Raw genomic sequence first — 55,040 nt, 5'->3', positions numbered from 1 at the left:
CAGCTTCCAGCGGCCCCCGGTTCGTCCGATTCGCGCGTTCGCTGTGCACTGCGTTCCAGAGCCAGTTGGCCATCAAGCTGTCGGCGTGGAAAGTCACCAGGCTCATCCGTCGGGATCTGGGCCTGTCGGGAGTGCAGGACATGCAGGATCTGGTCGCGACGGTCGCTCAGAAGCGGGGCCGGCCGATCGTGATTTCGGAGGAGCCTCTGCCCGCGAAGGTGTCGGGGTTCTGTGCCCGTGGCAGGAGGGTGGACTTCATCGTGGTGGACTCCAACGCCAGTGAGCTGACCCGCCTTCATGCCACTCTCCACGAGCTGTACCACCTGTGGGACGAGGAGCCGGACTCGCACGAGGCTTCGCAGGCCGTGACTATGGCAGAGGCTGTTCGCCAGCTGCTCCCTGATCTTGATCCTGAGGCTGTGCGGAAGGTCCTTGCCCGCTCCCACTACGACAGCCCGCACGAGCGGAGGGCCGAAGCCTTCGCCACGGTGATGGTCCAGCGGCACCTCAAGCTCGGCGGAACCCGCGAAGACGGCTTCATGACCTCAGCCTTGACACATAGACGCTCCGGCGTCTGAGCTAGCAGTACCGAACAGGGCCGCCGCCGACCGCACCACAGGAGTGGTGCTTCGGTCCGCAGTACACACCTTCACCGATCGGACGGGTATTGAGACGGGGTGTGCGGCCTTTCGGTGCCCGGCCAGGCTTCCTCGCTGAGGAGGGGCATGGCGTCGCGGTGAGCTGGAGACAACCTCACGCCAGCCATGTAGCCGTGGCGGCTGCTGCGACGAAGCCCGGGCCGAAGCCGAGTAGCAGCCCGCGCGCGCCGTCGGCCGGTGGGTCGTCGTGGGTTCGGGAGAGCACGGCCATGACCGCTACACCGCCGAGATTGCCCTGCTCGCGCAGCGTGGCCCAGGCATGGCGGGTCAACTTGTCCGCGTGCGGATCGGGATTGTGGTCCCAGGCCGAGCGCCCGCTCGGCATCCTCGATGATCCTCGGACATCCAGGGTGCAGCATGGTGAATTCAGGCTGAGTCAGGCTCTGTTGAGCCAGGTGACTACGCAGGGCTGGCATGAGGTCGGCAACTGCCTTGGTGGCTGCCTTCTTTGAGTCGAAGTGCAGTCCTGCGGCATCGAGGCGGCCGACGTAGCGGTGCCGACTGTCGGGTAGGACGTACTCCCAGGCAGTCCCCGCCCAGCGCCACCGCGAGCGCCACATCCAGCAGGACCTTGACAGGATCGTGCACCGCCCGAGCCTTCCACCACGGCTCAAGCGCTGCCGATATCACCGCATCCAGACCGGTCTTGCGGACCGTCTCGATCAGCAGCACCCCGCCGGCCTGCGAAACCACCCCGCGACCGCCACCCTCGACGCGGACACACGGGTAGGACCCGATACGTTGTTTCACCTGGATAGTGCCTCCGGCGGCGCTCGGAGGCATCGCGGCTTCATGCCCACCGCCCGCAGACCCTGCTCAAGCTGAGCGCCTACCTGCACGACCGCACCGGGGGCACGGATGAGCCGCGGGTCAGTCGCAGGGCGTGAGACTGGTCAGTCGGTAGCCGAACGGTTTTCCGTGAAGGGGAATTCCGGCAGTTATTTGGACGGAAATTTCCATGCGGGCGCCGGTGGTGTCACCACGGGCGGGGATGCGTATTCTGCGTACATCTCCGTCGCCCTGAGTGGCGAAGATAGTACCTGAGCCCTCTAGCCCCTGGCGGGCGCGCTGCGTGTAGACGTCCCACAGAAGGGGGCTCTCCTTGAACTCTTCGAGGAGCGCGCCATGCTCAGGATGGGGTGCCTTGGCATGGCGCATCAGCGTGGCTCCAAAGTCCGCCATGCCCGGGATCAGCCAGTTCTCGTACCAGTCGACGAGGGTTTCGCGGGCGTCCGGGCAGAACGCCAAATAGCGCAGCCAGTTGACGGTGGGGTGGCTGAGCGGGTCCTCGGGTACGTGGTGGAAGAGCCGGCGATAGGCGGAATTGCAGTGGATCACATTCCAGGCGCCATCCGTCAGGATGGTCGGGCTCGCCTGGTCCGCCACGTGCTGCCGTGCCCACCGCGCACAGCGCGCTTCCACTCCCGGGCCTCCCCGCACGCCGAGGGTGGGTGGGTCGAATTTGGTGACCAGGATCTCGAGGTATTGCTGCACCCACACGCTCATGTTCAGGGCGGCAGCCAGACGAGGGATGTACTCCGGTTTGGGAGCCGCTTTGTCGGCCTCCCAAGCTCTGAGCGTTCGAGCTGTTCTTACGGGCAGGTTCGCGAACCGCAGGACGGCATCCTGGCTCAGCCCGGCCCGGTGGCGGTACGTACGCAGGAGCTGGCCGGCAGTCAGGGCACGGTCGGGCGAGGGACGATCGAGCGGCTCGTGGGTGACGGCAGCGGCGTGTCTCACGCTGGAAGAGCCGGCGGTCGGTGAACACTGCCTTGATGGCACGCTCGTTGGCGTGTCGCTGCCGGCCGACCCGCGGCCGATCAGGCTCAGCTTCATCAACTGATAGCCATAGTGCCGGGCATGCCAGGGAATCATGGTGGTGAGCAGGATCGTCCATGCCTCCCCGTGGATCATCACCGTCCGTTCATCGACGTCAGCCTGGAGGATAACGTCGGTGCCTCGGTCGGTGAGTTCCTGACATACGCGATTGGTGTAGATGTCCTCCAAGAGATCGCTTTCGCGGATGCGTCGGCGCATGTCCTGGAGGTAGGGGTTATCCGGGTGCAGGTCGTAGTGCTGGGCAAACTGGGTGACACCGGTGACGAGCCACTTCTCCCCGGGGTGCATACGTGCGGCATCTGGGTGGAATAGCAGGAAACGCATCGGGTTGATCAGGGGGTGGTCGTCGGGGTGAGGCGGAACGTCGTCGACGATCTCTGCCCAGGCCCGGTTGAAGTGCCGCAGATTCCATCCGCCATCCATCAGAATGACGGGGTCCAGCTGGGTGTGCACGTGGACGTCTGCCCACCGCGCAGTGATGCGGTCGAGTACGGGGTCGACCTCGAGCGCCTTGAGCGCTGGAGGCGCTCCGGTCACCAGTTGGAACAGCTGGTCTTTGGCCTCAGGACTCATCTGCAGGTGCTCACGCAACGCGTACATGGCCCCCATGCTGATCCGCCCGCCGTTCTCCATGTCGCTGTAGCTGCGGTGGCTGTAGCCGTGCTCGTGGGCGAACGCCTCCTGGCTGCTGTACCCGAGTCGAATGCGGTGCGTGCGCAGGAGCTCTGCGGCGGTGATCGGCGGCGCTGACGGAGAGCGCCTTGCCTCATCGGGCTCGCCGGTCATCTCTGGCTCCGTCGGGGGAGCGCTTGCGCCGAGCCGCGCAGGCCTCGGCGCAGAGGTACGCGGGGGCATTTCTCACGGCTGTCTGAGTGGGTCATGGAGTTCCCCGGGCGGCGTAGCGCTTTCGAGCATTTTTGCGGGCCACGAGAGCGTAGTACACGGATCGGAGGAACGGGCCACAAGTTTCCTTCGCTTCGCCGCGATACATCCCACCCTGGTCCTGCGGAGCAAAGATGCACATTTCCCAAAATTCAATCCAGCAGGGGAAATAGATGGACAAGGAGAGCTCTGTGTACGGTTGTTCGCCCCGCTCGAGGTCTGGCCGGGGCGTCACCGTTACGGTGGCAACCGGTTTGTGGCTGCTTAGGAGGCTGTTGTGGGGAGAGGGAAGTCTCGGATGCGAGTCCTGCGAGAATCGGCGGACCCCGAGGTGATGGCCTCCGTCCTCTGTGAGTCCGGCTGGAGCGCGCAGCAACTGGCGCTTCTGCCCACCACCCGGGTCACACAACCAGACATGGCTTACAGCCTGGGCGTCGCGCCCATCACCTATGAGAACTACGAACGGCGGCGCCGGGAGCCATCGGTCCCTCTCCTGCTCACCTTCGGCAAGCTGTGCAACGTCCGGGACATGCTCGTGCTCGACGACCTGTGGAGGGAGGTGAAGGGGCGAAGGTACCCCCGCACATCCGACCTCGTCGGCCTGAATGTCCCGAGCGAACTGCGGGATCTGATCATTGACGACGCATGCGAAGCTGACGCTGAGGTGGAGGCCGGCCTGATATCGGCTCTGCGAGCTGCGGCACTCCGTGCGATCCATCACCGCCTCGACAGTGACGCTGCGGTCGATCCCAACCCGGAAACAGCACGCGTCCCGGTGGTCAGCCTGGCTGCGGCTTTCGACCAGGAAGCGCCGTCGGGAGGAGAATTCCTTACTCGGGTGCTGGAGGCCGTGGATGTCGAGATGCAGTCGGCCGTGCGGGCTTGGGTGGCCTGGGAGCTGCGACGGTTGGGGCATCCGGAAGCGGCGCGTGATCTGCCGGGGGCCGACCGGACGGCACGCCGCCCCTAACGGTCTAAAAACAACGCATCGTTGACGACAGGCCGGGGGCCAACAGACTCAGTGCGCCAGCGATGTGTGGCCCGCTGTGCTCGGGCTGGTCGAGCGACTCGGCGCTGGTGAACACCGGCACGGACAGTAGGCTCCAACTCTGGCAATGGCGCCCGGCCCGCACTGTGCGGCCAGCGAGCGCTCCCTGCGACATGAGGACACCATGACCGCCCCTGCTCTGCCCTTTCCGACGGTCCCCGGTGCTGTGCCCTTGCTCGGGCACCTCCCGCACATGGCCCGCTCGCCGCTCGCCTTTTTCCGGCGGTTACCCAGCCATGGCCCGGTGGTACGTCTGCGCGTCGCACGCCGCGACGTCCTCGCAGTCACCAGCCCTCGGCTGGCCCACCGGATCCATGTCGACGACCAACACCTCTTCGACAAGGGGGGGCCACTGTCGGAGTCGATGAAGGACACGCTCGGCGACAACCTGGTCACCTGCCCAGCCGGTGAACACGCTCGCCAACGCCCTCTGATGAATCCTGCTTTCCACTCCTCTCGCATGCCGGCCTACTCGGACGTCATACGAGAGGCGGCCGTCGAGGTCGCCACCTCCTGGAAGCCCGGCCAGACTGTCCGGCTTGACCGCGAAGCGCACCGCCTTGCCGCACTTGCTGTGACGCGGTCGCTGGTCTCCGCGCCGGCCGCCGCCGACGCGGCCAGCGTGCTCGCCTCGGGACTCGATGACATCAGCCAAGGCATCTACGTGCGGAGCCTCTTCCCAGGCCAGCTCTTCGCCAAGCTCCCGCTCCCGGTCAACCGGCGGTATGAACGGCAGATGGCCAGGACCCGGCAGGCCATCAACCGCGTCACTGTCCAGTACCGCGCGGCCGGAGAGGACTTTGGGGATGTCCTGTCCAAGGTCGTCCCGGCATGCGAAGAGGAGGCCAATCCTCAACAGGCAGTCCATGACCAGGTCCTCGGCATGGTGTTCGGGGGCGTGGAGACGACGGCGGCGGCCCTGGTGTGGACACTCCGGCTTATCGACCAGTACCAGGTCGCTGGCGACCTGCACCAGGAGCTACGCGACGTCCTGGGAGGCAGCCTCCCAGCCCACGAGAACATCGACCGGCTCGACTACATGCGACGGGTCGTCACTGAGGCTCTCCGCCTCCACCCGCCGGCCTGGCTGGGCACCCGGATATCTACCGCGCCCGTGCCCTGGACCGAGGGGACCATCCCGCCGGAGACGGCCGTGGTCTTCAGCCCGTACGCCCTGAACCGCGACCCCGACCTCTTCGAGAACCCCGACCGGTTCGACCCCGACCGGTGGAATCGGGAAAACGTCACACCCGAACAGAGGCGCTACTTTTTCCCGTTCGGCGCAGGCACCCGCAAGTGCATCGGTCACACCTTCGCCATGAACGAACTGATCCTCGCCCTCGCCGTCATCCTCACTAGCTGGGACCTGCGCCACCACAGCAGTCCCACTGCCCGCCACACCCCACGTTTCATCATGGGCCCCCCGCCCACGCCCGTCACGGTGCAGCCACGCTGAACACTCGCTGCCCACGTGTAAACAGATCGTTCCCATACGCTTCGTATAGGAAATTTCTTTGCATGGTCCTGCGCAAACATATGGGCGAGAATCGGCCTGCGGATGCGCAGCAAGCCAAAGACCTACCGTGCTCACAACAGCGCTTGACGCGGCATTAGGCAGCACATGCCAACACCGTGCGTACGTGAGCTGCTCCGCTGCGAGCAACCGCCGTCAACAAGCATGTTCGGCGCTAGGCGACTACACGCCCAGCGCCCCGGTAGGAAGGCAACGCCATGGAGATCGAGTCGTCCCTACACGCCTCCGACTTCCGATTTCACGAGTCGGGGTCCATCACCACGGACGGGTTCGTCTTCATAAACACAGATCCCTGTGTGCTGTTCACCGAGCGGGAATTCGGCGGAGACTCTCAGATATTGGAACCCGGCGAGTACACGAGTTCCTCGATCCCCGGCTCCGTGGGCTCGGTGTTCGTAGGAGTGGGGTTCCAGGTCACGCTCTTCTCCGGAGACCACTTCTCCGGGTACAGCACAGTCGTGCGTGGCGATGGCATCCGCGTGGGCCAGCATCTGGACGGTGGTGTGTCCTCGCTCAAGGTAGAGGCCATCCAGGACGCGTGACTCAACCGACGTGGTCGGCACCGGCTGCGGTGGGGCAGCTGGCCTGATGTATCTGGACGGCGAAGGCCGCTCATGGCAGGGGCCGATTGCAAGCGGCTGGCTCGGGACGGGGTGCCGCCGAACAACTGGCGGCACCCGCATGCAGCTGAACCCGCATCAAAGCGAGCGAGCCTTGAGCCGCGGAACAGGTGCTGAGCTTGTTACTTGACCTCCGACGTCGAACAGCGTCCCGAACGGTGTCACTCACCAGGCAGTTTGCCGGACAGGCGGACGGCCCCCGCATGAGCATGCGTTCCGTCACGCCCGGCATACACAGGCAAAGGTGACGCGCCAGGCCATAGTGCTGATGGTTCAGGTGAACCATCGAGAGGCGCATAGCAGTCCGCCACCAACCCAGTTACGAGATAGGGCCACGACGGAGAATGCGCGAGACATCGGAGAGCACTCACCAGAACGGGCGCAACCCCCTGGAGCGGGGAACACGACGCAGCTTCCTGCCTGTCCGTCTCGCCTGCTCTGTGCATGCCGCGGTCAAGCACCAGTTGGCCATCAAGCTGTCGGCATGGTCCACCACGCGGCTCATCCGTCGGGACCTGGGCCTGTCCGGGGTCCGCGATATGCAGAGCCTGGTGGATGCGATTGCTCAGAAGCGGGGTCGGCCGATCGCCATCGCCGAGGAGCCTCTGCCGGCGAAGGTGTCGGGGTTCTGTGTTCGCGGCAGGAGGGTGGACTTCATCGTGGTGGACTCCAACGCCAGTGAACTGACCCGCCTCCACAGCACGATGCACGAGCTCTACCACCTGTGGGACGAGGAACCCGAGGCCCAAGACACCTCGGCGTCGGCCGAGACCGCGGCCGAGGCCGTGCGCCAACTGCTTCCGGACCTAGACCCGGAAGCCGTCAGGAAGGTGCTGGCGCGGTCTCACTACGACAACCCACACGAGAGGCGCGCCGAGGCGTTCGCCACGGTGATGGTGCAGAGGCACCTCAAGCTCGGCGGGGCTGCAACCAAGGACAGCTTCATTGGCTCGGCCCTCGCGCACAGACGCTCCGGAGTCTGAAACCAGTCGAGGCCAGAAGGTGTCTCACAGAGAAGACCGGGCATGTCCACCCGACTCCCAGGAGGCGGAGCAAGCCACTCGGCCATTGCGCACATCGACAGGGTGTCGCCGCGGACACTCGGTGTCTCATAAATCCCGGCCACGGAGGGTGCCCGGCTTCAGGGCCGGAAAAGCACCTGGGCTGTCCGTAGCAGGACCCGGGGCCTGCTCAGTGCCTGCGGGCGGGCCCGCATGTGCAGAACATCCATGAAGACCGTGTTGACGGCCGAGTCCCTGACCGACGCCTCGATGACCCGGTCGCCGACCCAGCGAGTCATCGCGTACCCGGGAGGGTAGGGCCCACGCACGTGAGGCTGAGCCAGATCGGCCGTTGTGGAGAGCTGCCACGCGGCATTGACGACAGCCGCAGCACGTTGGAAGTAGCCCCGGGCCGGAACGTGCGGAGACACCCCGGTACGGAGGTACGCATGCAGCGATGAGGCTTGCAGCATGGCGAGGGTCAAGCCTTGCCCGTAGATGGGGTTGACGGACGCGAGGGCATCTCCCACGACGACCAGGCCGCCCGGAAACTGAAGCAGCCGCAGGTAGTTGCGGCGCTGGCTCTGGCGGAACCGGAACGGCTCCACGGGACCGTCGAAAGCCCCGATCTCGGCGATCTGCCGGAGCGGACTCACGCATCGCCGCATGCGTGCGAGGAACTCCTCAGGATCACGGTTGGGCGCGTGGTCCGCGTAGCCGGAGAGCACGACGCTCCACCGGTCGCCCTCTACGGCAGCGAGTGCACCCGCTTCACTCAGCGTCGGCTGGTATCCGCTGGAGGGCCCGGGCGAGGAGTGCGCGATCACGAGGTCCGGCAGTTCAGTACCGCGCCGGAAGGCGGCGGTGGCATACCCCAGGTCGACTGTCATCCGGTCCACCGGCACCACACCCCAGCCGTCGTCGCTCAGCCACGACGCCAGGCGGCTTGCTTTGCCCATCGCGTCGACGACCAGGTCGGCGGCGAGAGACTCCTCAAGCACGCCGTCGTCATCAGCGGAGGCTGTGTAGCGAACGCCGGCGACCCGCCCGCCGAGGAGAGTGAGCCCGCGTGCCCGGCCGCGCACCTGGTGCACGTTGGGCAGTCCCAGCACTCGGCTTCGGACGTGGCGCTCAAGAAGGGGACGGGTCGCACCGAGCATGGTGGAGTCCGGGACGACCGGAGCCTTCAGGACGCCATCCACGTAGAACTGCACCGCGGATCCCGACCCGGTGCGCGCACCAGCTGCGGTCAACTCGTCGGTTATCCCGGGAAACCACCGCTCGAGCTGGGTATGGCCCATGGCCAGCAAAGCGTGCAACTGCCCACGATGCGGGGCGCCACGGCCAAGACTGTCCGGCTCGAGCGGATCGGGCTCCACGATGATGACTTCCACCGCGAGGTCGCTGAGTACGCGCGCGGCCATCAGGCCGGCAAACGATCCACCGAGGACGATAGCCCGTCGCATTGGGTCCCCCATGCCTGGCCGGACATGCCGCAGCCAGGTCTTGCTCAGTACGCGGAACAGCGCCGCCCTGCGCGGCACTTGGAGACTACCGGCCTTGTCGTGCGGCGCGTACGAAAGTGCCTGTATGAATCACAGTGGCGACGGCTGCACCCGGCGCAACATGGGCGGGGCATAGAGCCGACGTCTGTCGGTTTGCCGGAGCCGGGGCCCTGCCGCCGTGCTGATGACCCCGCGGGCTATATAAAAGGGAGGTGTCTGAAGATGCATCCAACATTGTTTACTTGGCCATATCGGTCATCACGCTCGCGATAGCCGCGTGGAAAGCCCTGGCGCTGCGCCGCGACCCGACAACCACGCTCGCACTGACCACCAGCATGTTGTTTTGCGCCACTCTGGTCTACGTGATGGCCTCGCCCGTGGGGTACCGAACCCTGGGTGACTGGACGGGGCAGCCGAGCTTCGCCACCCTGCCTGTCTATGTCGGCATCCTCGCGTGTTTCGCGCTGGTGCATCTGATCACGCTGCTCTGGGACTCGGCGCTGCTGGAGGTCCCGAAGCGCAGGCGGACCCAGGTCACCGCCTGGAGCGTCGGCTATGTAGCCTCGGGGTGCCTTATGGTGGCGGCGTTCGCCGCGGCCGACCTGTCCGGGCCTGCGGACCCCCTCAAGTTCAACACCGCGTTCACGGACGATCCTTTCGTGCTGATCTTCCTCGCGGTGTTCCTTGCCACGCTGACCAGCGGGACTCTGAACGCGTACCGTCAGTGTCGGCGTGCTGAAGTCTCGGACCATGGCCTGCAGCACTCGCTCGCAGTGTTCGGCTATGCGATGCTCGCCATCTTCGGCTACGTCGTCTGCTCGGCTCCGGCCATCGTCGCGGCAGTATGCGGAAGCCACGCCCTCGACACCGTAGGCGTCTTCGGTTCCTCCTTCGGAGCGTTCGGCACCATCATCATGTGCTACGGCCTGTCCGGATCGGCCGTCGGCGCCTGGCTGCGTGAGCGGCGCGATTACACGACGCTGCAGCCGCTCTGGGAACTGGTCGTTGGCCAGGTGGACGACGACCTCGCCTTCAACCCTGACAGCACTCCGGGCCAGGGGGGCCAGCTCCCGGCCAATGTCTCGTTCAACCTGCACCGCCGGGTCATTGAGATCCTGGACGGCATCCGGACACTGCGTCCGTGGGTCTCACAGGACGTTATCGACGACGTCCGACGTTCGGCCTCCGACCTGACCGAAGCCGACAGGGAGGCACTGGCCGCCGCTGCCGCACTCCAGGAAGCCGTGCAGCAGCTGCACATCGCACGCGAGCAGTTCGCCCAGCGGAGCCGCCCGGACATCGCGCCACCAGAAGGCCCGCCCGTCGTTCTGCCGGGGGAGGACACACCAGCGAGTGAGGAGCGCGAACGCCTCCTGCGCATCGCGCGCTTCCTGGTTCACCCGCTGGCTGAGCGTTCCCGAGAAGGTACAGAGGCCCGGCCGGCTGCCTGACAGAGTGGAGGTGGGGTGGAGTTGCCGAACGCAGCGCCACCCCACCCTTGTTCTCTGAGCCAACCGACAGCCAGGAAGATCATTAGACGACCGCAGAGCGGTACTTCAGATAGCGCTCGAATGCGTCCCGGCTGTCGCTGACAAATGGCCACTGGTCCACCAGCACGGTCAGCTCGCGCTCGGCGAGCCAGTCGCACCAGCCAATTTCCTCCCTGCTCGGCTGGAGCTGGACCGGGTCGATCGTCGCTTCGTGAACAGCGAACCAGTAGGGACCGAGTTCGCCGTCGCACAGGAACTTGAACAGGGGCGTCACGGCGGCCGTCACGCCCATCTCCTCGGCAAGTTCCCGGCCGGCCGCGGCCTCGTAGGACTCACCCACGCCGACTGCACCTGCGACCAGCCAGCTGTACTGTCCCGGAAAGCGGGAGCTGTTCTTTGGACGCTGATGGACCAGATACCGCCCGTCGTGGTCTCGGCAGAGCACCATGGACATGCGGTAGTACCACCCGTTGCGTACCGCGTCGCCTCGCTCCACCACGCCGATAACGTGGTCCTGTACATCTACTCGCTCAATCAGCTCGCCCATGCCCCTACCCTGTCAGAGCGGCCCAGGTTGCCCGCATGGCGGGGGACCCGCGGATCACTGTGCGACTGGCAGGCCCGTCAAGTGGTCGAGTCGTCGCGGGGCTCCGGGCGGCCAAGTTCTTTGAGCCATCCAAGGGCGACAAGCTCACAGCCATACCCGAAACCCCTGGGCCCGCCGATCTTACGAATGATCGACTCAGACCCGCGCTTCGCTTGGAAGGAAGGTTAGGACAAACTCACAGTCCCGTACGGCAACGACCCCGCCGAGGGCGTCACCACCAAGACCAAACGGATCGCGCGCCAGATACACGGACGAGCGGGCTTCACCCTTCTCCGCCACATCTGAGTGGTGAGAAGGGTGGGACCGCGCCGGCTTGCGCGGCTCGCCTCCTTGCCGGACTCCGCCCGGACGAGCTCGGCCTCGCCAAGGCGAGGTGACCCGACGCATTCGCCGACGGCGCCTCAGCAGGGGAATCCGGCTGACCACGCTACGACGCCGCAGGCGCGGGCTGAGTAGGGGTACTCAGGTGCGTGAGCCCGAGGCTGTTTAAGGTGGCGTTCATGACAAAGAGTGAGGTGCGGCACGCCGACGAGGATCACTTGCCGCCCGTACCTCTCCAACTGTCCATCCCATTCAGCCCGTTGACGGTGCAGGGCCCTGTCTGCCCCGAGCGAGGAACCCAACTCCCGTGACCAGCCCCCAGTGGCAGGGCTTCCCGCCCTCCCCCGTCCCCCACCAGATGGCACCGCACCCCGGTACGCCGCAGCCCGGCTCTTTCGGACCGCCCGCGCCCGGGGCTGCTCCGCTCATGCCCGCGTTGGTGGCACCGCCTCTGACGTGCAGAATCTGTGGTGCGCTCCCGGCCGCGTTCGCGACGTTCCGGTCGCATCACGGCGTGTTGATGTGGATGCGGTTCTCGCGCGTGGACGGGCCGTTCTGCCGGCCGTGCGGCCTCGCGATCTACCGCGAGGTGACCAGCGAGACGGTGTGGCAGGGCTGGTGGTCTCCCCTGTCCCTGGTCCTGTTCACCCCCGGCACCCTGATCATCAACCGCGTCGCCCTCGCGCAGATCAACAAACTGCCCGCACCGATTCCCGGGCAGCCCGGCCCGCAACTGTCCCCCGGAACACCGGTGCTGCGGCGCGCCAGTTCCCTGGCCGCCCTGCTCCCCCTGGCCTGGGCGATATGGGCCCTCTCCCACATCATCAACGATCTGACGTCCTGACACCCAGCCACCGACACGGCACCGGCCCCCACGGCCAGGCAGCTCCCCTCGTGGGGGCCGCTGTTGTGCCGCCAACTTTCCTTCTGCTGAGGTACGTACCGTCATGAGCTACCCCCCACCACCCGCGCCCGGTGCTCCGCAGGGATTCGGGCCGCCCCCTGCGAGATTCGGTCCGGCCGTTCCGCCGATGCCCACCGCGCCGCCGAACGTTCCCCCTCCGGCCGCACGGCGCGCCCGGCTCTGGCCGGGGATCGTCGCCATCATCGCGGGATCCGCTCTCGTACTCGGCTGCGGCACCTGGTACCTGACGTCGGGGGGCGACAGCGACAGCAGCAAGCCCGCTGCCAACGCCGGCAAGGGTGCCGACGGCAACGACGGCAACCACGCCTCTCAGGCCGCCCCGCCCTCCGCCAAGATGCTCTTCAACCAGTACACGCCCAAGGCCACCAACAGCCTCGGGGACCGCGTCTTCGGGGAGTGGCTCACCGACACGGTGTATGCCAAGACAGGGCTCAAGGAGATCGGCGGCTACGACCCGGCCAAGGGGACTCAGCGGTGGAAGCTCCCCCTGCCAACCCCGGTGTGCGTCACCACCCCGCAGATCACGGCAGACGGCGTCACCGTGATCGCGTACGAGGGTGAGAAGTTGCCCGATTTCGACGGCGGGCTCTGCACGGAGGTCGCGGCGGTCAATGTCAACACCGGCAAACTGCTCTGGCACGCGACCATGCCCACCTCCGGCGTCGCCGTGTCCGGCTCAGGTGACCGCAAGGTCGGGGCCGCGGAGATCGCCATCAGCGGCGGCACCGCCGCGGTGGGTGGCGAGAACGACGGAGGTACCGCCTGGGACATAGCCACGGGCAAGCAGCTGTGGAAGCCACAGGTCACCGCCGACAACTGCCTGGACAACGGTTACGCCGGTGGCCCAGTGCTGGTCACCGTCCGCCAATGCGGCGACGTCTACCACCCCACCCTCTCGGTACAGACGTTGAACCCGGCGACCGGCCAGCCGCTCTCCACCTACAAGGTGTCCTCGGCATTCAGGTACATGTACGTTCTGTCCACCAAGCCCCTGGTCATCGGCGGCTATCCAGGCGACGGAGACGTCGCCAAGATCTCCGACATCTACTCGGTCGACGACACGACCGGCAAGGAACTCGCCCACATCACGATCCCCAACGAGAAGTACGCCATCGAGTGCAAGGTGGCCCAGGTGGGAACGTGCCGCGGCCCCCTCGCCGGCGGCGGCAAGCTGTTCCTGCCGACCACTGACCACGACAACGCCTCACCGGATGTACCGGGCCACACCAACGAGTTCGTCGCCTTCGACCTCGCCACCGGTAAGCCGGTGCCGGGCCGCGCCGACGCCGGCGACGAGCGGAAACTCTTCCCCATCCGCATGGACGGCAACAACGTCATCGCCCTGCGCACCCCGCCCTACCAAGGACACAGCGCCGTGGTCAGCATCGACGGCGCCACCCTGAAACAGACCGTCCTCATGGAGCTCCCGAACGACGACAAGATCCTCACCCCTGCCTTGGGAGCCTTCAACATGGGCACCAACGACCTGCTGTACGACAAGGGCCGGCTGTACATAGGCGATCGCCTGACGGACAAGGACACGAACGGCCCGCAGTACCTGTTCGCCGTCCTCGGCACCAACTGACCAGGGCAGGCCATTGAGTGCTTGGGGTGGTGCGAAGCACCACCCCAAGTGGCCGTGGAACTGCACCCTGCCGCATTCGGATGCCCGCATCCACGCCAGGACCGACCGTACGAGATGAGTACGCAGGCTCACGCGACGGTCCTGGCGGTCTGCTTGAGTGAACACCGACAGCCACGGTCGCTCGGGAGGCACGGCAGGCACGGAAGGGGAATTCAGGGATGGTACGGCGGGACGGTCTGCTGATGGTGGTCCTCGCGGCGCTAGTGACCGGATGCGGCGTCCGACGCAGGCTCAGGCGGCGACCCGCTCTACCATGACTGGCCCGTTAGACGACCATTCCCTTCGCAAAGTGCCCGGGGAACAGGAAAGGGTCCCTCCTCCGGATAGAGAGAAGGGGCCGATCTGGACCGTCCCCGTGCTGGCGGGGGCGGGCCGTGCCCCTTCGTCTCGCAGCCGAAGAGGCGGTGCCTGAAACGCGTACACAGTGGCGCTACCGCTGTTCGTTCCAGCGTCGCAGGGAAACGAAGAAGCCTGCAGCCGGAAGGAACTCACAGCGCAGCGATGCAAGGTCTCGGCCCGGTTTGGATGTCCTGCCGGCAGGCGTGAGTCAGGGGCGATCTTTGCTGTCGGAAGCCGGGTCCTCGTCAGCCCTGGTCAGGCCGAGCATGCCGCGCATCAAGGGGATGATCCGCCTTCTGCTGCGACTGGGGAGCGCACGTACCGAGTCGGTCAGCTCTTGCAGTTCCTGTTCCTGCTCCGACCGGTCCATGGCAGCGCCGAGCGCGGCCATCAGCTCCTTGCCCCACGCGGCGTCGTCCTCCGTGGCCAGGGCACTGCGGAGCGCCAGCTGGTTGTATCCCACGCCCCTGTTCTTGAGCATGGCCACGTAGGTGAGCTGTTCGCGGATCGGCTTGAGGGCGCGAGCGAGTGCCTGTCGGTCCGTGAGGGTGAGGAAGCCGGCCTCGACCCGGAAAAACTTCTCCAGTTCGACGGTGACCTGCAGGCCAGGGTTCCTCTTCGCGGTGAAGACGTTGTAGACCTGCGCCCGGGAGATCCCCAGCCTGACGGCGATCTCGTCGTAGCTGTACTCCGCACCATCGGGCCGACGGCGGGTATCGCGAAGGAAGACGAGACGTCGGTGGACAGAGCTGTGGAGGTTCTCCGGTTCGTCCGCCGGCGCTCCGTTGAGGAGCTGTTCCACCTGATCGGCGGGTATGCCCGTCCTATACACAAGTCGATCGATATTGAACCCGTCGGGGGCGTAACCCAGTTCCTTGATCAGGTCATTTACGGAACTGAGAACGACTTCGAGTTCGTCTGCCACTCCGATCCCCTCCGGCGTGACAGCCTCGTCAGAAGGGTTCATGTTGGGCGGATCTCCTGGGTTGGCGGGCAAAGGGTGGGCACGGTGTGAAGATGCGCTCGCCCAGAGGTTAGTGGGCGTTGGCAGTCTGCGTCACGCCGCATCGTAACAATTGTGACCTCGAGGGTCGGCCGCGCCGAGTCGCAACAATTGTGTCAGTGTGCGGGTCCCTCGAGGGTGTCTTTGGCCCGACTGGGCCCGTGTCGGCTTCCTGCCTGCCACGACGGTGATGCGGCCCCTGGACGGCCGGGCCAGGGCGCAACGCCAAGGGCCGCCTTCTGCGGGTTAGTTGAAGGAGCACCTACCTGCGAGGGGTGGCGTCCCTGTGCAACGGCGACGGCAACTCTCCCCGCCTGAAGAACAATTGTTGACACCCTTCTCCATGATCAGGCAGGATCGGACATCGTTGGTCACGGGGCGTACACGCCCCATGGCGCATCGCCTTGCGCTCTGCTCGGCGCCGCGTTCATCCAGCGCCTGTCAGCACATCAGATCAAGGAGCCACAGGGCACCTTGAACGCCGGATCCGGCCTCACCCGGCCTCGGCAACCCTGCCGTTCGGCGTCACCAACTCGGGGAGACGTGGATGAATGTGTCACCACCCGCAGCAGCCGCCCACCGGGGCCGCCGCCTTCGCCAATCGGCCCTGATCGGCACGGCAATCGCGGTGGGAGCAGGAGTGCTTCTCGCGCCGGCCGCCGGCGCGGCAGACCGCTGGGGGCCCGGATACCTGATATCAGACAGCTCCGGGAAGCCCGCAGCCTCACATATCGGCGCCTACGGCCCGCCCGGGGCGCAGCTCCCCGGTTTCACCGGCCTTGCATACTGCGGTGATCCGGAGCTCGATGGACCCGAATCCGCTGGTAACTACGGCCCTGTGCAGGAAAACACCGCCTGGACCTCGAAGGCCACCGGCAAGTCGGCGACGGCGCAGGACATCGCCCGCGCCGCGTACGTGCTGTCCAAGTACGGCGACACGAAGAGCGACGCCCAGGCAGCCGCAGTCGACGCCGCCGTCTACAGCTACCTCGAGGCCGGCACCACCTACGCCCTGCCCAACGGCAAGCGTGCCCTGCAGCGCCTGACCTACCCGAACGTGCCAGTCGAAGCGAAGCGGTTCGCCACCGGCTACATGGCCGAGGCCGCCATGTTCGCCGGCCCCTACAAGGTCAACATCAAGCCGGCTGGCACCGCCCTCAAGCCCGGTGCAAAGAGCGCGGTCACCCTCGACGTCACCTCCGCCAGCGGCCACAAGATTCCCGGCGTCACGCTCGACCTGAACCTGTCCGGCGCCGCCGCGGGCACCGTAACGACCAACGCGGACGGCGTCGCCACCACCAGCATCACCCCGGCCAAGGCGGGCGACACCATCCTCAAGGCGACCGCCAAGTCGCTTCCGGGCAACGCCTTGCGCACGATCACGCCGGCCAACGCCAAGGCACAGCGCATGCTGCTCGCCGGCGGAGTCTCCAGCGCCCAGGCGCAGCTGCAGCTCAAGGTCGATGCCCTCAAGGGCGGCATCAAGGTCACTAAGACCGCGGCCGAGTCGGGCAAGCCGCTTGCCGGTGTCGAGTTCACGATCAGGGACGCTGCCGGCAGGACCGCAGCCACCGGCAAGACCGATTCGGCCGGCCACTGGCAGGCCGACAATCTGGCCCCGGGCACGTACACCGTGCATGAGGTGAAGGCTGTCGAGGGCTACCAGCTCGCCGCCGACCAGCAGACGACCGTCCTCGACGGCGCGACGGCCGCCGTCGCGGTCAAGGACGTCAAGATCCCCGACCAGCCGAAGCCGCAGCCGCGGCCGGTCACCATCTCCGTCCTGCCGCAGACCGGCGCCTGACCGCCACTGCGCCACGCATCCACCACGGACCCGACAACCGCTGGGTGGTGACCAGCACCAGCTGCTCACCACCCAGCGGCCCGGCCCGAGCCGCTCTCACTCGCAGGAACCCCTCATGCCCCCCACGAGCAGCACCTCCCAGTCCGACGACACCGTCAACTCCCGCGAGTCCGCCCCCTCCCGCCCCGGCAGGCGCCGCCTCGCGATCGCCGCGGTAGCCGCCACAGGCATCACCTTCGCCGCCCTGCTGTGGGCACAGACCGGTCACAACTCCGGAAGCCGCTCCGCGGCCGCCGCGCAGCCCACCTCGTCCGCGACCGCGCAGGCACCGGACCCGCTGACCTCCTCCGCCACGCCGCCCACCAGTGACACGAAGGTGGCGGACACCACCGGCACGTCCCACGATGCCGCCACCCGGACGCTGTCCGACTGGAGCGCCGCCAACCCGCCGGCTCAGGGAGAGCACACGGTGGGCGCCACGAACGGGACCGGTCCCGGCGGCCGCATCGGGGCGGTCCTGCGCATCCCCGCGCTCGGCGCCGACTGGGCCCAGCCCGTCTACGACGGCGTCGCAGAGCAGCAACTGCGAGCTGGCGTCGGTCACTTCCCCGGCACCGAACAGCCTGGCCAGATCGGGAATTTCGCGATCGCAGGTCACCGCTCCGGCGTCGCCGACCCGGCTTTCCGCAGCATCGACCGCATCACGGCCGGCGCCGAGATCCAGGTGGTCACCGCGCACCGCATCACCTACACCTACACCGTCACCCGCGTACGGACCGTCGCGCCGACCGATGTGGACGTGATCGCGCAGGTGCCCGGCAACCCCGGTGCCACCCCCACCGCGGCGAGGCTCACGCTCGTCACCTGCTGGCCGGCCACCGGCCATTCCAAGAGGGTCGTCGTGGAGGCGGACCTCGTCTCAGCCAAGGGCGGTGCATAGTGGCCGAAGACATCGACCCACCGGAGCAGACGGCCGAGACTGTCACCGTCCTGCCGGCGCGTCCCTGGCCGGTCTTCAACGTCGACCGGGCCCGCGCCGAGCTCATCGCGATCGAGATGCTCACCCGTGGCGCCTCCTATCTCAGGGTCCGCCACGCAACTGGCCTGGCCCCCAAGGAAGTACGCCGCCTCCAGACCCTGGTCGCCGAAGAAGCACAAAACCCAGCCACTCCACGGATCGTGTGCCGTACACCCGCCCGCGTTCACCCCGGCCGGCCCCGCGGATCTGCCCCGCCCAGCCAGCCAGATGAGACGGCCGAACCCGTCCAGATGACCTTCACGCTCGACTAACCCACCGGCGCCACCCACCAAGCGCGCCTTCGCCCCCTTCAGGCCCGTGCCGCCACGGGTCCATTTCGCGCACCCAAAAACCCAGGAACCCCCGTGCCCACGACCCTTGCACCACCCCGGCCGGCTCCGCTGCCGCCTGCCACGGAGCTCGATGCAGCCAGCTCCCGCGTGCCCGCCAGCGGGCAGTGGATGTCCACGACCGGCGGACGCATCGCACCGAACGGTCACGCCTGGCTCGAAGCCGTCTACTGGGTCTACAAGTACGGCCCCTACTCCTCCGAGCTCTCGCACGGCCCCAAGAAGTTCGGCGACACCACCCTGCGCCTGGCCCGAGCGATCGCACATCTCACTGAATGCCGCCCCAGCGTCGCCGTCCTGGTCGGGTGGCTGAAACTGTCGACGCGCACCGTGCAGTACCACCTCGCGATGCTGCGGGAGGCAGGTCTGCTCACCTACCGCTCCAAAGGGACCCGCGTGCGCGGCGTCGGCGGGCGGGCCAGCGAGTTCGAGCGCACCATCCCGCCCGCCTTCGACGACGCGGCAGGGCTGCGCACCGGCCCCTCCGACACCCTCATCCGCTCCGTACGCGGCTTTTCCCCGGACCGGATCCCCCTGCTGAAGGAGCTCCACGCAGCGGCCCGCCCCCGGCGCCAGAAGCGGACAAAGACGGCCAACCGCCGCCCGGCCCAGGACACTTCGCGCCGGCCGTCTTGCACCCCAATGGTGGGTAGTACCTCTAGCTCTTCTACTGCGGGTGATACCTCCTCTCCCTCTGAGAGCAAGCTCGCCAGCGGGCAGCACAACTCCACCGCCCCGAAGAAGACCAACCGCCGGACGCTGAACCAGACCGGCCGCCGTTACCAGCTCGCCGCCGAGCTCACCCAGCAGATCGGCTGGCTCGGCCGCGCCGCGGTCCCGCGCATCGCCTGGATCGTGCGCCACGTCGCCGATGCCGGCTGGACCGCAGCCGAAGTCATCGCCGTCGTGGGGCTCCAGGCCCCGGCCCGCCGCGTCCACCGCCCATCCGGTTTCCTCGCCCGCCGTCTCACCGGCGCCCACCTGCTGTACGACACCGCCGCCAAGCGCGCCCAGATCGTGGACCACTGGCGGGACGCGCGCCACGCAGAACGCGACCGGCACACCGACTGGCAGCAGGACGACTGCCGCCGGCCCGTCAGCCCTGCCGTAGCCCGCGACGTCGCAGCGGCCTTCGCACAGCTGCAGCAGCCGGCCGCCGCGCCACAGGAAGGGCGCGAACTCGCCGTCGGCGACGACGGCCTGGTCGACCTTGAACAGCTCACCCGCGAAGAGGTCATCGACCTGCGCGCCGCCGCCCTCAAAGACCCTGCCCTCGTCCGGGCCACCGTCCACGCCTGCGGCGAGGCGTACGCCCGCCGCCTCTACACGTCCGCGCTGGTCAACCACGTTCAGAACCTCACCCGCCTGGGCCGCACCATCGTCCACCGTTGGAGTCCGGCATGAGCACCGAAGACAAGCCCGCTGGCGTCGACCTCGCCCGCGTCGCCCTGGCAGCCGCCAGGAAGGCCGCCAAGGAACGCGGCGCCCACACCTCGGCCACGCAGAACGCGAAGCGCCGCCCCGCTTCCCGTCGCAACGGCCGCGATCCCATGGGACTCGGCGGGGCCCTGGCTCACCTCGTCGCGGAGCAGGGCTGGGAGAGTCCCGCGGCGGGCGGATCGGTGATGGACCGATGGCCGACCATCACCACCCCGGAGATCGCCGAGCACCTGCGAGCCGTCGCCTACGACCACCGCGCCGGCCGCCTCGATCTCGTCCCGAGCAGCAACGCCTGGGCCACCCAGGCCCGCCTGATCACCGCCCAGCTCATCCAGAAGGCCAACGCCGCGGCAGGTACCGAAGCGGTCCGCCACATCCGGGTTCTGCCCGTCGGCGCACGCACCCCCCAAGCCCCTACCACCCCCGTTGAGCCCGCAGCACCGGCTCCGTGTGGTGAGGTCCGCACGCGGGAGAGCGCTTCGGCCGGCTACCACCGGGCGCGCGCCGCGATCGTGCTCCCGCCCGACGAACCCTCCCCGCCGCCGCCCCGCACGCGCCCGGACGGATGCGACGGCTACCAGCACGTCATGGCGCTCGTGAAGAGCCCGCCGGCAGCCCGGCGCACTACCGACCGGGCCCCCGTCCGTACGCGCGAGGACGGATGCGCCGGATACCGCCAGACACTCGCCGAGGTCGGAGCTCCGCCCCAGGCCCGCACCCCGGACCAGGCGGCCCTCCACACCCGGGAGGCGGCCTCGGCGGGATACCACCTCACCCCCCGCGCACTCCTGGACGGCAAAGTCCGCAACCAGACCCGCCCCACATGACCACCTCGTCGTGCCCACGGCCGGCGCGACCGAACGAAAGAAGCCACCCGTGACATCGACCACCTCCGAACGCCAACATTCCACCCCCACCCCCGACATGGACCCGGCTGCCCGACGGACCGCCTCGTCCATCACCGACCCTGATCTCGACGCGCTCTACGACCAACGCGACGCTCTGCTGCGTCTGCTCGCCGTCTCACTCATCGCCAGGTCAGGGCCGGCAGCGACCAGGTCACCCCGGCGGGCATCGCCCTGGAGCTCTTGGGAGCATCTGTGACGAGCCACCTCTGCGTGCGGCTTCCCTGGGACGCTGGTTGGGAGGACTCGTATTCACCCCTTGTCGGTGCCGAGCGGGGGGACGTCGGAAGCAGCCAGGTCGGTGCGGACCCGCAGGAGCCGCACCGGGTGCCGCCACCGGCCGGCGGAGTCGAGGGAAACGTCGACAGCGACTTCCGCAACGATGACAGGGTCAGCCAGTCGCACGTCCAGCTGATCTTGAGAGCCCCACCCTGCGGAGAACGACCATCCCGTCCACGGGTGGTCAGCGTGGCCGTCTCGGAGCCTCGCGCCCAGGGCCTGACGAGCCGCCGTGTGTAGCACCGTTGTGCGGCCCACGTACTGCAGCTGCCCGCCGGCATCGAGGCGGCCGAGAAGGGCGGTAACGGGGGCGGACAGAGTTCCGGTGACCGCGCCGATCAATGCCTCCGTACTGTGCCTAGACCGGTACTTTCGCCACCCCCGCCAGCCCGGACGATATGTCTGATCCAGGCGCTTGAAGACGAGCCCTTCCATGCCCACCGCCGTCCACGACAGCCACTCGGCGGTCTGCCGCGGATCGGTGGTGGCAGGGCACAGGGCCCAGGGAGCCTGCAGACCGTGATTGGCGAAGAGGGCTTCCAAGGCCGCCCGGCGGTCACGGTAGGCAGTGGCCGTGAGATCGACAGCGTCGAGACGCAGCAGGTCAAAGGCGACGTAATGGGCCGGCCACTGAGCAGCAGCGCGAGCGGCCGTTGACCCACGCCGGTGCAGGCGTTGTTGAAGCCGCTCGAAGGCGAGGCGATCGTGCTCCCAGATGACGAACTCGCCGTCGAGAGCAGTTCCGGCCGGCAAGCCAGCCGCGGCGATGGCGATCTCAGGGAATGCGGCCGTCAGGTCACCGCCGCTGCGCGAGCGAATCTGGACATGGCCATCTGCCCAACAGCCCACCAGAGCCCGAAAACCATCCCATTTGGGCTCGGCAGCGTGACCAGCCGGCAGCACTGGATCCTCTGTGGGCGTCGCGAGCATCGGTTCCGGTAGTTCCCACGTCAAAGACATGGTCGACGTCTTCCACCCTGCAGAGGTGGTTGCGAGGGTCATCGCCCGGTTAGCCGATTCGAGGCAGCGCCTTGCCCAACTCCATCGGCCCGTGCCGACCAGCTCTGCGCCGCGTGTCGGCAGCCATCGAGTAACAGGCTGCGACGCGGTGCTGATGGGTAGCCCCGCGGAGAAAATGAGTACGACGACTCACGCTTGGTGGGGGCCTGCCGCCGACGATGGACAACAACATCGTCGAGACCAGGGAGTTCCCATGCTCAGCCGCATCGCCGACATCCTGGTGCCCGCCGTCGGCCGCCTGTCGGTGACCACCGACCCCGGCACCGCGCTCGCGCCGGGCAGCATCATCGCCGCGAACCACACTTCCCTCGCCGACCCCGCCATCGTGATCGCAGCCCTGCGCCGGCTGGGCGCCGAACCGGTCATCATGGCGACCGCAGGACTGTGGCGCGTTCCGTTGCTGGGGCGCTCACTCCTCCGTGAGGGGCACATCCCCGTCTACCGCAAGGACCACCGCGCCGCAGCTGCACTGGACGGAGCCGTCGAGGCTCTGAAGGAAGGGCGGATGCTCCTCATCTACGCGGAGGGCGGTCTGCCCCGCCGCAGGGATGCCGCGGAAGCGGCCCCCGAGGCCTTCCGCAGCGGCTTGTCCCGCCTCGTCGAACGCACCGGTGCACCGGTCGTGCCTGTGGGTCAGGCTGGAGCCCGGCGGGTGACCTCCGGCAGCACTGCCAAGCAGCTCCTCGGCCTGGCCACTGCGCCGATGCGTCGGCCGGACCTGCACGTTCACGTGGGTGCACCGCTGGAGCTGACTGGCGACCACACCGCACGGACGGCCTTGGCCCGGAGTGCTGTGACCGCCGCCTGGCGTACCGCGGCCGCCCATCTGGGCGAACCCGCCGCACTCGCCGCATAGCCGGGCGAAGACGAACTCGGCTCGTCCTGTCCGGCCACGTGACAATGAGCTGCCCTACGCGTCGGCCGAGTCGATGCTGTGCTGGGAGGGACTGGCGCGGGTGGGAATGCGATCGTGGGCAGGCTGGCTGGTGCTGGCGTGTGCGACACGGAGACCGTCCTGCGGCCAGCGGTAGAAGCGGGTGAAAACCCCCGCCTCCTGTTCAGCGCTCTGGCGGGGCAGCCGGACGTCGACCTGGACGACGACGCGGCCATCGGCGTACTCATGACGGGCCATGACGACTGCGTACCGCCAGCGACCTGCTGCCCGGATCCACAGCGCGGGACGGTCGCCGCGGGGCCACAGCCAGACCTGCGGAGGCGGGCCGGCCCCTTCACGCCAGGGCGGCGCCTGTTCGGGCTCCTCGAAGGCGGCCACGGCTACGACACCTCCCGGGCGGCGTCCGGAACGACGACTGTGCCGTCCCATGCATACAGCCGCGGGTAATGGACGGCCCAAAGCCCGTCGACGATGTGGATGTGCACGAGGGCGGCACGACTGCCATCGGCGAGAACCGAGGTGCGCAGGATGACAGCCTCGTGCAATCGGCCGGCCACCTGGACGCGGGCGGACAACATGCCGCCGGACAGATCCTCGAACGACAATGGCCCTGGACCAGATTCGAGTTGGGCCGGATGCAGGCGTACAGCATCATCGGGGCGAGCGGGCAGGGCCTCGACCGGGGAGGGGCCGGCACCAGACAGGTGCATGGAGCGCGGATGCCACCAGAACCAGCCGAGACCCGGCGGTGCACCGTCGGTCGGACGCAGCAGCAGATGAGCCATACGCCGTCCACCATGGTCGCGGTACTCCGTCACAGCGGCCCGCCGGACCCGGCCCGCGAGACGAACCCGGGCGTCGAGCCACTGCTCCTGGGCGTAGACGTGCCCGTCGACGGCCGCAGTCCGCGCCCGGAACGCCACGGGCTGCGCATCTTGGGTGAGCGAGGGCCCGATCAGGCAGACCATGACACGGCACCATGATGAGCGACTGCTGCTGCGGGACCCACGGTCCCGGACCCGAACCGCGCATTCACGCGGTCCAGGACGGTCTCGATGCGCAGCCCGCGTTCGCGTCGCTCATCGAGGCTGAGCTGCTCATGCGCCTGAGCGGCGGACACAAGGCGCTCGGCGGTCAGCGTCAGCGCCCGCAGCCGCGCCCGCTGGAATCCCAAAGCCTCATACGCCTCAAGCGCAAGGAGGCGCAAGTCGCCCGTGTGCGCGCTGGGCCCGTCCGGCCGGGTACGAGACCGAACGACCTTGCTGCGGTTGGCGAGCACCACGGTCAGAGTCAGCGCACGGCACGCCTGCCGACGGACCCGGAGCTGCTCACCGAGATCGACCACGAGGCCGAGCAGAGCGGCGCGTACCACGTCGGAGTCCAGAGTGTCGGTGGTGAACCGCGTCGAGACCGAGGCACTGAGGGGCAGCGCCGCAGGGACAACCGTCCGACGGTCCACCCCGCGGGCCCTCTCCCACAGCAGGCGCCCCGCTGCCCCTCCTACGACACGCTGAACGGTCCCCAGGGGAAGCTGGGCCAGCAGGCCGATGCTGTGCACCCCAAACGTCCGCAGAGTGCGTTCCTGGACGGGACCGACACCCGGCAAGTCACCAACCGGACGTGGCTGCAGAAACGCGGTGACCTCCCTGGAGCTGGCGCCCACCGCACAGACACCGCCTGGCCCAGGGGCTTGTGAGGCCATCGAGGCAACCGACCAGGTCGGACCCACCCCGACGTCCACCGACACCCCATATAGCCCCAGCGCCCGAGCTCTGAGTACGCGTGCAAGATGAGCCGGGTCTTGACCGTGGTAGCGCAGGCTGCCCGCCACATCGGCTACGGCCGCGGCAGGCGGAAGCGCCTGGACGACCGGCGTGATGTCGGCGATCAGGCCGAGCACCAGCCGGTACACCTGCTCGTCGATATCACGAGCGCACCGCAGATGCAGGATCGATGACGTGGGTCCCACGCGGTCGTCTGTGTCCATGAGGGCACCTCCACCCTCACGGTACCGAACAGGTATTCGAAAATGCACTTCGTGGAATCAGCTGCCGTTGTGACCGGCAGTCCTGTGCCACCCGATCTTGATCGATTGCCACCTTGACCAACTGTTCGGTCCGTGCCCGCTGGCAGTCGACCCGGCAGTCCTCCGGGCGCACCGAGGAGACAGCCTGTGTGGGGCGTGCGAGGCGGAAGCGAAGAAGAATCACAGCCTGTATGGTTGCGTCCGTTCCCGGATCCTTCCGGCACCCCGCCCCTTGCGGGAGTCCCCGTCATGCAGAGCAGCCCCGCCCCTGCGGGAGTCCGGCCCTGGCTCGTCCCAGAGGCCGCTGCACACTCAAATCAACCCGGGGAATGATCATCTATGCCTACCACCACGTCTCTTGGTGCTCTGTCCAGTTTCCTGGCTGCCCAGAACGGATCTGGCTGTACCCCTGACGAACTGATCAGGGTCTTCGTCGACGGCGGTGACGTCGACTGGCGGACTTGGGTGCACGAAAGCGGCGCGTTCGAGGACATGGTGCGCGCCCTGACGGAGATCGCTGATGCCCGGCTCCCTGACGGGGCGTGGCTGGCTGGCGATCAGATCCACATACTCGCCGGACAGTCCCGAGGAGAAGTTGACGCACTCTTTGAGGCGGTACACAGCGCGCTGGGGGACATCGAAGACGCCGTGCTGGAGACAATCGTCGAAGAACACGCGCCAGCGGATGCTCACCTGGAGAAGTAACGACCAGATCATTCAGCAAGGGTCTGACGCTGCTCAGCGAGGCCCTGACTAGGCTGGCCAAGGCTAGATGGCACGAACCGCACAGTGGCCAAAGCGGCAATCGATCAAGATCCGGTGGCACAGGACACCGTCACTGTGATGACTGAGCGTCCCGGTCGATGTCGCCGAGTACGCTGCTGAGTTCGGTGAGGAGACGCACGACGTACACGTCGCCGGAGCGGCAGGGAACATGGGGCTCGGGTCCATCAGCAGGTGGTTCAGCCGCTCGTGTTCCAGTAGCCGTAGTGGCGGATGCAGCCGCCGTCGGCGACGACCAGTCCCTCACCGGTACGCCAGCCGGGGCTCAGCGACAGGGTGACGCCGCAGTCGTCGGTGGCACGGATCATTTAGAACCCGGTCGCTTCGCCAGTGACCGGGTCGGTCTGCTGTTCCGTCGTCACCTTCCATTCCCGCGCCGACCACCGCCGGCGAAGGTCGGCGACCGCTGCGCGATATCCGGCGTCGCCGTCCCTGAAATCCGGGGCCCATGAGACGGACGGCTGGTCCCGGCTGGTGCCGGCCGGGTCGGTACCGAGGTCGTCCACGCACTCGACACCGTCGGCGAGGTCCTGCCGCGCCTGGTCAATGAATGGTCCGGGCTTCGCTGCCGTCGTGGCGGTAATAGCCGGGCCGTGTCGGCCACGCTGCTCCTCGGCCGCGATCCACCGTCGGGTCTGGTCCAGGTGCTGGAGCTGGAGCTGGACGCGCTCGAGACGAGAGGATTTACATCCTGAGCAGTGGCTTGAGGGGCGGCGGGAGCATGCCTGGGGTGTCGAGGATTTCCCACTGGCATCCGGGAATCTGTTCATCCAGCGCGCGGAGCCCTTGCCTCATCAGTAGCAGGTACAGCGCGGATGTCGCATGGTCGGCGGGGGACCAGCGGCGGTTCCGCAACGCCGTGAGGAGCGAGATGCTGGCCAGGAGGGTACGACTGGGCGCCCACTCGGCGAGGGCTTCCCCGAATTTGCCGGCGTCGAGCTCGGCTTCGACGCGCTTACACAGGTCCCAGGCCCAGTCACGAATGCCCTCCGCGGCCATCCAAGCCGCATGGAGGTCGTCGAGGGGCGTCGCGACGACCAACTGCTGCAGCACGTCCCGCACATCGCCTTCGGGGATCGTGGTCATGCCACCCTCGGGGCGGAAGGCAGTGGGGCCGTCGGGTACGTCCTGGTCGGTGTACTCGGCGAGCGAGGCCAGGGGATTCCCCGGCATGCCAGGGTTCATGGCGCGGACGAGATCTCCAATCCCCTGCGGGGTGACGGAGGCGCCGCCCAGGAGGACCGCGTACACGCTCGCAGCCGTGGCTTCTTGGGGAGTACAAGGTGTCGGGTGGGGGTTGCGGTCCAGGGCAGCCAGCTCCGGCGGAGGCCAGGGCAGTCCCATGCCGTGCATATGGCGGGTGAGCCGCTCGTCGATGCGCCGGACACGGGCTGGAACCAGAACCACGGACAGCCCCGCTCCGACGGCCCGGTCAGCAACCTGCGCAGCATGCTCCTCCGGGCCGCCGTTCCGAGTCTCGGCATTCTCGGCCGCGATGTGGATCCGGCCCACAGCGGCGCCAAAGGCTGCCCGGACGCGCGCCTCAGACACCGGCAGGCCGTCGCCGAACAACAAGAGGGCGAGGTCATCCGGACGCCGGCCCCGTCCGGCATGGCGGGCCAGCCCCACCACTAGGTCGAAACCCGCGGGCACAGGCTCGGAAGCGCTGCCCCCGCGGCCTGGGAAGGACACGGTGTTTCCAGGCAGCAGGCCTGCCCGGCGCCACGTCGCCAGTTGCTTCGCCGACACGTCGTGCCCGTGCTGCGATGCGTGGTCGATGAGCTGTTGGTCGGCCGGACTCGGACCAAGCGCGCGGTGAGACATGCGGCGACGCTAGCGGTCCTCCCACACTCAAGTGGCCACTATGGAAAGGCCTTTAGAGACACCCCACCTTCGTCAGGTCCCTCCGACAGCGGACTGGTTGTCTACGGCCATCGCCGGCGCTTGATCCGGCCCGATGGGAGGAGATCGCCATGGCGACTGCATTGCTCAACCTGTGTGTGGCCGCGTCAGCCCTTCCGGGCGCGCTGTCCGTCCTGGCCGTCCTGGTGGTCAGCTACCTCGCCTGCACCGGAGTCGCCCTGTTCCACCCGTCCAGCGCCCGCCGACGAGATGCCCGGCAGCTCCTGGAACAGCATCCCCTGTCCCGCCGACGTCGCTGACCTGCCCCCCGATGACAGACTTCTTCATGTTTGCCCCCAGGCTCCATCTGCTGCGCGATGTCAGATGTGCCTAGTCTTGACGCACGCGCGTACGACAGAGAGGCGGTAGCCGTGGGCCCCGAGCAAGTCCGGGACATGTGCATCGAAATCCTGGCCAAGGCCCCGGACATCACCTCGACAACCAGCTGGTCCGACAGCGGCCGCCCCTGCGGACTCATGATCGCTTTCAGCAGTGGCGCACGGTTGTGGACCGCGATCACCACCGCCGGCGCCACCGGCACCGACCCCTCCGCGGAGGCACCGGCCGCCGCGCCGCCGCTGCCCGCGCTCTTCGACGACGCCGGGAAGATCACGGCGACGCGCGCCGAGCAGTACCTGACTGCGGTCCTCCTGGCCGGGCTCGCCCCACAGATCGCCAGCGCGTACGGCTACTCCACCACCTCACCGGCACAGCACCCCGGCGTCGGGCTGTACCTTGCCGACGGGGCCCGCGCGTTCCTGCCGTTCATCTACACCGCCGCGCATGGCAAGAAGCCGCACACGCGCCCGTTCCACCTCGACGCCGCCTTCTGACCGCCGCATGCCTTCACCGAGAGCGCCCCGCTCGTGCGCGAGACGGTGACCTCGGCGGTCACCCGGCGCACGACAGGCACCGACCGGCTCTCCACGGACCTGTCCGGCGGCATCGACAGCTCGGTGATCACCAGCCTCGCCGCCCCACGCACCCCGCTGCTCGCCGTCACGTACACCGACGACCGCATGGGCGAGCAGGACGACGTGCGGTACGCGGAGCGGATCGCGGCCGGCAACCCGGCGATCGAGCATGCCTGGGTGCACGGCACCCGCGACGGCGTGCAGCACTTCGACGCCCTGGACGATCCCGCCGCGCTGCCGCTCACCGACGCCCCCGCGCTCAGCCTCGGCCTGCTCGCCATCAAGACGGCCCAGCTCGCCCCGGCCACCGCGTACGGTTCGCACCTGCATCTGACCGGGCGCGGCGGCGACAACGTCCTGGACGCCCTGCCCATGGCGGTGATCGACCAGTACCGCGTCAGCCACCGCCTCGCTGCCGTCGGCCAGACGGCCCGGTTTGCCCGTGCCCGGCACACGGCGCTGTGGCCGATGCTGCAGCAGGCCGCACGCACTCAACACAGCAGCCAGCCCCGGGCGTTGGCCGCCCTGGCCGCATTGCTCGGCGGTAGCGCAGTACATGCCTGCGCCCGTCCCCACCGTCGATCTCTACTGGAGGTGGGGCGAGTGGGAGTCTGGGCATCCCCGTCGCCGCCGCGATCCGCTCGTCGAGGCAAACGTCGCACAGCGGGCCGTCGCCGTCGAGCCACTGATCCGCTGGGCGCCGGCCGCAGCCCCGGCAGCCGGTCTCAGCAGTCAGTTCGTCCATAGATGCGCCACGCTATGCCCGCCGCGATCTCTACTGCTCGAGCTTGCGCAGGATGTGCACGATGTCGCGGCGTAGGAACGGCGCGCCCTCGGGCCCCTTGACGAAGTCCAGGATGGTGATGTCCTCGTGCGTACAGCCCCCGTCGGTGTGTGCACGCGGGTTCATGCAGTGGGACCGGCTGTGTTCCTGCACGGTCCACCGGTGTTTGTATTGGATGGATGAGCGTTGGGCGGGCACGGCGGCCGAGGCGCCACCTGAGTCGTTGGACGGCTGGGGGGCTCGGCCGCGGACGGTGACGAGGCGGACCGTGCCGTCGTCCTCGATGCCGCGCCTGCGGTCGGCGCGGGTCTTGGTGGGCTTGCGCTGCAGGAGCGTGGTGTCGGTGATCGGCTTGCCGATCTGCTCCTGGGTGATCAGATCCCAGCAGGCGATCAGGGCACGCGCCGCGTGCTGGGTGGACAGGACGTCGGATAGGGGTGCGAAGACCTGGCCGGCGGACACGATGTGTGTGTCGGTGAGGTCCAGGGGCGGTGTCTCGCGCTCGTCCTCGATCACGGCGTCCTGGACGTGGTACAGGGTGACCCACCAGTGAGGGCCGTCCCCGTAGGCGAGGTGTTCATAGGCGTCGGCGTTGTTCAGCCGCAGCCAGCCGTCGGGGTGGGAGCGCGGGTCCCACAGTCCCCAGGAGGCGGCAACGACATCGGAACTGCCGGAAGTTGTGAAGGAGACCGGCTCGGAGAAGAACAGCATGCCGTTCGGCGAGGGCACCCGGTGGGGTGCGATCGGGGTGGTCCGTGGACGGGCCGCTTTGCGCACGGCGACGGAGCACATGTCGGCGTCGACGAAGTAGAGCCGGGCTTTGGCGAGGCGCTCCAGTTCCTGGTCGGCCAGGATGTCGCCGGTGGCCGGGTTTCCGTGCGGGGCTGGGACCATGGTCAGGCCGACGATGTCAAGGAATCCGGTCGCCTCCGCCCGGCTCTCGGGGTGGTCGACGAACTTCATCGTCTTGCGGCGGATCTCTGGCAGAGTGCGGGGATCGGGCGGCCAGGACAGCGGATCCCAGCCGGGCGGTTCGCAGCCCGTCAGCCACGCGAGCGTGTTCGTCTCGACCATGTCGGACGGGTCGAAGCGTCGCAGCCACGCTGATGTTCCATCACCGTGCAGGCAGGTGATGGCCGCGAGGAGCCGTGACCAGGCGGTGATGCGCTCGACACGGTGCCGGTCCCGGATGACGGTGTCCACTGGGCCCTGGGGGTGGCCAAGAGCCCAGGCGTGCGCCTCGCACTCCCGGGCTGCGGCGGGGCCGACCGTGCGGCGAACCCAGGCAACGGCCTCCTGGGCGATGCTGCCGGGGATGGTCTCGTTGACCCCGGCGAGCCAGTTCAGCAGCAGCCATTGCTGCTGCCGCATGCAGACGATTTCGGTGCTCCGGTCCGCCTCCGCGTCTACCTCGGGCAGCTGCGCCAGGACCGTGCCGAACACTTGCTCAAGGGGAAACTGCGGATGGTCGATCACGGTGTCGATGAGCAGCGTCGCCACCGAGGCGATCGTGTCCACGGCGGCGATCTCGCGCGTCTCCTGCGTCCTCAACCGAGATCTCCCCAGACCGTGAACCGTGCGCTCCCAGGATTCCGCGTTCGAGCGGAACCACCTGATTTCCGCATGCTGCCACCACGCTGCGCTCACGGAAGACGGCAGTGCGGAAATCCACTCGAACGAGGCTTCGTGTGGTAAGGCCCTGTCCGGAATCGCTCGGGCGCAGGGCCCTACCCGGGCCGGGGCCGGTTCACGAACTGCGGTTGGATCGAGGCCTTCCGACAGGTACACCACGGGATGCAGGGCACTGCCGGGTCTGTCAAGACGTGGCGTCTTGGGTGCGAGGAGGCCTCTATGCTCGGGCGCTATGGGCAAGGCGAGCCGCGGGAAGCGGGACCGTAATAAGCAGGTGGGCGCGGGCCGTTCGGGCGGGGGCAAGGAGTCGTCGGTACTTTTCACCCGCGGGTACCCCGCATGGTCTCCGAGCGGTGAGCTGGCGGCGCTCCGTGAAGTAAAGGTGATGCAGCTCAAGGGCGATCCACACCCCATGGCCGTGATGGTGGTGGATCCGCCGGAAGATGGCGGTGAGTGGCTGCCGGCCGAGGCCGGACCGACCGATGCCCAGGTGCGCTGGGACTTTCGCGGGTCGGACGAGGGCGGGCATCTCGTCGCGGTCTTGTCCCTGCCGAACGGCCGGGAGCTCGTGTCGGTCGTCCTCGACCCGTGGCGAGATGAGGATCTGCTCGACTGCATGGCCGAGGGTGCACTGCTGCTGGTCACCGATGCGGAGAACGTGGATGCGATCCGCGGTCGCGAGGCCGCCCGCGGCGTTCTGGCCCCCTCGTCGGCGTCCGGACTCGCCGCCGCCCGCGGTGCGCTGCTCGCCGACTGGCCTGCCCCCGAACCCGAATCCGGTGCAGCGCCGCACTGGGACCGTGATGAGCCGGCTGATCACGGGCCAGCGGAGCCCATGGGCGAACCGCGTCTGGTTGAGGGCCTGTTCAATGAGGATCACCACATCTGGGCCAAGCCCTTCGTGCTCCAGGGCTGGGGCGCGGTCCTGCCGCGTGCCGCATCCTGGTTGCTCGCCTGTATTGCCGAGCTCGAGCGCGAGGGGGTGCGGGGAGACCCGCGGGTGCTGGGGAACTCGGTCGGTGCCATCGCCCAGTTCGTCTCGCGCTACGGCGGCTGGGACGCCTCGGTGTGGGTAATGGAGGAGACGGCGGCGCTGACACCGCCGCCGGACACCGAGCTGCGCCGCGTCTGGTGTGCCACGGTCCTCGAATCCGGTGAGCCGACAACGCTGCGCCGCCTGCTGGGCACCCTGGTGACGGCCGGTCTCATCGAGGTGGGCCCCGACGGGCAGTGGACGTTGAATCCGCTGCCGCCGGCTGCTCCTGCTCCGCCGGCCGAACTGCTGGGCGCGGTTCAGGGGGCGACGGTTCAAGGATGTCTGCTGGAGCGCTCCTACGACCTGGGGTCCGCGGTGATCACCGTGACCTGGGAGAGCCTCGCCGCCGAGCTCACGCTGCCGTGGGAGCAGGTGCGCGAGCAGACCATCGGACTCCTGCAGGCGCCGCACTGCCCGGTGACCCTGCTCGACGGTACGCCGCTGGCTGCAACGGGGGAGACGGAGCCGGTGCGGTGGCGCATCGACTGGGTGGCGGCCCGACTCGACGGCCTGGTCAACATGCACGACCATCTCCAGCTTGTCCACGACGGCCAGCCGATCAGCTGGCACGGAGACGCGCTGCCGGTCCTTGGCCCGCGCGACACTCCGTCGCTCAGCCACATCATGGGTGTCTGGATGGAGTTCAACCGCGCCGAGGACCGACTGGACGAACACGGCGCCGGTGAACGGCTGCTGGAGTTCTGCGGGCCGCCGGCTGGCATGGCCAAGGCCCTCAAGACCTACGATGCTGCCACCCTGCGCCGTCTGGCGGTCGGTACCCCCACCCCCGAGTACACCGCACGGGCCGAGCAGATCTACGGCCCGGTGATCTGGCGCCAGCTGTCCGACCTGGTGGACGCGGACCTGTCCAGCGCCACCGACGAGGGCGCACTCACCGTGGGGAAGCCGGCCCCGCCCGCGCGCACCCCCTTCGGACTCCCGGAAACCTTCGGCAGCCAGATCGCCCTGACCACCGGCGTCGCCATCCGCATCAACAAGGACTTCGCGGATCCCGGTGTGGCCGACGACCGCCTGGACGCCGCGATGCGCCCCGTCTTCGAGCACGACATGCGGGTCCTCACGGTCGGCGGGCGGTGGGGCGACCCCCAGCAGCGCACCGAACCGGCAGCGCCGGGCGACGCCATCGCCCTGCGGGCCCTCACCCTGGGCGCCGTGATCGGCCAGAACGCGCTGGCCGACTCCGCCAACGGACTACGCGGCGAGGGCATCGCCCTGGACAGCCGCGCGTACGCGAGCACGGGCCTGGGCGCCGCCTGCGCCAGCATCGGCCATGCCCTCGCCGACGCCGTGCCCTTCTACATCCCCACCGCCACCTGTGCCGGCGTCGCCGACAGCACCCCGCCCCAGGGCGAGGCCCTCGACGACATCCGCCTGCCCTTCCGCTCCTGCCTGCTCGCACTCGGCGCCCCCTTGCATCTGCAGCCGCGCAGCGGGCTGTGGCACCCCCGCCTCGCCCACCTCCTCGAGACGGCTCCCAGCGGACGGCCCGTGGACGAGGCGGTGGCGGCCGCGGAGACGCGCGGCCAGGGCCTCGCCATCAATCTGGCCTCACCGCCGCCCCCGGTCCCGGTCGTGAACGCCGTCTACGCCCGCGGCGCATTCATCGACGGCCTGGTCCTGCTCGCCGACGAAGACGGGCAGCTCGCCGACGAGGTGATCTGGCTGCTGCGCATCCCCGGCACCAGCCGCACCACCCTCACGCGCGCCGCCCTGCCCGGTTGGCGCTCCCTGTCCACCCTGGCGGACACCGTCACCAATCTGGCGGCCGCTCTGGCCTGGGCCTCGTGGAACACACCCGAGCCCACCGAGCTCCCCACCCGGCGCCCGACCGCAACCACCGCCCGGCAAGAACGCCAAGGGCTCCTCGGCGGCGTGCGCGTCCTGTCCCTCACCCGCGCCTCGCGCGGCGATGATGCTCCACGGGAGGACGGCGTCGCTACCGAGACGGGCCGGCGTCTATCCCCTCACCTACGGCGCGGACACTGGCGCCGCTCCCGTATCGGGTCCCGCACCGACTGGGACGGCACCTACCGCAACGCCTGGATCCCGCCCACCGTCGTCAACGCCGCGCTCGGATCCGTCCAGGGACAGCGCGTGTACCGCATCCCGGAGCCCCGCACAAAGTAGCGAGACGAGCACAACTCCCCATGGCCTGCGCTAAGTTCGAGCGCCGTGGCGACAACTCACCTGCGGGCCTGTGATGTTCCCGAACTCCGCCAGGACCTGGTCCGGTGGACGGACGAGAACGTGGCACACGGCTCCCTGGCATTCGACATCCACGGATTCACCGACGCGGCGACGATGCAGCGAGCGGCGAAGAGCGCCGAACTGTACTACGTCAACGATCAGATGACGTGGCTGGCACGACAAATCGGCGAGGGCCTGCCCCTCTGCGCCTTCGACGTAGACGACCTCCCGGCCCCCGCGGGACTCCTGGTGTGGTCGGACGACCCTCGGCCCCGGGGCGAAGCGACGTCAACCAGTCCGCGAGCAGTCTTCTGGTGCCGGGCCGGATTGTCGCTGCGTGTCCTGCTCCTGGACGACGCGGGCTTCAATCGCCGCCTCCTGGAGGAACACCGCGACAAGGCCGGCACCATGGAATACCTCTTCCTCGAATCCATGATCATCGGCGCTGTCAGCGCGAACTGTGCCGTCCCAGTCCCGCTGAACACCGAGACGCCATGGGAACAGCTGCCGGGTTCATGGAAACCCTCTGGCGCAGGGCAACCCCAGGACGTCGACGAGGACGACCGGCGCGAAACAGAGAATGACGCGCTCCAGGTGATCCGCACACTGCTCGGCACTCTGCTCCTCATCCGGCAGCCCGCTGACGCCCGCCGCGGCCTACGGCAGGCCGAGGATGTGCGACCCGACTCGGCGGCCCGCAAGCGGCTCCGCCGGATGAACGCGGAGCGCCCCGACGCGACGGTCCGCTACGTCACCCTGCGCCAGTCCATCCGCCCCGCCCCCGAGGACGATCGAGGGGCCCAGGACACCGCCAGCCGCGTCTACCGCCACCAATGGTTCGTCCGTCCGCACCGGCGCACCTATCCCGACCGGAACGACCCAACCGGCCGCTCCCGCAGGTGGGTCGGCCCGTACCTGGTCACCCCCGCAGGGTGCGAGAACGCCCCCATCCTGGGCAGAGAGCGGGTCGTCAACGTGCTGCGCCGCTGACAATCCGCCCTGCAGCGCGACCATCCCAGAAATTGCGATGAGCGCAACCCGTTGCGTTCATCGCAATTTCTGGGATGCTGTTCGTCATGAACGTACTTACCGACATCGCTGCGATCTGCCACCCGATGCCTGCTCCCGGGGACGTGCCCGACGATGTGTTCAACGACGTCTGCCACGCCGTCCAGACCGAACGGGAGGCGATGATCCACAACCTCGAAGCCGCCGCTCTCGCGGACTGGGAGGAGCACGAGCCGCTGCTCTCGGCGATCGGCATGGCCCACTACCGCAAGTCGCAGGCCGAGGACGAGATCCGCCGACTGATCGCCTACGGACGGGAGTTCGCCCGCCCCCGCCCCTACAAGCTCGCCGACCTCGCTGCCGCCTCCGGCATGTCCATCTCCGGGATCCGCACCGCCTACGGCCACGGCGAAGTCGCGGCCGTGGAGCAGGCCCTCGGCCGCACCACCCGGGAGGACTGGCGGGCAACCCCACCAGACGACCCGGCCGACGGGCAGAGCACATCGTGACCCAACGCCACGCGGTCACCAGGACGAAGCGACTGAAGAACGGCCGTGCGCGAGCAACCCGCGCGAACTCACCCGGCGGCGCAGCGGAGTTCCGCGCTCGGCTCCACTCTCACGCTGCCCGGAGCGTGACGCCGGCCGACGCGATCCGCCTCAAAGCATCACTGACCGGCTGGTTCGACTCCGATCAGTGGATTCGCTACCTGGCCGCCGACGGCCTCCCCGAGTACGGGCCGGGCGTGTGGCCCGAGAAGTGGCCAACCGCCTCGCTCGAGGAAAGGATGGAGCTCTTCACCTCGGACGACCTGATCCCGCTGGAGACATGGCAGAACGCCGACACCATCTACGCGGATGCAGCCATGTGCGACATGGTGACGGCCGCCGCCCAAACCTTCCCGAAGCAGTGCGTGCGGCGCGACGAGTTCCTCGCCCCCATCGGCTTCCTGTTCTTCGCCAAGCCCGTCCCATCCACCGCCTTCGCACCTCTGTTCCCGGACCAGCCGCCGGCCACCGCCATCACCTGGGCGTGCGTGGACGACGGAGTCAACGCCTTCACCTGGATCCGCACACCATCCGGGGCGTACGACGTCAACGGCGTCACGGTGCAGGTCACCGCGCTCTTCCCGCAGCTCGCCTACTTCGTGCCGTGGGACAAGCCCGCGCACGCGGGCACCCACTGCATCTCCATACTCAGAGCCCTGTCCGCGCTCGCCAAACAGCCCCTGACCCGCGAGGACTCCCCGAAGATCCACCAATCGGTGCGCGCCATCGCACGCAACGCGAAGATCCGCCCCGAGAGCTTCCGCCGCATCGCCCTGCGCCGCCCCGAGGCCGCCGCCCACGAACTCTCCGCAGCACGCGCAGCCGCCGAAGGCCGCACGCCCGCCGGCCACTGGGTCCGCGGGCACTGGCGCAACCAGTACTACGCCAGCATCGACGAGCACCGGCCTCTCTGGATCGAAGGCTTTCCCCGCGGCGACTTCACCCAGCGGCCGCCCGCTGGCGAACGGCTGCTGGTCGCCCACGGAGACCGTGTAGAGACGGGACAATAGTCACCGGTCCTCGGACAGCTCCCCTCGGAGCCGGACAGCGCCAGTAGCGGCGCCGACGGTCACCGAACTCGCCCCTCCAGAGCCCAAATTCAGAGACTCCTGCGCGGGTTCCGCCCCATGGAGGATTCTGCGAACTCGCGCACTTCCCCGCGCTCCACCTCTTTGGTCCCCACTCTCTCCCTGGGAAGCCTCCGTCGCTGAGCAGGGCAAGCCGTAACCGACCCTCGCGGACTACCTGCCCCCGGACGAGGATGCCGAGGAGTAGCCCTCAGCATCCTCACCGGCGTCACTGCGGACCTGCAGGCGGGCCTGATCCCGCCTGCTGCCCGCGCTGGTTGATTGCGCGGGTCAGCTCACGGTTGGCTTCCCTGGCCGCCGATAGATCGGCCTGGCTCTCCTGCAGGGCCTCGGTCAGCTCGACGTTGCGCTGTTCAAGACGGGTGATCGTCCGCTGCAGCTCCTCGATGTCGGTGGGCGCGCCGAGTCGCGACTCGCGCCAGGCCTGCTCACCGAGCTCTTGGGACAGGCGCCGCTCCAACTGCTGGATTAGGGCGGCGAGGCGCACGTTGCGGGACTGCGCGTTCGCGAGATCGGACCGGAGCGAGGCCCTGCTCACCGCAGACGCACCGGAGGCCGGGTCTTGCGCAGCCGGCTCGAGTTCGGCCGTGTGGACCAGGGCGAGCAGATCCCGGTGCCGGTACAGGAAGGTCCGGTCCACCCCCGCCTGGCGGGCGATGCCCGAGACCGTGATGCGGCTCCCCTTCTGCGCGGCAGCGCTGATCGCCTTCACGACACGCTGACGGCGTCGGTCTGCGTCGGCCTTGCGTCCCGCGCTCATCGCGGTGCTCATGCGCGCCGCCTCGGTCGAACGTCGGGCAGGGGCTGGCCGATGCCGGGCATCCCCAACATCAGGGACCGCCCGCGGCGGATGACCGAGACAGCTTGCTGGATCTGGGCCCGCTCCTCGTCGGTGAGATCGTCCAGGTCCGCCTTGACCCGGGCGATCAGCCGACGCACCCGGCGGATCTCCTCCTCCGACGGCATGGCCTCGGCGCGCACCCAGTCGTCCGCCTCGAAGGCGGACGTCGAGGTCGCCGAGAACCTCGCCAACATCCTCGGCGACGTCGTCACGCAGTACGGCGGCGGCTTCGAGAAGGTCGCCGACGCCCCGCTGCAGCGCTCGCCGAACGCGGCCCGCTACGCGACCTACGCCACCGCCCGCGCCCGGTGACGACCCCGACTTCCGCCGAAGGGACCGCCGCCCCAGCACCCGCCAGCCTGACCACCATCGGACCGTGCCCACGATCACCGCGCCCCGGACCCGCATCGGCCGTCCGCCGTGCCGTGGACGACAGGTCCAGCTGAGCCGACCGGGCGCACTCCAGTGCACAGACGGCCCACCCGGCGCTCGGATCCCGCGCGATGTCAGTGCCGAGTGCGACCGTAACGGCATGACCACCACCGTGGAGTCCGCATCGGACAGCCTGACCGCCGCGCTGCGCCTGCCGGTGGGGGAGGCACTCGCGGACCGGGCCGAAGCCCTGCGCCGTGCGCTGCCCGCCCGGCCGGACGACGCCGCGCAGCGCTGGCACTGGTGGCAGGACATGACCGCGGAACAACAACGTCACGCCGCCCTCATGGAGCGCCTGGACGCACTGTGCGAGCACCTCACCGGGCAGCCGGCCCTCGGCTACGCCCCCGACGATCCGCTGCCGCTCGCGGCGCTGGAGGAGGCCGATGGCTTCACCAGTAAACCCGTGGCCGAGCTGATGGCGGCGTACCGGACGGGACGTCGGGAGATGGCAGAAGCTCAGCCGCTCGAGGCGCGCCAGCCCAGCCAGATGCCCGCGAGCGCGTAGAAGACGCCCGCGGCCAGCATGAAGTGGAACGTCATCCGGGCGCGGCGGGTGGCAAAGGGGGCGCTGATCTCCGGAGCCGTGTAGTGGGCGGCGTGCCGTCGCGCGCCCGTCCACCGGTTCGCTGCGGTGAGGAGATGTCCGATTCCCGCCACGGCGAAGATCGCCGAGAAGGTGGCGTAGCCCTGGGGTGCCATGAGCTCAGGGTAGCGAGCCCACCTCCCCGTCCCGGGTGGTTCAGGCACTGCAACGCTCGCCTCAACTCCTAGGCCACCGCGTACGCTTGGCGTTCCCCGAGCTCCAGCTCGGGTTAACTCCCCATCAGGTGCGCGGGCTTCGCCGGTCGCGTCCGCGCACCGCACGCACAGGGACGAGGTGGCGGGCTATCCGTCCGTGAGAGGAATCCCCTCTGTTTCGGGGAGGGTGCCGCTGCGTCTTTCGTGTGCAGCAGAACTTGGGGTCCCTTTGGGACCGCGCGGGTACAGGGCGGCGCAGAAATTCACCGGTCCAGGACTGGAAGCGGTTCGCAGAGCTAGCCGGGCCATCAGATCCGTTGCCTGAAATCTCCTAGTTGTCATGAATCATCCAGCGGGAACTTCGTGTATCCGCGCGCTGTGATGGCGCGCACGAGTGCCTGGGAAACGCCGGAACTTATCCACAGGGAAATTCTCCTAGCTTTTCGGGCGTGTGCTTTCCGCTTCGAAGGCGGGACGTCGTAACTCGTCCTGCCCGCGAATTCGGACGGCTCCTTGGGAAACGCAGTCCACGGCTCAGGAGACGAAGAATGCAGGCCAAGTTCATAGGCCGCGCCGGCATCGCGGTCGCCACCATCACGATGGGGGCCGCGGCCACCCTGGCGGCCGCCCCATCCGCCCTCGCGAGCACCCCCGCGCAGGCGCCGGCCACGCTTGCCGCAGCGAATACCTGCCCGACCTGGTCGGTGACCGGCAAGGCGGTCAACCTCCGCAGCGGACCGAGCACGAACTACCGGTCGCTCGGGTTGCTTTACCGCTGGAGCGACTCCGGCACGGAGGTCGGCAGCAGCGGCGACTGGATCAAGACCAAGCTCGATCACAAGTCGGAGACCGGCATCAAGAAGGGCACCACCGGCTGGGTCCACAAGAAGTACCTCGAGCAGTGCGTCTACATGCAGCTCGACTGACCGGCCACAGCTTCCTGGCCCGCGGCTGACGCCGCCGTCCTGAACTCCCGGCCGGGCACTACCCCCTGCCCGGCCGGGCCCCGGCCGAGGACCGCCCTTCAGCCCCGAAGCGGTGCCCGGTCCTGCTCCTCGTCCTCCTAGAGCGGGCCTGTCCTGGCCAACCAGAGGGTGCCGCCTCCCACGTCGGCGGCACCCCCGCCCCTTTCGCATCTGCATGGCGCCGCCCATCAGCGCCGCAACCTAGCTGGAGTCTGTGTGCCCACCACTGCCGCGCCGGTCAGGCGACCGGACCGGGCCGGGAACGGAGCCACACGCCGATGGCCGGCGGCGATCTGGACGCTGATGGTCGGTACCTTCCTCGCCAGAGGCTTCGGATTCACCTACCCGTTCCTGCCGTACCGCCTGCACGACCTGCACCTTTCCACCGGGACCGTCAGCGCCATCCTCGCTGTCTTCGGCGCCGGCTGGCTGGCGGGTTCCGTGCTGTGCGGGTGGCTCGCCGACCGGATCGGCCACCGCGCCACCCTCATCACGGCCATGCTGCTCGCCGCGGCCGCCTTGCCTCTGCTCGCCCAGGCCCACGCCGTTCCCGCCCTGTTCGCGGCGACCTTCACCGCCGGCATCGTCTACGACGCCTCCCGCTCGGTGTTCACCGCCGCGATCGCTGACGCCTTCCCCGAGGACGGCGTCCGTGCCTCCGTGAACGCGTGGAGGCACTTCGCCGTCAACGTCGGCGCCGCCGTCGCCGGAACCGCCGGCGGCATGCTCGCCGGCCCGCTCGGCATCCCGGCCCTGATCTGGATCAACGCCGGCGCCTGCACCCTGTTCGCGCTTCTGGTGTGGCGCTTCCTGCCCGCCGACCCGCACTCCGACCCCAACACCCCCCGGCCCGCCAACTACCGTGCCGCGCTCACCGACCGCGGGCTGTGGCTGCTGCTCCTGGCCAGCCTGTGCGCGCTGACCTGCGCCGCGAGCCTGTTCTCCTCCATGCCGATGCTCATGGCCGACGACGGACTCGACGCCGCCGCCTACGGCTGGACCCAGACCGCCAACGCGGGAGCGGTCCTGCTGCTCTCCCCGCTCCTCAACCGCTGGCTCAGCCGCCAGGCTGACGGCCCGAAGCCGATGACCGGCCTGTTCGCCGCGAGCTCCCTCGCCCTGGGCGCGAGCATGGGCGCCGCCGGATTCGCCTCCACCTCCCTCGGCTACGCCGCGACCGCCGCCCTCGCCGTCCCCGGCGAGATAGTCGTCTTCGTCGCCGCGTCCGACCTCCTCAACCGCCTCTCCCCGCCCACCGCCCGCGGCCTGTACGCGGGGATCTGGGGAACGACCCTGGCCGGCGCCGTCATCATCGCCCCCGCCCTCGCCGGATGGGCGCTGACCCACGGCGGCGCCGAACTCGCCGCCCTCACCACCATCACCGTCGGCGCCCTCGGCGCCGCTCTGGCCTGGCCCCTGGCCGCGCTCATCCACCGTGCCCACCCCGTACCCGACCACCGCTGACCAGGAGCCACGATGAACCACCACACCCGGCCCGTCCTGCTCGTCCTGGGCGCCGGCGACCGCGCCTACCGCTCCTTTCTCCTGCAGGAGTTCGCCGCCCGCCACCACCTCGTCCTCCTCGACGACCAGGTGCCCGCCTGGACCCGCCCCTACGTCACCGACACGGTCACCGTCGACCTGCACGACCACCAAGCCGTCCACCGCGCGGTCACCGAGATCGCCCTGCGCCAGCCCATCACCGGCGTCACCACCTACCTTGAGCACCACGTCGAGCTCGTCGCCCGCCTGGCCAAGGAACTGGGTCTGCCCGGCGCCGACCCGGACGCCGTCGCCGCCTGCCGCGACAAGGCCCGCACCCGCCAACTCCTCGCCGAACACGGCGTCCCCTCCGCCCGATCCGTCCTCGTCAACAGCGCCGACGAAGCAGTCGCGGCCGCCGCCGCCATCGGCTACCCCGTCGTCATCAAGCCCCGCGGCCTGGGCGGCAGCGCCGGCGTCCATCGCGCTGACTACCGCGAGCACGTCAGCGCCCACTACGACAACGCCGCCGCCGCGACCCTGATCGGCTTGGAGGCGAGTGCGGTCGCCGGCGTCCTGGTCGAGGAGTACCTCCACGGCCCCGAGATCAGCGTCGAGTGCGCCGTCCGCGGCCGGGGCGACGTACACATCGCCGCGATCACCCGCAAACGGCTCGGCTCCGAGCCGGCGTTCCTGGAGACCGGCCACCTCGTCGACGCCACCGACCCGCTCCTCGACGACCCGGCCCTCCACCACGTCGTCACCTCCGCCATCAAAGCGGTCGGCATCACCACCGGGATCCTGCACGTCGAGGTACGCCTCACCCGCCAGGGCCCGCGCATCATCGAGATCAACGCCCGCCTCGGCGGCGACCTCATTCCGCTCCTCGTCCACCTCGCGACCGGCATCTCCCTCCCGCAGGCCCAGGCCGCCCTGGCCACCGGCGACACCCCCGACCTTGCCGGGTCCGTCGCGCAGAGCGCAGCGATCGAGTTCCGCTACCCGACCGTCACCGGCCCCGTCCAGGCCGCCCACGCCCGCGCGTTCACAGCCGACTGGCTCGAACGCCTCTTCTGGACACGGCAGTCGGGCGACGTCGTAGTCGCCGGCCCGCACAGCACCATCAACGACCGCCTCGCCCACGCCATCGTCAGCGGCCCCACCCCCGACGCCTGCCAGGCACGCCTCGACCAGGTGATGCAGAGCCTCACCGTGCACATCACCTCACCCGTCCGCACCACCGCCTGCGTGCGCTGACCCGACCAGCCTCAGGAGCCACCACCATGCCCCGCGCCCTGGCCGCCACCGCACCACGGCACCTCCACCCGCAGTACGACGACCGGAGGCCGACAACGTGGTGACCCTGCCGTTCACCCGAACCAAGACCGCCCCGCACCGCGGCGACAACGCCGCACCGGCCGACCCGACCACGCTCACGGCGCGGCTGCGCCGCATGGGCCAGGGCCTCGCCCTGCCGATCGCAGCGATGCCCGCCGCCGGCCTGCTCCTACGCCTCGGACAGGACGACCTCCTGGGCCGCTACCAGCACCTGCACACCGCGGCCGCGGTCATCTCCGGAGCGGGCTCGGCGGTCCTCGACAACCTCCCGGCCCTGTTCGCCGTCGGAATCGCCCTGGGCCTCAACCGCGCCAAGGACGCTGCCGGCCCCGTGCTGGCCTGCCTCATCTCCTACCTGGTCCTCGCCAAGGTCGTCCTCGTCCTCAACCCGCTGCCAGCCGACCAACTCGACGCCCCGCCCGCCCGATGGCCCTACGGGGCGCTCGCCGGGATCGTCGGCGCCCTGCTGGCCATGGCCATCTGGAAGCGCGTCACCACCGGACGGAGCCGCATTCCCCCGTTCGCCGCCTACGGGATCGTCGCCCTCGCCGCCCTCACCGTCGGCACCCTGCTCGGGCTCGCCTACCCCACCGTGGAACGGGCACTCACCGCCTCCGCGGCCGCCGTCGCGGACCACGCGGTCCTCGGCGGGGGAATCTTCGGGTTCCTCAACCGCCTCCTGGGCCCCATCGGCATGCACCAGCCTCTCAACGCCGTGGCCTGGTACCTGACCGGCGACTGCGGGGGCGGCGTGAAAGGTGACGTCCCCTGCTTCATCGAGAGACACAGTCCGGAAGCCGGCGTGTTCATGGGCGGCTTCTTCCCTGTCTACATGGCCGGCCTGCCCGCCGCCGCCCTGGCGATGTGGCGCAGCGCACTGCCCGAGCACCGCCGCCGTGTCGGCGCCCTGCTACTGCCCGCGGGCTCAATTTGCTGCCTCGCAGGGGTCTCGGAGCCCATCGAGTTGACGTTCGTTTTCGTGGCTTTCCCGCTCTACCTGGTACACGCGGTGCTCACCGGACTCAGCCTCGCGATCGTCAACCTCCTCGACATCCATGCGGGCTTCGTCTTCAGCGCCGGAGCGATCGACTACGTCCTCAACTACTCAATCTCCCAACGCCCGTTGCTCCTGCTGCCCCTCGCCGTCGCCTACGGCGCCCTCTACTACATGATCTTCCGATTCGCGATCACGCGCTTCAACCTGCGCACCCCCGGCCGCACCCCCGCCCCACCCGATGACACCCGCACCGAGAGCCCTTCGCGTCCCCGATCCTGACTCGTCCCCACCCCTACCCAGCCATCCCGCACCTGGAGACAACCACGATGAACAACTCCACTGCCCGTCGCCTGCCGCTCGCCGCTCTCGCCTGCACGGCCGTCCTACTGACCCTAACGGCGTGCAACAACGACTCCGCCGGCACGTCCAAGTCGACCGAGCAGGCTCCAATGGCACCCCCGGCCAAGGCGAACGGCATCGAAGAGCTGCCCGCCGCCGACATCTACAACAAGGCGATGCGAACGAACGCCGAGGCAGGGTCGTTCCGCGAACGCATGGACCGCTCGGACGCCGGCACCGACCTGCGGCTGTCCGCCACCGAGTGCACCGGCACGGTCGACAAGAAGCAGCGAGGCTCCTTCGAGATCGTCGTCAAGGGCAGCGACATCTTCGCCAAGCTCGACCAGACCCTGGCCAAGGAACTCGATAACCAAGTCCCCGACGCGCAGTGGATCCACGGCACCCGCGATAACGCCCTGATGAAGGCCCTGGCCAGCTACTGCCACCAGGAGCAGTTCACCCACCCCTACACCGCCTCGACCACCATGACCAAGAAGGCGATCCGGGAGACGGGAGGCCACCGAGCCGTCCCCGTAGAGCTCGTGTCCGGCGGCAAGCCGATGACTTACCTCGTCTCGGCCGATGGCACCTCCAACCTCCTGTCCGTGGACAGCTCCGACAACACCGAGGCGGGTGACATCACCTACTCGGACTTCGGCAAGCCCGTCGGCGCCACGACGCCCACCAACGTCGTCGAAGCCCCCTCCCACTGACCTGACCACCCGGCCCAGCGCCCCGCCGACACGGCGCCGACGTGCCCCATCCACACCAGCAGCGGAACCAACACCCATGAAGGACAGACGAGTTGACCCAGCACGAAGTTCAGGCCGCCCACTACGGCATCGGAGCGATCTACCCGATCGTCGTCCTCGACCAAGTCCACCGGTGGTACCAGCCCGTCCACCCCGGCCCACCCGAGCAGCAGACTGACGACCACCACGGAATGCTCGTCCTGCGCTGGACCGGCCCACCGAGCGAGGAAGCCGAAGCGCCTGCGATCCTCGAAGCCGCAGCCGCCCGAGCACCCACCGCGCCCCCCAGCCGCACCGAACTCCAGGACTTCCAGGCATCACTGCCCCCCGGCCTCCACCTGATTCACCTGCCCGCCCGCCACGTCATCGGACCGTGGTCTCAAAGGCCCGGAGCCACCTCATCCCACGTGCCGCGCCGCGCCGCGTAGTGCCCACTCGCCCACGGAGAAGATCCATGCCCAGCCCTGCCCAGCCTGCCGTCGCCGTCATCACCCCGACGGGCTTGAACCCCACACGCCTGCCATTCCTCGAGGAGCTCTACGAGAGCCTCCGCGCCCAGGAGGAGGTCACCTGGCAGTGGATCGTCGCGCCCAACGGCCCCCAGGCCAACCTCGATCTCATACCGCGGGCGATCACGAGGGACCCCCGGGTCAAAGTGATCGCCAGGCCCGGGCCCGGGCCGGCGCCCGCCCGAAACACCGCCTTGAACTATGTCGACGCTCCCCGTTGTGCCTTCGCAGACGATGACGACCGGCTCGCCACCCCGCTGAGCTTGGCAATCAGGAACGAGCATGCCGTCGCCGCCGGACTGCGCTGGGTCGCTGGCCGGTCGGCCGACTGGGACCCCCACTCCGGGAACCTGTCGACGTGGATGTGCCCGACCCCCGTCGGGCCGCTCGCGGCCGGTGAGGTGTTGTCGTACTGGCCGGACCCGCTCGCCAGTAAGCCGCCCCTGGGGCACTGCATGCTGCTCACCGACACGGCCCTTGCGCGTGCAGTTGGACACGGCGGTCTCCACAAAGGGGAGGACTACAGCTTCGTGCTTGGCGTGTGCGCACGCGCTGCCGGGGAACTGCTGCCCGATGTTGTGTATCACCGACGCGTCCACGACGGGCAGTGGAGTGCCGAAGAAACGTACCGTGATCAAGCAGAGTTCGATTCTCGAACTCATGCATGGTTGAAGGGTGTTGCTGAGCTAGAGCTGCGGGATGAACCCTCTGTGGAACGGGCTGCATGAGGCGGCCGCAGGAGCCGGAGGGCCCTGGTGGCCTTCCGCCCCGGAGCCGGTTCAGGTGTTACTGGTCGTAGGCCCAGGCGCGGCCGGTTTGCCGGTACTCCTCGACAGGGATCGGGTCGACTCCCGGACGCATGCGGGCAATGTACAGATGCCCCTCAAGATGGTCGACCTCGTGCTGGACGAGGCGGGCGAGCCCGCGCTCGTACACGGTGGTGACCTTGCTGCCATCCAGCGCGGTGGTTTCGACGGTGATCCGCAGAGGGCGGGGCACCATGCCGCGGACGTCGAAGAAGCTGAGGCAGCCTTCGTACTGCTCGTCAATCTCATCGGAGGACGCGGTGATGCGGGGGTTGAGGAGAACGATCGTCTCGGCGCCAGGAGCGGCGGGCCGTACCGCGGCGGCGGCGTGGGCGATGTTGATCTGCGGTGCGGCCAGCCCCATGCCTTTGCCGGAGAAGTCGTGGGCGCGGGCGATGCGATCCATCGCCTCGGTGAGCTGGTCGATGACGAGTTCGGCGGTGGCCCTTTCGGCGGGCAGGTCGAGGGCCGTTGAGGGGGTGTCCAGGGCTGGGGCGCCGTGCTGGACGACTCCGAGTTCTCGCATGCGCTGACTGGGCCGCACCTCGGTCATCCCAACTCCTCGTGGTTCGTGCTGGGTTCGGGCCGTGCCCGGAACTTCCAGGCCAATCGGTATCGGGCATGCAGGGCAGGCGTGGACGTCGACCAGGCGAAGGTCCGCCGGCCTTCGTCTTCATCGTCGTGGCGGTGCGGCGCTGTCCGCAGCGGCGCGGCCTCGGAGGTCATCGACGTCTCGGTGCCCCACACCACCGGGTCGAGTGCCAGGGGGAAGTCGAGTTGGACTTCGAGGTGTTCCGTGGGCAGCCGGACAGCGCGCTGGAACCAGCGGCCCCACTTGTAGTCGGAGACGGAGTAGGCGTACTCGATCCATACGGACTCGCCCGGGTAGAGAGGGAAGCGGCCCTCGGAGTTTTCGAACAGCAGCCAGACCTCCTTGAACGCGTCGCGATCGTGCTTGGCCTCCCACAGCATTTCCTCGCCGCAGCTGCACGCGGTCAGGTTCAGCTCGGCCCAGGTGAGGGGGTGTGCCCGGTAGTGCTCGTTGGACCGCTCCGGCTCACCGGGATAGCGGTCGACGCTGATGCGGATCAGATACCGCGTGATGGGGTCGTTGCCGGTGTTGCGCAGCAGTCGGCGCATGGTAAGCCGGTACATGGACCCGTCGTAGTCCAGGCGGGCCGCGTCGTGCTCGACGACAAGCGCGGTGCCGGTGGCGTACGGCTGCTCGGCCCGCCGGGGCGGCGGCGGGACCGCGGGGGAGTGGGCGCGGGCCTTGGCCGCTTCGTACTCGCACCAGCGATTGCAGATCGCCTTGCCCGCGTTCAGCTGCTCGTCGGCGATCCGGGCGAAGTCTTCGCTCGGCTTGGTTCGCCCCGCTTCCATGTGGCTGACGTAGGAAGGCGTGTAGCCCATGGCCGCGGCCAGTGTCTTCTTCGACATCCCGCGCACCTCGCGCCAGTAGGCGACTTCGGCGGAAAAGTTCGCGATGGCCTGCTCGACGGTGACCGTTTCAGCCTGTGTGTCCATCAAAGCCTCGCCCCGGCTGCCGGTTGAGCGCGTGAGTGAACCGTGAGTGTGCTCAGTTCATCATTCCGTCACCGTTCTTGGCAGGGGTTTGCTTCCCTTGGCCGGATCGGTTCCCACACTTTCAGTGTGGTGCCGCTTCTAGCGGCAGGACAGCACTTGGCCGTCGGGCCGGGGGCTGCCGCCGAGGGGACGGAGGCGCCATGTCCGTGCTCCACGATGACCGACCGAGTGCGACGGTCGCCCGTCTCCTCCTGGGGCGGCAGTTCGAACTGGCCAGGATGGTCAGGGGGCTGACTCTGGAGCAGGTCGCAGGTGCCCTGTTCGTGAGCACGTCCAAGCTGTCGCGGATCGAACGGGGACGTCATCGGGCGGCGGGGGATGACGTTGTCCGTCTCGTGGACTTCTACGGAATCCACGGCCGGGACCGGGACCGGCTCTTGGAGTGGTCCCGGCAGGCTCTGGGGCGAAGCGTCTACCACTCCTTCGCCGATGTGGCCGATGCGAGTTCCCGCGACTATCTGGAGGTGGAGGCCGCCGGGCTGCGCGCGGTGTACATGCCGCAGGTGCTCCCGGCGGTGGTGCGGACCCGCCACTACGCCCGTGAGCTGCTGGGGCCCGTGAGCAGCGTCGAGGCCGACCGGCGCCTGTGGCTGCTGGGACTGCGCCAGCAGCGCTTCTTCCAGACCGGTCGTGCAACGGTGCGGATCTTGCTGGGTGAGACGGTACTTGCCCCCGGTGTGGTCGGGCCGGGGGTGATGCGGGAGCAGTACCGGCGGCTTCTTCAGGCGCCGGTGGAGGTACGGGTGCTGCCGGCGCTTCGAACTGCCCTGGCACCGTCGGGGTTTGCTGTGGCTGTCCTGGGGGGCGGCTGGCTCATGCTCGTGGCCCGGGAGCGGGACGATGGCAGGCCCTGTCTGGCTCCGGATCACAACGGGCGTGCGGCCTCCCGATTCGAGGACCTGTGGCAGGCCGCCGCCGACCTGCGGGAACTGGTGGCGTGACCGGGGCCGTCGGGCTATGCGGAGTCGGCGGTCAGCACCGTCCGCTCGTCGTCGGCGCGGACGGGCGCGACCTGCCAGCCCAGCCAGCCGGGGACGACCGCGAGCAGGCCGGGGCGGGTGGTCAGGGTCAGGGGACGGCCCCAGGGCAGCCCGGGGAGCCCCACGTTGGCGGCGCCGGCTCGTGGATCGTGGAGCACCACCGCTCCGGACAGGGTTTCTGCGTGGCTGGTCCGGGCGTCGAGGACGATCAGCGCGCACCAGGCTCCGGTGCCGTGGCGGAGACCGGCGTGGAATCCGCCTTTCCACTGCTCGGTCCGGCTGGTCCAGGTCAGGTCACGGCCCGGGTGCCCGGTGGGAAGCAGGCTGGGCAGCAGTCCGGAATCGGCGGCGACTCGGGCAAGTACGTCGCTGGCCAACTGTGCGGTGTGGACGGGGGATTCCCACAGGGAGGTGATCACGGGGGTGCTCCTTGCTCAGAACCGGCCCGTCCATCAGGCGTGCCGGAAGGCGATGTTGAAGGCGATGACGATGCGCTGGGCATCGCCTTGGTATGGGGTGACCCAGTGCCGCAGCCAGGCAGGGAAGGCGACCAGCATTCCCGGGGTCGGGGTGAGCCTGTACAGGGGCAGGCGGGCGGGTTCCCGGGCTGCGGCGCCCGGGCGGGGGTCGACGAACTCCAACAGGCCGGTGCCCTCGGTCATGCGGCCGGTGGCGACGTAGTAGACGCCGGACCAGGCAGCGTCGTGGTGGCTGTGCAGCTGGTGGAGTCCCTCGGGACGGTAGACGACCGCCCATGCCTCGGCCACCATCGCCTGCTCCTGGCCAGCCGCATTCCGCCCGGCGCCGACGTGGTCATTCATGGCACACGCGGCGTCCAGGATCCATCGGCGAAGCTGGTCGATGGCCGGGTGCTCCCAGCGCAGCACGTCGGAGGTCGTCTTGTCGGCGTCCCGCACGCCGACGGCCGAACTCGGCACGCTGCGGGTGCGCTCCAGAATCAGCTCACGCAGCGCCTCGTTGACGGCGGGATCTGGGTCGACGGCTCGGGTGTAGAGCGGGGTCCCCCACAGAGCCTCGCTGGTCGGCGGGGGCGTGGTGGTGGTCATGCGGGTACCTCCAGGATCCGGTCGGCGAGGGCGTGGCCGTGCTGGGTCAGGCACGGCCGGGCGGTTTCGAGCAGGGCCAGACAGCCGCTCCGGTAGGCGGAGAGGAGTACCAGGCGCTGGTCGCGTACCGGCATGGGGACGTCGAGCAGCGGCCACAGGCGGGCGAGTCCGCAGGCGACGTGGGCGGCTCCGAGAAGCTCGGCGGGGCTGCGGCCGCCGGTACCGGAGGGCAGGGTGATCCGGTGGGCGCAGCCCGGGTGCTGCAGGGCCGCGAGCTCCTCACACAGGTAGAGCCATTGGTGGAACGTCTCATGCAGGACCTGCTCGGCGAGGATCGCCCGGCTGTCGAACGCGTCCGTCGCGAGAAGGATGTGCTGGGGCCAGGCGAAGCAGGACGCGCTGATGCTGGCCCACCCGGCCGGCATCGGCAGATACACCAAGGGCAGCGCGGACAGCAGCGGGGCCCACGGGGGGACGAGTCGGCCTACGAGCCGCACCGTCTGGTGGACCTGCTGGGCCTGGTCGGCGGTGAGCGCGCCGCCGGGGAGGGCCTTGGGCAGGTCCAGGGCCCGGATCCGCACGGCTTCCGCGGGGGCCAGGACGGCGGTCAGGTCCTGAGGCGCGGGGGAGGAGCGGGTGCCGTCGCGGCGGGCCACCCGGACGCCGGCCGTAGCGGTCAGCAGCCGCCGGCTGTCGAAGCCGTCATCGAGGAAGGGCCAGCCGCCGCAGTACGTGGGCACGAACGGTGTAATGACGGTTGCAGCGTCCATGATCGCTCCGTGAGGTAGGTGCGCAGGTCAGCGGACTTCCAACGGATCGCGGGCAGCTGGGGCAGGTGAGTGCGGGCCGCGACGGCCGAGCCCTGGCCGGCGGCGCTCGCGATGGCGTCGAAGAAGGCGGGCAGCGAGCGGTCGCCGAACCACCGGCCGGCCAGAGCGTTGATCGCGGCACGGGCGTGACCCTGGCCAACCACTCCGGCGTGCACCAGGTGCTCGGCGAAGGCGCGCAGGTCCACGAGGGCCTCGCTGATCGGCCGGTAGTCGGGGGCGGGGCCGTGCAGCAGGGCGACCTCGTCATCCGGGGCGGCGGTGGCCAGCAGGTGCGCGAAGACGCGCCCGTAGCCGGACATCCCGAAGCCGTCCAGTTCGGCCGCGCGCAGCGCCCCGATGGAGCCGACTCCAGTCACCTGCCATCCGGCCGCGAGAGCATCGAGGATCTCGCGGTGGCCGACGGCAGGCACGTCGTCGTACCGGCCGTCGACCAGCGCGATGCGGCCGGGCGGCAGGCTGTCGACGAGGGCGGCGATGCTGCCGCGCTGGGCCGGAGGGTGGACCCGTATGTCCTCCTGGGCCAGCAGCTGGGCGGGCAAATCGTGCGCGGTGGGCCCGACCATCAACTCCAGTGCCCCCGTGCGTGGTGGTGTGGTCATAGTCCCTCCCGGGCGTGCGCGGCCAGACGGCGGCCGAACCGGCGGGTGTAGGCGGTGAAGTGTTCGGCGCGGACGACCACGACGCGCACGACGTGGAAGGGCTTGGCCAGCGGCGCGAAGGTATGCACCCCGACCGGGCCAAGGCCCGCCGCCCCGACCGCGGCGAGCAGTTCCTCGAGCAGCCCCTGCGGGGAAGGGGGCCCGGGCCGCTCCCGGTCGGTGGGGAAGGCCGCGGCTGGGGCGGGTGCGCCGTACCGGGCAAGGAGGCGGTTTCGCCAGTCGTCCCGCTCGCCGCGGTCCATGGCGGCGAAGGCGGCGTAGCTGTCGGGCAGGTCGTGCCGGGAGCCTTGGATGTAGGTCAGGCGGGACTGCGCGGCCTCCGTCAGCGCGCGGACGGCAGCGATCTCGGGGAGCAGGTGGAAGCCGTAGCCGCCGTTGCAGTACAGCGGGTGCGCCCGGTCTGGATCGTCGATCAGGCAGGCCATGTAGTGGCCGCCGTACGCCGGGACCCAGCGCAGCCACACCCCGAGTCCGGCCGCGCGGATCCGTCCGTACAGATGGGCGGGCCCGGCCGGCAGGGTGTCGGGGTCGATGAGGGCGGAGGTGTCGGCCACGCCCATCAGCGAGGTGAGGTCGCGCTCCAGCACCTCGCACAGCCCGTGGAGGACGGCCTCCGTATGGCTGTTGCCGGAGGCGAGCCCGGTGGTCGTGGACCCGAACAGGGACGTGGTGGCCTCGGACGGGCACGGGGTGAGCACCAGTTCGGCGGGAACGGCAAGGTCACCCGTCCCGTCGAGGAGGGGGACTGTAATCCAGGGCAGCGCCTGGTCGACATCCACCCTCATCTCCGGCCGCGGGCACCAGGCGCCGAGCCGCACCCTTCCCTCGCCGGCGATCGCACGGGGCGAGGCCCACCGCAGCGGCGTGGTGGCCGCGCACCGCTCGGCGACGGCCTGCTCGACGGCCTCCATCAGCGCCCCCGTCCTCGCCTCGTCCGCGTACTGGCCCTTGCCGGCGGTCACCACCACCAACTCGGCGCCGGGACGCACCGCGGCGAAGACCGGGATGCCGATGCGGTCCAGGTGAGTGGTCTCGGCGACCCGGCTCACGCCCAGGCGCCGCGCAACCGGCCACGCCCGCACACAGCTGTCGGCCGCCGCGGCCTCGCGGACGCTGCTGCTCAGCACAGTCACCGGCCCCTCACCTCCGGAACGGAGGCCCACGACGGCAGGACCGGGCAGGGGCGCAACGGAACCTCGGCGAACCAGGGGTGCGCGGCGAGCGGGGTGTCGTCGAGGCCGAGGACGATAGTCCCGCTGCCGCTGCGCCGGCCCGTCTGCAGGCACGGCAACGGGTAGTCGGCCTCGACGTCGCCGACGAACATCCGCCCCAGCCCCGGCAGCGCGTCCGCGACGAGCTCCGGCCCGCAGACCATTCCGTCGTAGGTGTCGTAGCCGAACCGTGGGTGACCGATACGGAAGTCGTCGACGATGACGAGCGCCCGTACGCCCTTCAGCGCGGTCAGCTCGGCGCGCAGCGGCCAGTCGGGGCCCCAGTGGGCGTCCAGGAACACCAGAGGCCGCTCCAGCCCGGACAGGAGAGCGGGCAGCAGCCGGCCGGAGTCGCCGTGACGGACCACCGCGTTGCTGAGGCCGGCCAGGCGGGCCCGAGCGAACCCGGCGCGCTGCCCATCCAGGTCGCAGGCCCGCACCGGCAGGTGAGGATAGGCGCGCGCGAGGTACTCGGTGGTGTCCCCCAAGTGGCAGCCGCTCTCGACGATCCCGTCGCACCTGAACAGGGTGACCAGGGTGTGGACGCGGCAGGCGGCGGTGACGTCGAAGCCGAACGGGCCGCCGCCGCCCGCGAGGCGGTCGAGTCCGCCTGCGCGCGGGGTCCGGTAGAAGGCGCCGAGCACCTGCTCGACGGCTTCGTTGTCCATCAGCTGGGGCAGGGGAGCAGTGCGGATTGCGGGCATGAGCACGCCTTCCGGTTCGGTCGGCCCCTCCGGCGGGCCGGGCACCTGCCGAGCATCCCCCGCCCAGAGCGCGGGGCGGGAGGTCCAACCGGGGATGTGCCATTGCACGTCAGCCCGGCAAAGGGGCGTATAAGAGGCGGTAGTTGGAGGAAGCGGGCCTGTGCTGCTGCCCGGGGCGCGGCCTACGGTTCACAGCGATCCACCCCACCCCGACAGGGAGGCAGGAATGGACCAGCCCGCAGTGACTCGCTACACCACCGACGCCGAGAGGGCGAACATCGCCGGCATCGAGCTCAACCCTGACGACGTCGCCCACGTCATGGACTTGGTGAACAAGGGCCTCGTTGGCGCGGCCGCCATGCACGAGGCCGCCGTCCAGGAGGACATGGCCCTCAGCGCCAAGGTGACCGTCCAGCTGACCCGCGGCGGCATCGCCGGAGCCGACGGCGGCGTCGAGGAGCTCACCGGCACCGAGGAGATCACCGGCACCGTCCGGGCGAGCAAGATCTTCCTCGACCCGGACAAGGCGCCCACCACCGACAGCTGACCCGCCACCGCGGTGCGCCCGGGCCAGCCGCATGCCGCCGGCCCGGGCGCTGCCCCGGCCTCCAGACGAGAGCGCGCGAACGGGAGAGGCATGTGGACGAGATAGGACGACAGCAGCAGTTGTGGGACCAGTGGGCGCCCCACTACAACGACGAGCACCACGGCCGCGACCCTGGGCCGGCCGCCGACTTCCTGGCCTCGCTGGTCGGCACCGGCGGCCGGGCGCTGGAACTTGCGGTCGGCACCGGCCGCATCGCCCTTCCGCTCGCGGACCGCGGCATCCCCGTCACCGGCGTCGACGTCTCCCCGGCCATGCTCGACGAGCTGCACCGCCACCGCGGCGACCGGGCCGTCACCACGCACACCGGGGACATGGCCGACCTCGACACCGGTGGCGAACGCTACGAGCTGGTCTACGTCGCCTTCTCGAGCTTCTACTTCCTGATGACCCAGCCCCGCCAGGCCACCTGCCTCCAGCAAGTGGCCCGTTCCCTCGCGCCCGGTGGCAACTTCGTCATCGAGGCGACCATCCCGCGCGCCCCCGGTCTCCTGGCCGGCCGCCAGCAGCTCGCCATCCGCGACCTGGCCGACACCCACCTGAGTCTTTCCGCGATCACCCACGACCCCGTCGCCCAGACCATCAGCTTCCAGGAGATCCGCTTCGACCAGACCGGCATACGGCTCCTGCCGGTCGCCATGCGCTACGTCCACCTCTCCGAACTCGACCTGCTGGCCACGGCCGCCGGCCTCGACCTCACCCACCGGTACGCCGACTGGCACCGGGCGCCCCTGACCGCTTCGTCCACCCAGCACATCTCCGTCTACACCTGCGCCGGAGGCACCCCATGACCGCCCCCGCGCCGACCGCCGGCAGCTGGACGGTCCTCGGCGCCCGCCGGGACCTGTGGCCCACTCGGATCTACCAGCGCACCACCCCCACGGGACCCGACACCGACGCCCTGGCCGAGGAGATCCTCACCCGCGAGCACACCGACACCTCGCGCTCCCTCGGTGTAGCCGCCGCCTGCAAGTCGGCCCCCGACATCCTGACCTGGCAGCTCCCCGCCATCGACTCCCTGAACACCTGGATCCGCCAGGCCGCGCTCACCCTCACCGGCGCCGGCCCCGAGACCCCCCTCAGGGCCTCGGCATGGGCCGTCCACTACCGCACCGGCGGCTTCCACGAAGTCCACGCC

Annotated in this window: 59 protein-coding genes and 1 pseudogene; 36 read left to right on the top strand and 24 right to left on the bottom strand. The window is 69.1% G+C overall.

The annotated features are described in order from the left end of the window. Positions 1-65 precede the first annotated feature (65 nt). Positions 66-578: a CUE domain-containing protein gene (locus tag ADK54_RS09970; RefSeq protein WP_159047703.1), complete on the top strand. Its 513-nt coding sequence runs from the start codon at positions 66-68 to the stop codon at positions 576-578. Positions 579-753: 175 nt separating this feature from the next. On the opposite strand, the gene ADK54_RS09965 is transcribed toward ADK54_RS09970, so the two are convergent. From ADK54_RS09965 to ADK54_RS09960, 3 genes and pseudogenes are all read right to left on the bottom strand, one after another. Next, positions 754-984: a hypothetical protein gene (locus tag ADK54_RS09965; protein WP_053725202.1), complete on the bottom strand. Its 231-nt coding sequence runs from the start codon at positions 982-984 to the stop codon at positions 754-756. A gap of 197 nt (positions 985-1,181) precedes the next feature. Continuing rightward, a pseudogene (locus tag ADK54_RS43170) lies at positions 1,182-1,409 on the bottom strand (transposase); the annotation flags it as partial. Between the two features lie 120 nt (positions 1,410-1,529). Further along, on the bottom strand, positions 1,530-3,284 hold the full coding sequence (locus tag ADK54_RS09960; RefSeq protein WP_053725201.1) for a helix-turn-helix domain-containing protein: 1,755 nt from the start codon (positions 3,282-3,284) through the stop codon (positions 1,530-1,532). A gap of 511 nt (positions 3,285-3,795) precedes the next feature. Here ADK54_RS09960 and ADK54_RS09955 point away from each other — a divergent pair. The 4 genes from ADK54_RS09955 (at position 3,796) to ADK54_RS09935 (ending at position 7,565) form a co-directional block, all read left to right on the top strand. Continuing rightward, a complete protein-coding gene (locus tag ADK54_RS09955) occupies positions 3,796-4,350 on the top strand; it encodes a hypothetical protein (RefSeq protein ID WP_159047702.1) in 555 nt (184 codons plus the stop codon). A gap of 145 nt (positions 4,351-4,495) precedes the next feature. Then, complete coding sequence (locus tag ADK54_RS09945) at positions 4,496-5,884, top strand: cytochrome P450 (protein ID WP_078966258.1); 1,389 nt, start codon at positions 4,496-4,498, stop codon at positions 5,882-5,884. A 275-nt stretch (positions 5,885-6,159) separates the two neighbouring features. Next, on the top strand, positions 6,160-6,504 hold the full coding sequence (locus tag ADK54_RS09940; RefSeq protein WP_053725197.1) for a hypothetical protein: 345 nt from the start codon (positions 6,160-6,162) through the stop codon (positions 6,502-6,504). A 422-nt stretch (positions 6,505-6,926) separates the two neighbouring features. Further along, on the top strand, positions 6,927-7,565 hold the full coding sequence (locus tag ADK54_RS09935; RefSeq protein WP_159047700.1) for a hypothetical protein: 639 nt from the start codon (positions 6,927-6,929) through the stop codon (positions 7,563-7,565). A 158-nt stretch (positions 7,566-7,723) separates the two neighbouring features. On the opposite strand, the gene ADK54_RS09930 is transcribed toward ADK54_RS09935, so the two are convergent. Beyond that, a complete protein-coding gene (locus ADK54_RS09930) occupies positions 7,724-9,049 on the bottom strand; it encodes an FAD-dependent oxidoreductase (RefSeq protein WP_053725266.1) in 1,326 nt (441 codons plus the stop codon). Positions 9,050-9,300: 251 nt separating this feature from the next. On the opposite strand from ADK54_RS09930, the gene ADK54_RS09925 reads away from it, so the two are divergent. Then, the gene (locus ADK54_RS09925; RefSeq protein ID WP_159047699.1) at positions 9,301-10,539 is read left to right on the top strand and encodes an MAB_1171c family putative transporter; all 1,239 of its coding nucleotides are present in this window, start codon (positions 9,301-9,303) and stop codon (positions 10,537-10,539) included. Positions 10,540-10,621: 82 nt separating this feature from the next. Here ADK54_RS09925 and ADK54_RS09920 read toward each other — a convergent pair whose 3' ends face one another. Further along, positions 10,622-11,125: an NUDIX hydrolase gene (locus tag ADK54_RS09920; protein ID WP_053725194.1), complete on the bottom strand. Its 504-nt coding sequence runs from the start codon at positions 11,123-11,125 to the stop codon at positions 10,622-10,624. A 907-nt stretch (positions 11,126-12,032) separates the two neighbouring features. Between ADK54_RS09920 and ADK54_RS09915 the strand changes: the two genes are divergently transcribed. Continuing rightward, positions 12,033-12,350 (top strand): hypothetical protein, encoded by a 318-nt coding sequence (locus ADK54_RS09915; protein ID WP_234391990.1) that lies wholly within the window; start codon positions 12,033-12,035, stop codon positions 12,348-12,350. Between the two features lie 187 nt (positions 12,351-12,537). Next, complete coding sequence (locus tag ADK54_RS09910) at positions 12,538-14,016, top strand: PQQ-binding-like beta-propeller repeat protein (protein WP_053725192.1); 1,479 nt, start codon at positions 12,538-12,540, stop codon at positions 14,014-14,016. Positions 14,017-14,623: 607 nt separating this feature from the next. Here ADK54_RS09910 and ADK54_RS09905 read toward each other — a convergent pair. Next, positions 14,624-15,382, bottom strand: coding sequence for a helix-turn-helix domain-containing protein (locus tag ADK54_RS09905; protein ID WP_053725191.1), 759 nt, complete (start codon positions 15,380-15,382; stop codon positions 14,624-14,626). 874 nt (positions 15,383-16,256) lie between these two features. Here ADK54_RS09905 and ADK54_RS09900 point away from each other — a divergent pair. The 6 genes from ADK54_RS09900 (at position 16,257) to ADK54_RS45825 (ending at position 21,134) form a co-directional block, all read left to right on the top strand. Next, complete coding sequence (locus tag ADK54_RS09900) at positions 16,257-17,222, top strand: prealbumin-like fold domain-containing protein (RefSeq protein ID WP_053725190.1); 966 nt, start codon at positions 16,257-16,259, stop codon at positions 17,220-17,222. Positions 17,223-17,337: 115 nt separating this feature from the next. Further along, positions 17,338-18,162 carry a sortase gene (locus ADK54_RS09895; protein WP_053725189.1) on the top strand — a complete coding sequence of 275 codons (825 nt, stop codon included), beginning with the start codon at positions 17,338-17,340 and terminating at the stop codon, positions 18,160-18,162. After that, positions 18,162-18,512, top strand: coding sequence for a hypothetical protein (locus tag ADK54_RS09890; protein ID WP_053725188.1), 351 nt, complete (start codon positions 18,162-18,164; stop codon positions 18,510-18,512). Before ADK54_RS09895 ends, ADK54_RS09890 begins: the two co-directional genes overlap by 1 nt. A 189-nt stretch (positions 18,513-18,701) precedes the next feature. Beyond that, positions 18,702-19,994, top strand: coding sequence for a helix-turn-helix domain-containing protein (locus ADK54_RS09885; protein ID WP_063801940.1), 1,293 nt, complete (start codon positions 18,702-18,704; stop codon positions 19,992-19,994). Then, positions 19,991-20,857: a DciA family protein gene (locus tag ADK54_RS09880; RefSeq protein ID WP_053725186.1), complete on the top strand. Its 867-nt coding sequence runs from the start codon at positions 19,991-19,993 to the stop codon at positions 20,855-20,857. The genes ADK54_RS09885 and ADK54_RS09880 overlap by 4 nt, the downstream gene beginning before the upstream one ends. A 49-nt stretch (positions 20,858-20,906) precedes the next feature. Beyond that, positions 20,907-21,134 carry a hypothetical protein gene (locus ADK54_RS45825; protein WP_159047697.1) on the top strand — a complete coding sequence of 76 codons (228 nt, stop codon included), beginning with the start codon at positions 20,907-20,909 and terminating at the stop codon, positions 21,132-21,134. A 53-nt stretch (positions 21,135-21,187) separates the two neighbouring features. Here the strand turns inward: ADK54_RS45825 and ADK54_RS09875 are convergent, their stop codons facing one another. Next, positions 21,188-22,144, bottom strand: coding sequence for an ATP-dependent DNA ligase (locus ADK54_RS09875; protein ID WP_063801929.1), 957 nt, complete (start codon positions 22,142-22,144; stop codon positions 21,188-21,190). 283 nt (positions 22,145-22,427) lie between these two features. Here ADK54_RS09875 and ADK54_RS09870 point away from each other — a divergent pair, with 283 nt between their 5' ends. Further along, positions 22,428-23,090: a lysophospholipid acyltransferase family protein gene (locus tag ADK54_RS09870; RefSeq protein ID WP_053725185.1), complete on the top strand. Its 663-nt coding sequence runs from the start codon at positions 22,428-22,430 to the stop codon at positions 23,088-23,090. A gap of 54 nt (positions 23,091-23,144) precedes the next feature. Here the strand turns inward: ADK54_RS09870 and ADK54_RS09865 are convergent, their stop codons facing one another. Genes ADK54_RS09865 through ADK54_RS09855 form a run of 3 tightly spaced genes read right to left on the bottom strand, consistent with a single transcriptional unit; the run spans position 23,145 to position 25,116 of the window. Continuing rightward, positions 23,145-23,507 (bottom strand): hypothetical protein, encoded by a 363-nt coding sequence (locus ADK54_RS09865; RefSeq protein ID WP_053725184.1) that lies wholly within the window; start codon positions 23,505-23,507, stop codon positions 23,145-23,147. Between the two features lie 2 nt (positions 23,508-23,509). Continuing rightward, on the bottom strand, positions 23,510-24,097 hold the full coding sequence (locus ADK54_RS09860) for a hypothetical protein (RefSeq protein WP_053725183.1): 588 nt from the start codon (positions 24,095-24,097) through the stop codon (positions 23,510-23,512). Continuing rightward, positions 24,085-25,116 (bottom strand): DNA polymerase Y family protein, encoded by a 1,032-nt coding sequence (locus ADK54_RS09855; RefSeq protein ID WP_053725182.1) that lies wholly within the window; start codon positions 25,114-25,116, stop codon positions 24,085-24,087. The genes ADK54_RS09860 and ADK54_RS09855 overlap by 13 nt, the downstream gene beginning before the upstream one ends. Positions 25,117-25,494: 378 nt before the next feature. On the opposite strand from ADK54_RS09855, the gene ADK54_RS09850 reads away from it, so the two are divergent. Continuing rightward, positions 25,495-25,860, top strand: coding sequence for a hypothetical protein (locus tag ADK54_RS09850; RefSeq protein ID WP_053725181.1), 366 nt, complete (start codon positions 25,495-25,497; stop codon positions 25,858-25,860). Between the two features lie 257 nt (positions 25,861-26,117). Here ADK54_RS09850 and ADK54_RS48225 read toward each other — a convergent pair whose 3' ends face one another. From ADK54_RS48225 to ADK54_RS43160, 3 genes are all read right to left on the bottom strand, one after another. Then, positions 26,118-26,246 carry a hypothetical protein gene (locus ADK54_RS48225; RefSeq protein WP_267886990.1) on the bottom strand — a complete coding sequence of 43 codons (129 nt, stop codon included), beginning with the start codon at positions 26,244-26,246 and terminating at the stop codon, positions 26,118-26,120. After that, on the bottom strand, positions 26,247-26,444 hold the full coding sequence (locus ADK54_RS09845; RefSeq protein ID WP_053725180.1) for a hypothetical protein: 198 nt from the start codon (positions 26,442-26,444) through the stop codon (positions 26,247-26,249). Positions 26,445-26,622: 178 nt separating this feature from the next. After that, entirely contained in the window at positions 26,623-27,762 is a 1,140-nt protein-coding gene (locus ADK54_RS43160; protein WP_078966256.1) for a hypothetical protein, read from the bottom strand. A 149-nt stretch (positions 27,763-27,911) separates the two neighbouring features. Here ADK54_RS43160 and ADK54_RS45820 point away from each other — a divergent pair, with 149 nt between their 5' ends. From ADK54_RS45820 to ADK54_RS09830, 3 genes are all read left to right on the top strand, one after another. Next, positions 27,912-28,100 (top strand): hypothetical protein, encoded by a 189-nt coding sequence (locus ADK54_RS45820; RefSeq protein ID WP_159047696.1) that lies wholly within the window; start codon positions 27,912-27,914, stop codon positions 28,098-28,100. A gap of 135 nt (positions 28,101-28,235) precedes the next feature. Continuing rightward, positions 28,236-28,673 carry a hypothetical protein gene (locus ADK54_RS09835; protein ID WP_063801939.1) on the top strand — a complete coding sequence of 146 codons (438 nt, stop codon included), beginning with the start codon at positions 28,236-28,238 and terminating at the stop codon, positions 28,671-28,673. A gap of 33 nt (positions 28,674-28,706) precedes the next feature. Next, the gene (locus ADK54_RS09830) at positions 28,707-29,501 is read left to right on the top strand and encodes an asparagine synthase-related protein (protein ID WP_053725178.1); all 795 of its coding nucleotides are present in this window, start codon (positions 28,707-28,709) and stop codon (positions 29,499-29,501) included. Positions 29,502-29,529: 28 nt separating this feature from the next. On the opposite strand, the gene ADK54_RS09825 is transcribed toward ADK54_RS09830, so the two are convergent. Then, positions 29,530-31,089, bottom strand: a complete 1,560-nt coding sequence (locus ADK54_RS09825; RefSeq protein WP_053725177.1) for a hypothetical protein — start codon at positions 31,087-31,089, stop codon at positions 29,530-29,532. A gap of 313 nt (positions 31,090-31,402) precedes the next feature. Between ADK54_RS09825 and ADK54_RS09820 the strand changes: the two genes are divergently transcribed. The 4 genes from ADK54_RS09820 to ADK54_RS09805 all read left to right on the top strand — a co-directional run bounded on the left by ADK54_RS09820 (position 31,403) and on the right by ADK54_RS09805 (position 36,980). Next, positions 31,403-34,354, top strand: coding sequence for a hypothetical protein (locus tag ADK54_RS09820; RefSeq protein ID WP_159047695.1), 2,952 nt, complete (start codon positions 31,403-31,405; stop codon positions 34,352-34,354). A gap of 45 nt (positions 34,355-34,399) precedes the next feature. Continuing rightward, positions 34,400-35,404, top strand: a complete 1,005-nt coding sequence (locus ADK54_RS09815; RefSeq protein ID WP_159047694.1) for a hypothetical protein — start codon at positions 34,400-34,402, stop codon at positions 35,402-35,404. An 86-nt stretch (positions 35,405-35,490) separates the two neighbouring features. After that, a complete protein-coding gene (locus ADK54_RS09810; protein WP_063801938.1) occupies positions 35,491-35,931 on the top strand; it encodes a hypothetical protein in 441 nt (146 codons plus the stop codon). A gap of 125 nt (positions 35,932-36,056) precedes the next feature. After that, positions 36,057-36,980: a hypothetical protein gene (locus ADK54_RS09805; RefSeq protein WP_053725173.1), complete on the top strand. Its 924-nt coding sequence runs from the start codon at positions 36,057-36,059 to the stop codon at positions 36,978-36,980. 286 nt (positions 36,981-37,266) lie between these two features. On the opposite strand, the gene ADK54_RS09800 is transcribed toward ADK54_RS09805, so the two are convergent. Beyond that, positions 37,267-37,830 (bottom strand): DUF6262 family protein, encoded by a 564-nt coding sequence (locus ADK54_RS09800; protein WP_053725172.1) that lies wholly within the window; start codon positions 37,828-37,830, stop codon positions 37,267-37,269. Positions 37,831-37,908: 78 nt separating this feature from the next. On the opposite strand from ADK54_RS09800, the gene ADK54_RS45815 reads away from it, so the two are divergent. Together ADK54_RS45815 and ADK54_RS09785 are read left to right on the top strand one after the other, a co-directional pair. Then, the gene (locus ADK54_RS45815) at positions 37,909-38,211 is read left to right on the top strand and encodes a hypothetical protein (protein WP_159047693.1); all 303 of its coding nucleotides are present in this window, start codon (positions 37,909-37,911) and stop codon (positions 38,209-38,211) included. A gap of 220 nt (positions 38,212-38,431) precedes the next feature. Further along, positions 38,432-38,839, top strand: coding sequence for a hypothetical protein (locus ADK54_RS09785; RefSeq protein WP_053725169.1), 408 nt, complete (start codon positions 38,432-38,434; stop codon positions 38,837-38,839). On the opposite strand, the gene ADK54_RS09780 is transcribed toward ADK54_RS09785, so the two are convergent. Further along, complete coding sequence (locus ADK54_RS09780) at positions 38,791-39,033, bottom strand: hypothetical protein (RefSeq protein ID WP_053725168.1); 243 nt, start codon at positions 39,031-39,033, stop codon at positions 38,791-38,793. The two genes, ADK54_RS09785 and ADK54_RS09780, sit on opposite strands and share 49 nt — an antisense overlap. Before the next feature lie 587 nt (positions 39,034-39,620). Between ADK54_RS09780 and ADK54_RS09775 the strand changes: the two genes are divergently transcribed. The 7 genes from ADK54_RS09775 (at position 39,621) to ADK54_RS09745 (ending at position 46,182) form a co-directional block, all read left to right on the top strand. After that, positions 39,621-39,998: an SH3 domain-containing protein gene (locus ADK54_RS09775; RefSeq protein WP_053725167.1), complete on the top strand. Its 378-nt coding sequence runs from the start codon at positions 39,621-39,623 to the stop codon at positions 39,996-39,998. A 255-nt stretch (positions 39,999-40,253) separates the two neighbouring features. Next, complete coding sequence (locus ADK54_RS09770; protein WP_053725166.1) at positions 40,254-41,501, top strand: MFS transporter; 1,248 nt, start codon at positions 40,254-40,256, stop codon at positions 41,499-41,501. Positions 41,502-41,513: 12 nt separating this feature from the next. Next, entirely contained in the window at positions 41,514-42,776 is a 1,263-nt protein-coding gene (locus ADK54_RS09765) for an ATP-grasp domain-containing protein (RefSeq protein WP_053725165.1), read from the top strand. Positions 42,777-42,873: 97 nt separating this feature from the next. Continuing rightward, the gene (locus tag ADK54_RS09760; RefSeq protein WP_053725164.1) at positions 42,874-44,133 is read left to right on the top strand and encodes a PTS transporter subunit EIIC; all 1,260 of its coding nucleotides are present in this window, start codon (positions 42,874-42,876) and stop codon (positions 44,131-44,133) included. Positions 44,134-44,180: 47 nt separating this feature from the next. After that, positions 44,181-44,906 carry a hypothetical protein gene (locus ADK54_RS09755; protein WP_053725163.1) on the top strand — a complete coding sequence of 242 codons (726 nt, stop codon included), beginning with the start codon at positions 44,181-44,183 and terminating at the stop codon, positions 44,904-44,906. Positions 44,907-44,998: 92 nt separating this feature from the next. Next, positions 44,999-45,373: a hypothetical protein gene (locus ADK54_RS09750; RefSeq protein WP_053725162.1), complete on the top strand. Its 375-nt coding sequence runs from the start codon at positions 44,999-45,001 to the stop codon at positions 45,371-45,373. Between the two features lie 26 nt (positions 45,374-45,399). Next, a complete protein-coding gene (locus tag ADK54_RS09745) occupies positions 45,400-46,182 on the top strand; it encodes a glycosyltransferase family 2 protein (protein WP_053725161.1) in 783 nt (260 codons plus the stop codon). Between the two features lie 58 nt (positions 46,183-46,240). Here ADK54_RS09745 and ADK54_RS09740 read toward each other — a convergent pair whose 3' ends face one another. Next, positions 46,241-46,813 (bottom strand): peptide deformylase, encoded by a 573-nt coding sequence (locus ADK54_RS09740; protein WP_053725160.1) that lies wholly within the window; start codon positions 46,811-46,813, stop codon positions 46,241-46,243. Next, a complete protein-coding gene (locus tag ADK54_RS09735; RefSeq protein WP_053725159.1) occupies positions 46,810-47,787 on the bottom strand; it encodes a helix-turn-helix domain-containing protein in 978 nt (325 codons plus the stop codon). Before ADK54_RS09735 ends, ADK54_RS09740 begins: the two co-directional genes overlap by 4 nt. 200 nt (positions 47,788-47,987) lie before the next feature. Between ADK54_RS09735 and ADK54_RS09730 the strand changes: the two genes are divergently transcribed. Next, positions 47,988-48,788 (top strand): Scr1 family TA system antitoxin-like transcriptional regulator, encoded by an 801-nt coding sequence (locus ADK54_RS09730; RefSeq protein WP_053725158.1) that lies wholly within the window; start codon positions 47,988-47,990, stop codon positions 48,786-48,788. A gap of 14 nt (positions 48,789-48,802) precedes the next feature. Here the strand turns inward: ADK54_RS09730 and ADK54_RS09725 are convergent, their stop codons facing one another. Genes ADK54_RS09725 through ADK54_RS09700 form a run of 6 tightly spaced genes read right to left on the bottom strand, consistent with a single transcriptional unit; the run spans position 48,803 to position 53,298 of the window. Continuing rightward, complete coding sequence (locus ADK54_RS09725; protein WP_053725157.1) at positions 48,803-49,246, bottom strand: hypothetical protein; 444 nt, start codon at positions 49,244-49,246, stop codon at positions 48,803-48,805. A gap of 33 nt (positions 49,247-49,279) precedes the next feature. Continuing rightward, entirely contained in the window at positions 49,280-49,894 is a 615-nt protein-coding gene (locus ADK54_RS09720; RefSeq protein ID WP_053725156.1) for a TIGR02466 family protein, read from the bottom strand. Continuing rightward, positions 49,891-50,664, bottom strand: a complete 774-nt coding sequence (locus tag ADK54_RS09715; protein ID WP_053725155.1) for an aKG-HExxH-type peptide beta-hydroxylase — start codon at positions 50,662-50,664, stop codon at positions 49,891-49,893. The genes ADK54_RS09720 and ADK54_RS09715 overlap by 4 nt, the downstream gene beginning before the upstream one ends. After that, positions 50,571-51,323, bottom strand: coding sequence for a TfuA-like protein (locus ADK54_RS43155; protein ID WP_078966267.1), 753 nt, complete (start codon positions 51,321-51,323; stop codon positions 50,571-50,573). Before ADK54_RS43155 ends, ADK54_RS09715 begins: the two co-directional genes overlap by 94 nt. Further along, positions 51,320-52,516: a YcaO-like family protein gene (locus tag ADK54_RS09705; protein ID WP_159047692.1), complete on the bottom strand. Its 1,197-nt coding sequence runs from the start codon at positions 52,514-52,516 to the stop codon at positions 51,320-51,322. Before ADK54_RS09705 ends, ADK54_RS43155 begins: the two co-directional genes overlap by 4 nt. Continuing rightward, positions 52,513-53,298, bottom strand: a complete 786-nt coding sequence (locus tag ADK54_RS09700) for a hypothetical protein (protein WP_199826916.1) — start codon at positions 53,296-53,298, stop codon at positions 52,513-52,515. The genes ADK54_RS09705 and ADK54_RS09700 overlap by 4 nt, the downstream gene beginning before the upstream one ends. A 226-nt stretch (positions 53,299-53,524) precedes the next feature. Here ADK54_RS09700 and ADK54_RS09695 point away from each other — a divergent pair, with 226 nt between their 5' ends. From ADK54_RS09695 to ADK54_RS09685, 3 genes are all read left to right on the top strand, one after another. Next, a complete protein-coding gene (locus ADK54_RS09695) occupies positions 53,525-53,845 on the top strand; it encodes a hypothetical protein (RefSeq protein ID WP_053725152.1) in 321 nt (106 codons plus the stop codon). 92 nt (positions 53,846-53,937) lie between these two features. After that, the gene (locus ADK54_RS09690) at positions 53,938-54,693 is read left to right on the top strand and encodes a class I SAM-dependent DNA methyltransferase (RefSeq protein ID WP_053725151.1); all 756 of its coding nucleotides are present in this window, start codon (positions 53,938-53,940) and stop codon (positions 54,691-54,693) included. Continuing rightward, a partial coding sequence (locus tag ADK54_RS09685; RefSeq protein ID WP_199826915.1) for a hypothetical protein occupies positions 54,690-55,040 on the top strand: 351 nt, incomplete at its 3' end. The genes ADK54_RS09690 and ADK54_RS09685, both read left to right, overlap by 4 nt.

This window comes from Streptomyces sp. WM6378 (assembly GCF_001279695.1).
Taxonomy (GTDB): domain Bacteria; phylum Actinomycetota; class Actinomycetes; order Streptomycetales; family Streptomycetaceae; genus Streptomyces.
The sequence above is the reverse complement of the archived record's forward strand: the minus strand, read 5'-3'. Positions and strand labels throughout refer to the sequence as shown.

Coding starts and splice junctions, on each gene's coding strand:
- ADK54_RS09765 (WP_053725165.1), top strand. CDS start 41,514: ATGAACCACCACACCCGGCCCGTCCTGCTCGTCCTGGGCGCCGGCGAC.
- ADK54_RS09930 (WP_053725266.1), bottom strand. CDS start 9,049: ATGCGACGGGCTATCGTCCTCGGTGGATCGTTTGCCGGCCTGATGGCC.
- ADK54_RS09870 (WP_053725185.1), top strand. CDS start 22,428: ATGCTCAGCCGCATCGCCGACATCCTGGTGCCCGCCGTCGGCCGCCTG.
- ADK54_RS09730 (WP_053725158.1), top strand. CDS start 47,988: ATGTCCGTGCTCCACGATGACCGACCGAGTGCGACGGTCGCCCGTCTC.
- ADK54_RS09920 (WP_053725194.1), bottom strand. CDS start 11,125: ATGGGCGAGCTGATTGAGCGAGTAGATGTACAGGACCACGTTATCGGC.
- ADK54_RS09740 (WP_053725160.1), bottom strand. CDS start 46,813: ATGACCGAGGTGCGGCCCAGTCAGCGCATGCGAGAACTCGGAGTCGTC.
- ADK54_RS09965 (WP_053725202.1), bottom strand. CDS start 984: ATGCCGAGCGGGCGCTCGGCCTGGGACCACAATCCCGATCCGCACGCG.
- ADK54_RS09880 (WP_053725186.1), top strand. CDS start 19,991: ATGAGCACCGAAGACAAGCCCGCTGGCGTCGACCTCGCCCGCGTCGCC.
- ADK54_RS09860 (WP_053725183.1), bottom strand. CDS start 24,097: ATGGTCTGCCTGATCGGGCCCTCGCTCACCCAAGATGCGCAGCCCGTG.
- ADK54_RS09855 (WP_053725182.1), bottom strand. CDS start 25,116: ATGGACACAGACGACCGCGTGGGACCCACGTCATCGATCCTGCATCTG.
- ADK54_RS09935 (WP_159047700.1), top strand. CDS start 6,927: ATGCGCGAGACATCGGAGAGCACTCACCAGAACGGGCGCAACCCCCTG.
- ADK54_RS09955 (WP_159047702.1), top strand. CDS start 3,796: ATGGCTTACAGCCTGGGCGTCGCGCCCATCACCTATGAGAACTACGAA.
- ADK54_RS09835 (WP_063801939.1), top strand. CDS start 28,236: ATGTGCATCGAAATCCTGGCCAAGGCCCCGGACATCACCTCGACAACC.
- ADK54_RS09810 (WP_063801938.1), top strand. CDS start 35,491: ATGAACGTACTTACCGACATCGCTGCGATCTGCCACCCGATGCCTGCT.
- ADK54_RS09910 (WP_053725192.1), top strand. CDS start 12,538: ATGCCCACCGCGCCGCCGAACGTTCCCCCTCCGGCCGCACGGCGCGCC.
- ADK54_RS09960 (WP_053725201.1), bottom strand. CDS start 3,284: ATGACCGGCGAGCCCGATGAGGCAAGGCGCTCTCCGTCAGCGCCGCCG.
- ADK54_RS09850 (WP_053725181.1), top strand. CDS start 25,495: ATGCCTACCACCACGTCTCTTGGTGCTCTGTCCAGTTTCCTGGCTGCC.
- ADK54_RS09875 (WP_063801929.1), bottom strand. CDS start 22,144: ATGCTCGCGACGCCCACAGAGGATCCAGTGCTGCCGGCTGGTCACGCT.
- ADK54_RS45820 (WP_159047696.1), top strand. CDS start 27,912: ATGGCGACTGCATTGCTCAACCTGTGTGTGGCCGCGTCAGCCCTTCCG.
- ADK54_RS09720 (WP_053725156.1), bottom strand. CDS start 49,894: ATGACCACCACCACGCCCCCGCCGACCAGCGAGGCTCTGTGGGGGACC.
- ADK54_RS09915 (WP_234391990.1), top strand. CDS start 12,033: ATGCGGTTCTCGCGCGTGGACGGGCCGTTCTGCCGGCCGTGCGGCCTC.
- ADK54_RS09940 (WP_053725197.1), top strand. CDS start 6,160: ATGGAGATCGAGTCGTCCCTACACGCCTCCGACTTCCGATTTCACGAG.
- ADK54_RS09745 (WP_053725161.1), top strand. CDS start 45,400: ATGCCCAGCCCTGCCCAGCCTGCCGTCGCCGTCATCACCCCGACGGGC.
- ADK54_RS45815 (WP_159047693.1), top strand. CDS start 37,909: ATGACCGAGACAGCTTGCTGGATCTGGGCCCGCTCCTCGTCGGTGAGA.
- ADK54_RS09715 (WP_053725155.1), bottom strand. CDS start 50,664: ATGGACGCTGCAACCGTCATTACACCGTTCGTGCCCACGTACTGCGGC.
- ADK54_RS09945 (WP_078966258.1), top strand. CDS start 4,496: ATGGCGCCCGGCCCGCACTGTGCGGCCAGCGAGCGCTCCCTGCGACAT.
- ADK54_RS09885 (WP_063801940.1), top strand. CDS start 18,702: ATGTCCACGACCGGCGGACGCATCGCACCGAACGGTCACGCCTGGCTC.
- ADK54_RS09700 (WP_199826916.1), bottom strand. CDS start 53,298: ATGCCCGCAATCCGCACTGCTCCCCTGCCCCAGCTGATGGACAACGAA.
- ADK54_RS09820 (WP_159047695.1), top strand. CDS start 31,403: ATGGGCAAGGCGAGCCGCGGGAAGCGGGACCGTAATAAGCAGGTGGGC.
- ADK54_RS09785 (WP_053725169.1), top strand. CDS start 38,432: ATGACCACCACCGTGGAGTCCGCATCGGACAGCCTGACCGCCGCGCTG.
- ADK54_RS43155 (WP_078966267.1), bottom strand. CDS start 51,323: ATGACCACACCACCACGCACGGGGGCACTGGAGTTGATGGTCGGGCCC.
- ADK54_RS09735 (WP_053725159.1), bottom strand. CDS start 47,787: ATGGACACACAGGCTGAAACGGTCACCGTCGAGCAGGCCATCGCGAAC.
- ADK54_RS09895 (WP_053725189.1), top strand. CDS start 17,338: ATGCCCCCCACGAGCAGCACCTCCCAGTCCGACGACACCGTCAACTCC.
- ADK54_RS09905 (WP_053725191.1), bottom strand. CDS start 15,382: ATGAACCCTTCTGACGAGGCTGTCACGCCGGAGGGGATCGGAGTGGCA.
- ADK54_RS48225 (WP_267886990.1), bottom strand. CDS start 26,246: ATGATCCGTGCCACCGACGACTGCGGCGTCACCCTGTCGCTGAGCCCC.
- ADK54_RS09755 (WP_053725163.1), top strand. CDS start 44,181: ATGAACAACTCCACTGCCCGTCGCCTGCCGCTCGCCGCTCTCGCCTGC.
- ADK54_RS09775 (WP_053725167.1), top strand. CDS start 39,621: ATGCAGGCCAAGTTCATAGGCCGCGCCGGCATCGCGGTCGCCACCATC.
- ADK54_RS09800 (WP_053725172.1), bottom strand. CDS start 37,830: ATGAGCACCGCGATGAGCGCGGGACGCAAGGCCGACGCAGACCGACGC.
- ADK54_RS43160 (WP_078966256.1), bottom strand. CDS start 27,762: ATGTCTCACCGCGCGCTTGGTCCGAGTCCGGCCGACCAACAGCTCATC.
- ADK54_RS09695 (WP_053725152.1), top strand. CDS start 53,525: ATGGACCAGCCCGCAGTGACTCGCTACACCACCGACGCCGAGAGGGCG.
- ADK54_RS09780 (WP_053725168.1), bottom strand. CDS start 39,033: ATGGCACCCCAGGGCTACGCCACCTTCTCGGCGATCTTCGCCGTGGCG.